This is a genomic window from Rhizobium sp. BK251 (genome assembly GCF_004345245.1).
Classification (GTDB): Bacteria; Pseudomonadota; Alphaproteobacteria; order Rhizobiales; family Rhizobiaceae; genus Rhizobium.
Genome location: NZ_SLUQ01000011.1, coordinates 114,301 through 171,971, shown reverse-complemented (window position 1 = coordinate 171,971; position 57,671 = coordinate 114,301). Strand labels below are relative to the sequence as shown.

Below are 57,671 nucleotides of genomic sequence, written 5' to 3'. Positions count from 1 at the left end.
AGCGTTCTCAGGTCCCCGGCGGTCTTCTCGGGCAACCGGAGTGCGGAGATGGGAAGCTTTTCGACTGCCTTCGCTGTTTGTCCAATTGGTACGATGACAGTTTCCCGGGTGATCGCGCGAGCACAGGCATGCGCCGCTCCCCAGGTATCGGCGATGGCGATCCTCGCGGTCAGGCCTTTGGCGCGGAATCGGTTGGCAATGCCGGATAGCATTCTCGCTTCGCCGCCCTGGAGATGGTCTGCACCTTCGGTGTCCATAACGATACCATCCGGTGCATCCATGGCCACCACAGGCGAATACTGTGTCAGTGCCCAGAGCGTGATGCGTTCGAGCGCAGTGGCATCGGCGACGGGATCGGCATCGATCATCATCAGACCGCCGAACAATGCCTGGGCTTTTGCAGCTGGCATGCCAACACGCACTCCGGCTGAACGTGCGGCCGCGTCAGCGGCAGAGACCCACCTCTTTGAACCGCTTCTCGCGATCATTGCGATTGGCTGTTCAGCGGGAATTGATGGTTCGGCTCGCCTGATCCTGTCGGTCGCCAGGTCCGGCAGATAGATCGATACGACCCTGGACATCACACGCTCCTACAAAAAACTCAGCGCACTCGCCCGCTTTCACCCGCATCAATTCGAGAAACCACCGTGGCCGCCCCACGCCTGGAACCGGCAGCTCCTCAGACGGCACTACGCTTACCCTCCACCGCGTCGTCGACGCCGTCGGCTGGCCAAAATCAGAAGCCTCGGTCTGTCGTCGCCATCGCCGAACAACCAGGCCAATTGTCCCGGTCTTTTCGGCAGCAAGCTGAAGCCGCCGGGAGGCCGTCATCGGAAGGCGCACCAGTTCTCCGACGACCGCGCCGAGCCCCCCGTAGGAGAGCCCCTCTTCCATAGACGCCAGGACGTCCTCTTCCTTGTCTGCCTCCACGAAAACCACGCGGTTCGGATGCAGCCCGGAGTGTGCAAGAGCCGGAAAGAACAGGTCCGGCCTGGTCAGACACCAGACGACCTTCCCCCTGGTTCGCGCAGCTATCCCGGCGGCAAACAGTGCAGCGGCCGCGCCGTCGACCGTGCCTGACCCGCCTCCGGCGAACTCATGGATCGCGCCGAACGCCATCCCGCCACCTGGAAGAACGCCGTCAATTTCCGGCACGCCAAACGGCAGGAAATCGACCCGCTTCACAACGCCGCCTTCCAGGGCCGCGATGCGTTCGCGCAGATCGGCTATGACATGTTTGCGGGCAACCGCCATCGCTCACGGAATCCTTTCGGTTCGTGGTCAAAACGCTATGGCTTCATGCCAATTCAATGCGAATGTTCTGTATCTGTTCCCTTCCGTGAAGGGAGTCAAGCAGCCCAAGATAGGAATTTATGCCTCAATGTTAGCATCCACGCAAATCACCGTTGTGATTCAATTGGGTAGTCGACTCATCCCGCCGACGAGAACTTGAATTATTTCTGACAGACGACGCTCACACCAGCGGGTTGGCACCTTCGCGCTGCTGCGCTAGCCTGCTGCTGTGTCTGGTGGGGGCGAATTGATGTGCAATCTCTTTCGTATGGATGACCGGGACTGGGCAGCGAAGTGGGCGCAAGACGCCGAAAGCCTGATCAATCTGATGCCCGCCTACCAGGTCAATCCCGACCAGATGTCTCCTGTCATCCGCAACACGACGGATGGACGCAGGCAGCTCGCGAATTGTCGGTGGGGTCTGCCATCGCCTATCTACGTTCAGAAAAAGGCAGCGGAAGCGAGAGCCGAAAAACTGCGTGCGAAGGGGCAGTCCGTGGACATGGACGAGCTTATCCGAATGGAGCCCGACAGAGGGACAACGAACGTCCGCAATCTGACGCTGCCACATTGGAAGCGATGGTTCGGCATCGAGCACCGCTGCCTCGTTCCGGTAACCAGCTTCGCCGAGCCGGACCCAACGAGCCAGATTGAAGGCGGCAAGGTTCCAAATGCCTGGTTCGCTAAAGACGAGAACAAGCCACTCATGTTCTTCGCAGGAATCTGGGTTGCAGGGTGGAAGAGCGTGCGAAAGGTCAGGGACGGCCTCACCACAGACGATCTCTATGGTTTCCTGACAACCGATCCCAACGATATCGTTCGCCCGGTTCATCAGAAGGCGATGCCGGTCATCCTCCTGACAAAAGAGGAAATCGAAATATGGATGAATGCTCCCTGGGACGAGGCGAAGCATCTGGCTCGCCCCCTCCCAAACGACCAGATTATCGTCATCTCGCGTGAGCCTTACGGCTCGACAATCGTCACGAAAACCGGTGACCCTACTGGAGAACCGACGCTATTGTGAGGCCGAGCGCTTGGCGTTGCAGCGCAAATTTCGGCGTGCGTTTCTTCGTGTACAGAGGTATCCGTGGCGGATCACAACAAAGGACAGGTCGACATGCCACATATTGCGGTGAAAATATTCCCAGGGAGATCCGAACAACAGAAACACGAGTTTGCTGCCAAAGTGATCGAAGCTGCCAAGTCGGTATTCGGTTCGAGCGACACATCCTTGTCGCTGGCCATCCTCGACGTGGCGCCCGAAGAATGGGATGTAGAAGTCTATGGCCCAGAGATACAGGCAAATGAGGACAAGCTTTACAAGCGTCCAGGCTATGGTTCGCTGGCTATTCCGTCCGAATAGCGCCAGGGATAGCCTTCAATCCCGACCCCAGACAGAATCCTGATTGCCTATCTGCACGAACGTTGCTCCACGTCACTATCGGGGAAGCCCTTCCACACGAGCCGCTTCGTCGATCGATTGGTCGATTTTTCGCAACCGAAAGAAATACCTGCGATCATCTCCGTCAACGACCATCATTCCGGCGACTTCGCTGTGGTCGACGCGCCTGAAAAAGTCAGCGACGGGCTGGCGGTCGTAGACCATCGCGGCGGTCTCCGCGCCGTCGATTGTTCGCAGTGTAAGTCTCGCCGTGGTGGCGCGGGCGCGGAAGATCTTATGAAGGCGCAAGAACCAGTTTCGAGCGATGGAGGTCCGGCCGAACCATGCCAAGCGGATCGCTGTCCTAACTGGAAAGAAGCAGGGCTCGATCGGGACCAACCGCTCCTGCCGCCACTGGAAGAGCAGGGCGTCAGCCTTCAAGTCGGGATGGAACCGCTTGCCGAACCATTGAAGGTTCTCCAGCACGCCGTCGAGCGGGTGATCGGCCGCGATCCCTTCGCCACGCCAAAGGCCGACCATCTCTTCCGGAAGGACGGGATCGAGCGTCTGAAACCACTTGCGTCTCGCCTCTTGCAGGTCTGAAGTCATATAGTGCCTCCAGTCCGATCATGGAGAACAGGTCATTGGGGCTAGGCACGATCAGAATGAAGTAGGCGGGCGTTCTGGACGATGTCTTCGGGACGCTTAGCCGACCTTGGACTTCAGCATGCTGAGATCGCCAATGCATTCCTTGATCTGGCCACGGCTGAGCTTGGTGACGGGGCGCGGCGGTTCATGAAGCTCTCCTCGTCGGAATGGGACACTGAACCTTTTCGAGCGCTGAAAGTTCCGGCCCTGTCATCGCCATGGACCGGAACATCTTTTCGCCGGCAGGATTAATTTGTCAAAAGGAGCAATCACCATGGGAATGAACAAGCCAAAGGATGGTGCGCCAGGCACAACGGACCAGTCGCCGCGATGGGAAGGCCCACAGGAAAACACTCCACGAGGCTATATGCCCGCTAGGGACAATCCCGACCGTGCGGAAGACGCCAATGGCGAGACCAATGCCGATCCCAAGGTCAAGAAGATCTCGGACGGGCTGAAACAAAAGGGCGAGTGAGATAACCGACATCGAAAAGGATGCAAAAGGCAGCTTGCCAAATCAGTTTTTGATCGCAAGGCACTCGGGATTGCACAGCGGCCGACGGTGATCACAGGCTCGGAAAATGCGACGGTACACGGGACGCTGCCAGGAAAGAAGCCCGCGAGAGAGTGGTATGTGAATTATGACCCCCGCGCTTCGTCTGAGTCGGCGAAGGGCGATCTTCGTCGGCGGCGTCAGCATTCTGGCAAGCCTTCGCAGGTCGCGAAGCCGAAGTGGTGCGGGAAAATCCTCGAACGCACTCCCCGTCACCTGTGAAGTGAGGGTCTAGGACTTCAGGCCCATCATCCGGCTGCGCCTGCCATCAAATAATAAGCAGCCGGCATCCGTGAAGTCGCAGTTCGAGAATAAGCGCGGCAACGATGTTGGTTAAATAAATCATTGGAACCTCTAACTTTTCTGCGTGTTTCCCTTCCACCCAACAGGAGGAAACACAATGAACAAAATCGCTATCCTCTCCGCCGGCCTGCTCTTGGCTGCATCTGGCGTCTTCGCGCAGAGTGAGACCCCAAGCACATCGCAGACTACGCCGGCGATCAATACCGAACAAAACCCCGGCGCACCTATCGCGGGCGAGAACAGCTTTACGGAGGCGCAGGCGAAATCCCGCATCGAAGATGCCGGCTACAAGGACGTAGCCGGGCTGAAGCTCGACGAGCAGGGCGTCTGGCGCGCAACCGCGACCAAGGACGGCAAGCAGGCGGGTGTTTCCCTGGACTTCCAAGGCAACGTGACGATGGCCAAGTAATCCGAACACAGAGGATATTTCAATGAGAACGATCACAGGACTCTATGACAGCTACGATGACGCAAAGGCAGCCGTGAGGGCACTGGAGGCGGCCGGCGTGCCTTCGGACCACATCAGCATCGTCACCAACAAGGCAAGCGGCATCGACGTTGAAGGACAGGGAAGCCGAGCGGCGGAAGGTGCTGGAACAGGTGCCGGTATCGGCGCTGTGGCGGGCGGTGCAGGCGGTCTGCTCACGGGGCTTGGCATGCTTGCGATTCCGGGCGTTGGACCTGTCGTTGCAGCCGGCTGGCTTGCTGCAACGGCGGCAGGCGCCGTAGCAGGTGCTGTTGCGGGTGGCGCCGTCGGCGGGATCGTCGGGGCCATGGTGGAATCCGGAGTTCCCGAGGAAGACGCCCACTTCTACGCGGAAAGCATACGTCGTGGCGGTTCAGTCGTGACCGCGCGCGTGGATGAGAGCCGTGTAGCGCCGGTCGAAGCGATGCTGAACGATTCGCCTCGTGTGGATGTCGCAACCCGTCGGGCCAGCTACACCGAGCAGGGATGGGCACGCTTCGATGAAACGGCCGCTCCATACACGCCTGAGCAAATCGCCGCTGAGCGCGAGCGTTACCGGACAGATCGTCTGTAAGTTATCGTCAATGAACAGGAAGCCCCGCTATCAACGCGGGGTTTTTTTCCACTACCCGCCGAGATCTTTTTACGTGATCGGCGCCCGCCCGGAACGCCAGCTTCGGCCGATGAAGCGGTCTGCCCTCAAAGAAACTCGATCGACGCTATGGTATGTCAGAGTTCGCGCGTTCAGGTAGTCCGCTACATAGACTTGGCGAGCCACTTGATTGCCTGTTCGAGTGGTCGCAACCCGTCGCAGTAGTCCTGCCAGGCGCTCGTCTTCTGCAGAGGCGACGGTACGGTGTGGATCGTAAAACGCTTGGGATCGAGATCCACATTCACCTGGCTCCAGGGAGAGGCATCGACACAGGGCGCCGGGCGCGCAGCGACAATGGCACCACGGCGGTCGCCATGCGGTCGTTGCGCTGCTTCTTTGCCATGTTAATCAGGTAGCGCTGAGCGTTGGCGAGCTGAGGCGCGGTCCGGACAGGTAAGACGCTCGACTGCCATTTCGTTGGCCGCAAGGAGAAACCGGAAAAATCCCTGCGTTCGTCATCCCTGTCGCGTCCGGTTGACACGACACGCGACCTCGGAAGTGACAAGTGCCAAACACCTATTTTGTTCCCGTGCACACGCTGCCGAAAATGGCTGGCCTCACTCTTGGATTGGACGACGGCTAGGAACACCGTTAACTGCGCCCTGTGTTCGACGCCTTGATCGCCGAACTGAAGCGCTCGACCAAGCTGTTCATGGATGAGACCCGTGCGCCGGTCCTCGATCCTGGCTCCGCAAGACCAAGACCGGATACTTCTGGGCGCTGGCCCGCGATGACCGACCGTGGAGCGGAGGTGGGCCGCCCGGTGTGGCTTTCACCTACGCACCCGGTCGCGGCGGGCATCATGCCGAAAGGATATTGCAGGGGTTTACGGGCATCCTTCAGGTGGATGGCTATGCCGGATATAATCGGCTGATTGCTCCAGACCGCGTTTGTCCGGACATCCGACTTGCCTATTGTTGGGCGCATGCTCGTCGCAAACTGGTCGAGATCACCGGCACCGAATCAGCGCCGATTGCCCAAGAAGGCGTGAAGCGGATTGGTGAACTCTACCGGATCGAGGCGGAACTGCGTGGCCTTTCAGCAGAAGCTCGCTTCACCGCGCTGCAGGAGCGATCAGCGCCATTGATTGCGGCCATGCGAACTTGGCTGATGCATCATCGTGCCCGTGTCGCGGGCAAGTCGCCGCTCGGCGAAGCACTCGCCTACATGGCCAAATACTGTGAGGGACTCTGCGTCTTCCTGAGTGATGGCCGCATCGAGAACGACAACAACACAGTCGAGCGAACCATCCGGCCGACAGCCCCGAATCGGAAGAACGCCCTCTTCGCTGGGCACGAGGCCGGAGCCGAGAACTGGGCGGCCATCGCCTCGCTCATCGAAACCTGCAAGCTCAACGCTGTCGATCCGTTCGCCTACCTGTCCACCACACTCACCGCCATCGTCAAAGGCCACAGGCAGAGCCAGATCGACGTGCTGATGCCGTAGAGTTATTCGCGGCGGACAAACGGTTGAAGTCTGCAGTCGGCCCAGAGCCGCCGAATTTTGTTCCAGTGTCATACCACTCTTGCTGCAATCGAAAACGGCAAATAGGGAGAACATTATGGATACTGCTGATACAACCACATTTGAAGCTTTCGTGCTGGAGAACCCCGCCATCCGCACTGTCTGGAATGCATGGGAGCGCCTAAACCTACCTGACTGTTGGCTGGTTGCGGGCTGTCTTGCGCAGACGATCTGGAATGCGCGTTTTGGGTTCAGTCCGGAACATGGCGTATCGGACATGGATCTAGTCTACTTCGATCCAGATGATCTGACGGAGGAAAGTGAGCAGAAGCAGGGGAAGCGTATTCGAGAACTATTTCCGGATCTTCCGATCTGGATTGACGTGAAAAATGAAGCGCGGGTCCACCTATGGTATGAGACAAAGTTCGGCCATCCAATACCGCCTTACTCCTCTTTAAGAGAGGCCATAGACACTTTTCCAACGACCTCAACGGCAATAGGTATGCGCCGGGCAGGACGTGGGACAGAGATATACGCAGCGTTTGGTTTCGTTGATCTATTTGCTGGTGTCGTCAGAGCAAATAAGAGGCAAATCACACGCGATATCTACGCTGCAAAGGTCTCGAAGTGGCTTACCCGCTGGCCTGATCTAAGCGTTGTTTCGTGGGATCAATCGTGAGGTCGACCACTACGCCCACTTGTGGCCCATCATTGCCGTCAATGTTGCAGCGGTGGTTTTCGGAAAGGCCTACCGCGCTTGGTCGATGTGCGAAGAAACCACCGCTTACGGAACACTGACCAGAACGTTCGAAGACTATCGCAACCGCGGTAACAAAGCCAACTGACGCTGTCGAAGGCCTCGGCGACGATCCTGCGATGGAAATCCCCAGATCTCTTTTCCTTGGTTTCAGATCGTGGTCGCCATCTTCGGGCCAAAGGATGTCGATAGGCTTCGGCAGTTGTTGATGGTCCCGTAGGGCGAAGGCCTTGCAAACGTGATCGTGCCCAACATCGAACTCCTTCAGTCGCATCGCATTGTCAACCGACAAGTATCCGTGCCGCGCGCGGCGGCTATATAGGAGGCACGCGCCACGTCTTGGCCCGGGCGCCCCTTGATCACATCTCTACAGATCTCAAGGGCGTGCAATCGCGCGTTTCTCCCAGAAGGCGGTCAATGATATAGGAGCTGACCAGCGGCCTCCTTCGTATTCGAGATCGATCGCATGGGACCACCATCTATCTCGATTGCGATCCGTGCAAGCCACGGCTTGCCCGCAACAAACCTTCCCTGACTTATACCTCGGGCCTGTACGAGTGGTGATCCGCGGGATTGACCTTCTTGCCAGGAAGGCGGATGGCGCCATCTTCCTCGCTGGGGAACCCGGCGTCGCTGGCGGCAGCTAATAGGGCCGTTCGTGCTCGTTCGCTAGCCTCAGGACGTCCGAGGGCCTCCGAACACGCCTGCATAGCCGCAAAGAAGCTTTCATCGTGGGGGGCCGGCCACTTGCAGGCCAGCAACACAAGAGCCTCGCGGGGACCTGTTATCGTGATAATTTCGGCGGCTTCCGTGCATTTAAGCACGACCGGCGAGCGCCATCGTGTGTCCATGGTGGATTTCCTCCCGGCGAACCACGCCATCTTTTGTTGGTGGTAACACCATAGAACGAACGATGCGGGTTGATTGTTCCCTGCGAAGTAGGACCGGAGTACACGTGGCGCTCACAAAAGCTGCGCCATCGCCCGCAGCCGCGGAGCCTACAGGAATGTCCCACGTCGATGCCGCTTTCAACTGCGCGGTTCTGGACGTTGCGGTTATTTAGCGGCGGATACCCATCCACACAGCAGGTGCGCACCAGCGAGAAAACTAGCAGAGAACCACCAGATTTTGCTGTGGAGATAGTTGTCATGGCGAAACACATTCAGAACTCCGCAAAAAGCAAGAAGTGTTCATCAGCGGTTCAGGCTCAGAGGTTCAATGTGATGGTTAGCGAGGAGGAGTCCCGATGAAAAAGCTCTTATCCGCCCTCACACCCGTAGTTTTGGCAGCGTTTTTCGCCCTACCGCTAAATGCCGCGCCAATGTTCGTGCCTAGACCTGAGCAAGCACAAATCGGCTCCGTCGAACAGGTCAAAAATCGGCACAATGGTCGTTGGAACGGGAATCGCCACTGGGATCGGCGGTATGCTTGGCGTTCCTGCCGCTATTACCGCGGCTGCTACCCTCGGCAATACGGGTACCGCGGTTATCCGAGGTACTATGGGTATCCTCGATACTATGGCGGTTATCCTGGCTACTACCCGTACCGGCGGTCGGGAGTTGCCATCTATTTTAACTTCTAGCAGGTAGCACTCGCAGGCAGGCAAAACGCATTGCAATAATTGCGAGTTGAGGAGCGCTCCGAACCCGCTGTCGTTTCGCTGGCCGCCTCTTTGTTGCACGCTCCGCCATGTGCACGGGCGTGCGCCATTGGGGGCGCGGAGGCAGAATGGTGAAATGCCTGCGTCGCACTGAAGTAGTGCGGCCCGCGAGCACCCAAATATGAAAGCAAAACGGGCTAAGCCACGAAAATCAGCTTCGCTTCGCTGCAGGCCTCTACAAACGCAACCCTGGCTCGATCCTGGGTAGTAGAGCCCTTCGAGTGATCGAAGCAGGCTTGCAGGGCCACTTCCCGCAGCGGGCCGTCCTCGGCTGGCCACCGATCCCAAAGGAAATTGAATGCTGCTCTACTGGTATCAATCTTGATATTGGTGCCATCGGCAAGAAAGATAATGACGGGGTATCGCCACCACTTCTCCGACATTTGATCTGTGATCTGATGCATTGGAAGGTCGTCGCCTAACAAATTCCGCTTATTCGATAATCTCGATGGTCGCTTCGTCGGCCGCTGTGATGAGGGCGGCGCGGGCAGCTTCTGCGGTATACTGGCCGTTCAGGGCTCCAAGAATGATCTCGCATGCAGCGTCGTAGACACGCCCCTTATGTGTCGGCCAATGATTAAGCAGGCACTCGGCGGCATCCTCGACCGTCTGGACGGTCCGGTACCCGCCGAGGCCATGCAGCGCGAGCCGCACGGCGCGAAATGTAAGCGCGCCTGTCATGGTCCTCCTCCTGCGCTCGCGTTGCGAATTAACGCCCACGCAGCTTCTTCAGTTCCCGCCGATTATCGATAACAGGCGAAAACCGCACGCAAGGCCAACCCGCGACAGCCAAATCTCTGGGGCACGCCGCATCCTGGCTGCCGCTGTGTCGAGAAAGGCGGCCGTGCTGCCGATCCCGACCACAACGACAAGCCGCACGCCGTTCTTGTCGATATCCGCTGGCCGCGTACAAAAGGCATGAGGTGCACGAATCGAAGGAAAGCGGCGACGCTCCGCAATGAACCAGGCAAGGCGGAGCGTCGCCGTCCGCCCGATCACCTTTGCGTCTAGGTATGTTATCGAAAATGGGAGCGTGGCTGCCTTGGGGTTCCGTTTCGCCCGCGTCGCTGTTATGTGGGGCAGGCCCGCCGCCCCTTCACTGAGGCTCGCAGCCGCATTACGACGAATTCGCGCGGCATCACGGTGCTCGCACTCGATCGCGGCATGGTCGGCGCGACCCGGACGACGCCAGCGTCTCCATCGCGGGAAGATGGGGAACCGGTCGGCGAGTTCGACGCGCTTTTCTGTACGCTCAGGATGGTTTGCTCCGTTGACGTCGGTGTGGTCAGTTCGTGGCTGAATATCCGCTTCGTCAATGATTTTGCCCGCAGCTACCTTGCCCTAAATGGCCGATAGCAACCACTTGGCCATCGCCGCCATTTGTAAAGCACCGGGGCCTGCGAATGTGCTACATTGAACGCCACACGTGCACCTCTGCAGGAGGTCGAGATGCAGCGCAAGCTGGCTGTAATCATGGTTGGGGATTTCGTCGGCTCTACCCCTGCGATGGAGACGGACGAGGAAGGAGCGATTACTCGCATTGACACCATCCTCGACACGGTCCGTATGATCGTCCAGCGCCATGACGGGCGTGTCTTCGGTACCGCAGGTGACGGCCTGCTCGCCGAGTTCAGTAGCCCGGTCAATGCACTTAGGTCGGCCATCGAGGCGCGTGCCGAAATCGCTGCCCTTCCTGGATCGAGCGGCGACGACATGCGGTTCGGCCTTCACGTCGCCGATGTCGTCGTAGTGGGCTCGGACCTGCGAGGCGATGGGGTAAACATCGCCGCGCGCATCGAGGCGTCGGCGCCAGCGGGCGCCATCGACGTTTCGGGGCTGCTTTACGATCAGGTCCGACGGATCTCACCGTGTGGTTTCGAAGACGTCGGAGAACGGCGGCTTAAGGGTATTTTCGAGCCGATCCGGATTTACCGCGTCACTGAACTCGTCGACCGTCACGTCTTTCAGTTCGCTCCGACGCGTTCCGTGCCTAATGTTGCCCAGTCTCCTCGAAGCAATTCGATCGCGGTGGCGCAATTCGATGTAGCGCCGGGCGCCATCACGGATCAGTGTTTTCTCGCTCAAGGCATTACGGACGATCTGACGCTCGAACTCAGCCGCCTCAAGCGACTGTTCGTAAGTTCCCGTTCTGCGGCGACAGCGCTGACGACCAAGGATCCCGTAGAGGTCGGCCGCCTTCTTGGCGTAGGTTACGTTGTTAGCGGCTCAATCCGACAATCCGGAGACGACCTTCGGCTGAACATCTCGCTGATGGAAACCGGGGAGGGCCTCGTCATTTGGTCCGATCGTATCAAGCGTCCGTTTCGCGAATTGCTTGACGTCATGGACGAAATCATCGCGCGCGTTGCTGCGACCGTGTCCGGCCAGGTGGAACAGTCCGAACTTGCGGCGGCACGGTTGAAGCGACCGGAGAATATGACAGCCTATGAGTATTATCTGCGCGGACTTGATCATCACCGCCTAACTGGCGTGTCAGATACTCACATACACGAGGCAATGTCCTGGTTCGAGCGGTCAATGACCGCCGACCCCGGTTTCGGTCGTCCATTTGCAATGCATGTCTGCTCGTGGAGCAATTTGCCAAGCTTTGATCTCCAGAAGGCCGAACAGCAGGTTGCGCACGCGCTGGCCCTCGACCCGACCGACCCGGCCGCCCATCGCATCATGGGCGCTATAAAGATGAAATCAGGTGACTTCGTTTCGGCGCGTTACCATCATATCCGTGCTCAGGAACTGGCTCCGAATGACGCCTATATACTCGGGCGAAGCGCTGCGTTCTATGTCTACGACGGCGAGCCTGAACATGCCCTGGAGATGCTTGATCGTGCCGAGACGCTCGATCCATTCCTGCCTGTCTGGATCACCGAAGAGCGGGTGGCGGCTCTCTATGCGCTGGAACGTTTCGAAGATTTGATGCGCGTGGCTCAGACACTGCCCTTCCAGACTAGGCGCACTCTTCTATACCAGATCGCAGCAAGCGTCGCCCGCGGCGATGTCGGAAAGGCCGAGCTCTTGGTACGGCAAGCGCTTTGCCTCGACCCTGGTCTGTCGTCAGTTTATATACGGATGCAAGAAACCTATGCGGACGCGTCTGTCACCGAAAGTCTTGTCGCGCGGGTCTACGATGCCGGATTGCCATTGACGCAGCGCAATCCATCAGCCCGAACGAAATCAATGTTGACGCGATAGTTGCCGAGCAAACTGGCGGACCGTGTGGCCAAATTCACGGACGTGGCAAAGCGAGCCAGTTCAGCTCTGAGGCAAGACCGATCCTGAAGGCGGCTTGTTGTGTCACAACGATCGCTTCCCGGTTGGTCTGGCTGCCGTCAATGACGAGGCGTTTGGGCTGGCCATGCCGGCGAACGCTTTCCTCAGAAAGCATTGGCAGCCCCCAAATTCCCGTGCGCTAAACCAGAAATCGACTTTGTCACTACTGCTGTCGACGGCGCGAAAGATAATCCGTTGGCGCCGAACCTTGGTGTACGCCTTCGCGGCGAACCATTTTCCGGTGACCGCATACTTGCGGCGATTGCAGCGTTCCGACAGCCATGATGATAAATACGCGTCCCAGCCGTCGATTGTCGAAACGGAGGTCCCTGATGATCCCCTTCAGCGATAATTTCCTTCAGGTCGCGCCAGATCGGACAGTCGGCCAGATATCAGCGGCAGCAAGAGGGGCTGACTGATCGGAGTGGTGGCCTTTAACGTTTGAAAATCCCGGAAGACATCGCAGAACTACGCGAGGACCAATTTCACCGAGGTTTGCACGGCAACTGAATCGGCCGAGTGCGAGCAAATTCTATGTCTCTCCGGCCTGTTATAGCGCCGAGCTATACCATGACTTGGAAAACGCTAGTTGAATGGATGCTCTGGCACATGCGAGCCTACACCACATGCTGTGACCTGAGGCATAATGAGGAGGAGATTCCCTTGAGTATCAGTAAGGAAACACTCGAAATACTGCGAAAAGTCCGGACTTCCGACGTGACCGATGCACTCGATTCGCTCGGTCTCATGAATACATACGAAATGGATCCACGCATCCGGCCACTATTTCCGGGTGTCTTCTTTGCCGGTATCGCTTCCACGGCCGAGTACCGGGTCATCAACAATCCTCTTCCAAGCCTCGCTTACGAAGAGTTCGACGAGCGCCAATACAAGAAGGGGCCAGATGGCAAGGCTGCGCCTGACGCGCTATGGAGCGGCGGGCATCCGATGGGAGCGGTCGACGAGGTGCAGGTCATCGACACGAAGCAGTCTCGCTGTGGGCTATTGGGTTCCAACAATGTGCTCGACGCGAAGGTCAAAGGCACCGTGGGTTTCGTCATCGATGGCGCTTGCCGCGATAGTGGCGAGTGCATCGGGCAGGGCTCGCCGGTTTTCTCTGCGGTGCGCTCCATGCGGCACATGGCCGGCCGGCTCATCCTGGCGTCGGTCAACCAGCCCATCAATTGCGGCGGTGTACTTGTCAACAACGGGGACGGAATTATCGCCGACGACGATGGGGTCGTCGTCGTTCCACAGGCGCACGCGGAGGAAATAGCGAAGCGCGCCTGGCTGGTGCAGGACAAGGACCGTCGACAGCGGCGTGCCTTTTACGACAAACTCGGCATGGCCTTTGACAAGACCGTGGAATTGGAAGAGCGCCCCTGGTAGTGCGGGGAGTCGGTCAACCGGACCCGTTTGATCGTCGGACGGGTGCGGCTTTTAGGCTAACGGACATCCTTGTCCGCAACGAGATCGTCGAGATAACTCTGGTAGATCGAGGCGGTCTCACGCTCGCCATTGCCTTTCTCGACATAGGTGCTGAACCGTTGCCGGGCTGCTTCTACCAGCAGCAGATCGAGACCCAGTCGCCTGGCTTCGCTCGTCACATTTTGAAGATCCTTAAGCATCTGGCTCGCCCTGCTGGCGGGTGGGAGGAAGGCGCGCTCAAGCATTTTGGGATAAGCGTAGTGTAGCATGGTGCTATCGGCATGACCGCCGGCGAGACATTCCGGAATACGTTCCGCGTCGATGCCGCCTTCCTCTGCCAGACGCAGGACCTCGGCCATCAGCACGTAGCTGACGCCACTGATGGCCTGATTGATAACTTTTGTCATCTGGCCGGCGCCGGTTAGGCCCATGCGGGTGACATTGGCTGCATAGGAGGTAAAGAGCGGCCTTGCGACGTTGAACGCGGCATCCTCGCCACCTGCCATAATGGTTAGGCGTCGTTCTCGCGCAAAGGCAGGTCCGCCGGAAACCGGCGCATCGACCCATGCCATTCCGCAGCGCTTCTTCAACTCCTTCGCCATGCTCTCTGTAGGTATCGGCATCGTCGTCGAGTGATCGATCAAAAGCTTTTCAGGTGAACCGGCCTCGACAACGCCACGGGCTCCAAACGTCACCGCTTCAACGGCGTGTGTATCCAATACGCAGAGCATCACGATATCGCTGTGCACGGTTACCTCGGCGGGCGTGGCCGCGATGCGGGCGCCGCGTTCGGCAAAACCCGCCAGCACTTCGGTCTCGCGATTCCAGACGGTCAGGTCGTGACCATCAGCCATCAGCATTTCGGCCATGGCACTGCCCATAAGCCCGAGCCCGATGAAACCTATTGATCTACCCTCTTTTCCTTCAGCCATTGCCAACCTCCCAATTGCACATTGTAAAATTAATAATTACAAAAACCCTCATTGTCACGCTGCCGGGTCCTGGCATGAGGGAGGCTACGCAGATCATGAACAAGGTACTGGCTCTGACCATGGGCGACCGCTACGGCATCGGTCCGGAGCTTGTGGCGCGGATGATCGACGAACCTCCGGGAGAGGCGGGCGTTGCCTTGGTCGTCATCGGAGACCCGCTGGTCCTTGAACATGGATGCGCCATCGCGGGTGTCACGCCCGAATTGCGGCGGCTCGACACCCTCGCCCAGGCACGCCGCAGGGATCCCACGCCGGCATTTGTGCCGCTGCCATTTTCGGCTCCCGTCGGCTTGCCGGGTCATGTATCGGCGGCAGCCGGCCGCGAGGTCCTGGATACGTTTGCTCATATCGCGGCCGCCGCTCGATCGGGCCAGATTGATGGCCTTGTCTATGCCCCCCTCAACAAGCAGGCGATGCGCGATGGCGGCCACGACGGCGGCGACGAGGCGGCACTGTTTTCACGCCTCCTTGGTGGCAGCGCTGGCGAAATCAACATGCTCGGGGATGTGTGGACCTCTCGCGTCACCTCGCATGTGCCGCTCTCGCAAGTGGCAGGCCTTGTTACGCCATCGGCAGTGAGTCGCGGTATCCATCGCATGCACGACTTTCTGCTCGGCATCGGGATCGAGCATCCCCGGCTTGCGGTGTCAGCGCTCAATCCGCATGCCGGCGAGGGAGGAGCATTCGGGCGGGAGGAGATCGATGTGATTGCTCCCGCAATCCTCGCCGCCAGACAATCTGGCATCGATGCCGAGGGACCTTTCCCCGCCGACAGCGTGTTTCCTCATGTCCTCGAGGGCGGTTATCATGCGGTGGTCACGATGTACCATGATCAGGGTCAGATCGCACTCAAGCTCCTGGGACTGGGCCGCAGTGTTACCGTGATTGCCGGCCTGCCTATCCCCATTGCCACTGCTGGTCATGGCACGGCGTTTGATATCGCCGGCAAGGGCGTCGCCAGACAGGATGGCCTGGCCGCTGCGATTGCCGTATGCACCCGTATGACCATCGCGAGTGGACCTCTGCTCGGCTAGCGGCTATCAACGATCCATATAGCTCCCTTTGGTATTGACTATTTGTCTGATAGCTCCGGCAGGTGATACTTGCTTGCGTGATCAGGGCAACCTGTCCGGATCTGCAAAGACAGGGTGGAGCGGCATGGGTTCGAACGAAATGCTGATAGGCGGCAAATGGCAGTCCGCCGTCTCGCGTGACACCATTCCGATGTATTCTCCGAGCGACGGCAAGGAGATCGGCCACATCGCGCGCGGCACCGCCGTCGACGTGGACAAGGCCGTTGCGGCGGCACGTCGCGCCTTCGATGGCGCCTGGGGAAACATGGCGGCACTCGAGCGGGGCCGGCTTATGAGCAGACTGGCTGCCTTGATCCTCGATCACCACGAGGAACTGGCGCAGATTGAGGCGGCTGATACTGGCAAGCCCCTGACGCAGGCTCGCACCGACGTTACGGTCTGTGCCCGCTACTTCGAATTCTACGGCGGCGCCGCCGACAAGTTGCATGGCGAGACGATCCCCTATCTCAACGGCTACCAGGTGATCATCCTGCGCGAGCCACGCGGGGTGACGGGTCACATCATCCCCTGGAATTATCCGATCTCGATGTTCGGGCGCACCCTGGGGCCTGCACTCGCCGCAGGCAATACGTCGGTATTGAAGCCTGCGGAGGAAGCATGCCTGGGTATAATGCGGCTTGCCGAGATTGCAACCGAGGCAGGCTTTCCCGACGGGGTGATCAACGTTGTGACGGGCTATGGCGAAGAGGCCGGGGCAGCTCTCTCCGTTCATCGAGGCATTGATTTCATCTCCTTTACCGGCTCACCTGAAATTGGAACGCTGGTCCAGACGGCGGCGGCCAGAAACCATATCCCCTGCATGCTCGAGCTGGGTGGCAAGTCGCCCCAGATCATCTTCGAGGACGTCAACTATGAAGCCGCGATCGAGGCGGTGATAAAGGCTATCGTGCAGAATGCCGGCCAGACCTGCTCGGCAGGGAGTCGCGTCCTGCTGCAGAGATCGATCTATGAAAGCTTCATGCGGTCGCTTTCGCAGCGCTTTTCCCGCGTCCGTGTTGGTTCCCATACGGCCGACCTCGATTGCGGTGCAGTGATCAGCCGTCAGCAGAAGCAGCGGGTGGAGAGTTTCCTTCATGGCGCACGTGACAGCGGCCTGGAGGTCGTTGCGACAGGCATGCTGGACAAGAGTGCTGATCCGAACGGCTACTTTGTCACCCCGACATTGTTCGGGCTCGTTCCAGAGGGCAATGACCTGGCGCGAGAGGAGGTGTTCGGTCCGGTGCTGGCGGTGGTCCCTTTCGATGATGAGACTGATGCGCTGAGGATCGCCAACGGGACCGATTTCGGTCTCGTCTGCGGCATATGGACTGAAAACGGCGCACGGCAGATGCGGATGGCAAAGCGCGTTAAAGCCGGGCAGGTCTTCATCAACAGCTATGGTGCCGGCGGAGGCGTGGAGTTGCCATTCGGCGGCGTGAAGAAGTCCGGTCACGGCCGCGAAAAGGGCCTTGAAGCACTGCGCGAATTCACCGTTGCCAAGACCGTGGTGTTTAACCACGGCTGACGCGGATTTCTCGTTCTCAACCCGAAAGTCTGTATGCCATGTGTGCTATTCCTTCGTTCTCCCGCGCAGCCGTGCTGCGTCGTTTCCGCGATCCACTGAAGATCGAGGAAGTGCCTGTGCCGAAGGACGTGGAGCCCGGAGCCATCCTGGTCAAGACGGAAGCATGCACACTCTGCGGCACGGATGTACATCTGTGGCAGGGCTCGCTGGCGCTCAAGGTCGATCTGCCGGTCATCATCGGCCACGAGATGGTCGGCCGGGTGGTCAAGCTGGGGCCGGGCGCCGAAAAGGACAGTGCTGGCACTGTCCTAAGAGAAGGCGACCGTATTGTCTGGACCCATACCGCTTGTGGCTCGTGCTACTACTGCACCGTGGCCCGGCAGCCGACCCTGTGCGAGAACCGCCGGGCCTACATGTACGAGAATATCGAGAAGCCTCCCTACCTGCTCGGAGGCTTTACCGAATACGGCTACGTATTGCCGCAATCTGGACGGTTCCGGGTGCCAGACGGCATGTCCAGCCCTGTGGCGAGCCTGTGCAGCTGTGCCTTCCGCTCGGTGATGAACGCCTATTCCAATCTCGGTGACATTCAGCCCCATGAAACGGTGATGATTCAAGGCTCGGGACCGCTGGGACTGCTGGCCGCGGCCGTTGCCTCTGTGGCGGGCGCCTCTCAGGTGATAATGGCCGGCGCTCCCGACGCGCGCCTGAAGCTTGCCGAGGATTTTGGAGCAACCGAGGTTCTATCGGTCGAGCGTACGACACCAGAGGAGCGGCTCGACGCAGTAAGGAAGCTGACAGAGGGGCGCGGGGCCGACATCGTCATGGAATTCACCGGGCAGCCAGGCGCTTTCAACGAGGGTCTCGATCTCGTTCGGCGCGGAGGGCGCTATCTGACCGTCGGGCAATTGAGCGAAGGTGAAACCACGATAAAGCCTTCGACCATCGTGAAGAAGAACCTGCGTCTCATCGGCTCGTTTTCCGGTGATGCCCGCTCCTACTGGCGAGCCCTGCAATTTGCCGATCGCTGGCGGGGACGCATTCCCTTCGAGAAGATGATCTCCAACAGTTTCACGCTCGAACAGGCCAACGAAGCCCTGGCAAGCATGAAGGCACTGAAGGAGATCAAGCCGGTAATCGAATTCCAATGAACAAGACACCGAGGCACCCACCCCATATGGACCACTTCGATCCTTCACGGAAGGGCCCGCTCGAGGGGATCCGCGTACTAGACATGTCGCGGCTGGTCGCCGGAAACATGGCGACGCTGGTCCTAGCCGACTATGGTGCTGACGTCATCAAGATTGAGCACCCCGACAAGGGCGACGACCTCCGTCGCTGGCTTGTGGACGACGTCGACGTCTACTGGAAGATCTATTCCCGAAACAAGCGCAGTATGACGCTCGATGTGCGGCGCGATCCTGATAGGCACGTATTCGAAAGACTTCTTGAGACCAGTCAGGTGCTCGTGGAAAATTTCGTGCCCGGGACGCTGGAGAAATGGGGCCTTTCTCCTGAAACGCTGCATGCAATGAACCCGAACCTGGTGATCCTGCGGATTTCAGGTTGGGGTCAGACGGGGTCATATCGCGAAAAACCGGGCTTCGGTACGCTGGTGGAGGCCATGTCGGGCTATGCCTCACTCAACGGTTGGCCCGACCGGCCGCCATTGCTACCTCCTTTGGCGATGGCTGATATGGTTGCCGGACTCTACGGTGCCTCGGCGACAATGGCTGCCGTTCGTGTCGTGGAAACCGGTAAGGGGCAGGGGCAGGTGATCGATCTGTCCCTTTTCGAACCAATCTTTTCGCTGATAGCGAGCGAGGCCCTGCGGTATCACCTGAGCGGTAGCGTAACGGCGCGTGCGGGAAATCAGGCCAGCCATACCGCGCCGCGCAACATCTATGAATGTGCAGATGGCAAATTCCTTGCGCTTTCCGGCTCGATGCAATCAATGGCGGAGCGCATCTTCGACACCATAGGACGACCGGAACTCAAGACCCATCCATCCTTTGCCACCAATGATGCGCGGGTCTGCAATCGGGACGAGCTTGATCGTATACTCGCTGACTTCATCGGCTCGCGTGATCTCGCCGGCAATCTCACGCTCTTTGAGGGTGCAGGCGTCACTGTTGCCCCGGTTTTGGACATGGGCGGCCTTCTGGTCAATCCATATGTCAATGAACGCGGTGTGGTGGTCTCGATGCCAGATGAGGAACTCGGGCCGATTCCAATGCACAACATTGTCCCGCGCCTGTCTCATACTCCAGGTGTATTCCGCCGGCCGGCACCACGGCTCGGCGAACACAGCCGGGAGATCCTTGACGAGATAGGTTGGTCCGAAACCGGAGAGCCGATGAAATGAGCCGGCATCTGCCAATCTGGCGTTCGATGCTGTTCGTGCCGGCCACCAGCGCCAGGCATGTTGAGAGTGCCCGGCGGCGTAATCCGGATGCCTTCCAGATCGACCTGGAAGATTCGGTGCCGCTGGAACGCAAAGCAGAAGCGCGAGCGGCCGTGCCGACCGTGGCCAGGCAGCTCGCCGGAAGGGGTGCTGACGTCGTCGTACGCATCAACCGGCCATTTCGCCTGGCGCTGCCGGACGTCGAAGCAGCGATCGGATCGGATGTCGATGCGCTCAACCTGCCCAAGGTTCCGGACGCCGCCTATGTCAGGGCAATCGCGGAAATTGCAGGCGAACTGGAGCGCGAACGGGGCCTTGCTCAGGGCCACACCCGTCTTCTCGCCATGATCGAAACCGCTGAGGGCCTGGCCAACATGGCCGAAATCGCCCGGGCCTCCGAACGGCTCGTCGCGATCACGATCGGCGCCGAGGACCTGTCGCTCGATCTCGGCATGGAGCCGGAGGCCGATGGCCTTTATATGCCGAATATGGACCTTGTGGCAAAGGCCCGGGCCGCTGGCATCCTGCCGATCGGATATCTCGGCTCGGTGGCGCAGTTCGCCGACCGCGCGGCTTTCCGTGCCGTGGTGCGGCGCTCGCGGGCACTAGGCTTTGAGGGCGGTTTCTGTATCCATCCCAATCAGATCGATATCCTGAATGAGGAGTTCAGTCCCACAGCGGATCAACTTGCCTTGGCGCTAAAACTCGTCGATGCTTACGATGAGGCACTAAGACAGGGCAGGGGCGCGGTGACGTTCAACAACAAGATGATAGACCAGCCCGTGGCAGATCGGGCACGGGCGCTCATTGCCAAGGGCGAGATGATAAGCCTCAAGGAACGACTGAAGGTAATCGCCGGGGCCTCGGGCTGACGCGATGGATTTGCGTGACCTTCGCTATTTCGTTGTCATTGCCGACTGCGGTTCGATCCTCGCTGCCTCGGAGCAATTGCATATCGCCCAACCTTCCCTGAGCATCCGCGTGAAGGCGTTGGAGCAGGAGCTTGGCGTCAGCCTGTTCGAGCGCCGGCCGCGCGGCGTGGCACTGACCAGCGAGGGGATGGAGTTGCTGAGCCATGCCCGGCAGATCCTGCATGCTGCCGAGACCGCGCGTGAGAGTGTGCGTCTCCACGCCAAGACGGCAGTAGGCACGGTCAATTTCGGTGTGCCGACCTCGCTCACCGCCGTACTCTGTGTACCCCTCGTGGAAACGATCCTTGCCGAATTGCCCGATGTACGACTGCGCGTAGTGGAATCGATGTCGGGCTATATTGTCGATTGGCTAAGGGAAGGCCGGCTTGATCTCGGGCTGGTTTTCGGCGTCAAGTCGATCAGTGGCGTGCAAGTGGAGCCCCTGATCGAAGAAGAGCTCTATCTCGCTGCCGACCGCATGGAAACGATCGCTCCCCTGCTCGATGAAAACGGCGAGGTGCCGCTCGATCGCCTGGCTGGCGTGCCGATGGTTTTGCCCACCCAGCATCATGGACTGCGACAGCTCTTCGACGAGACAGCCCAACGCAACGGTGTTGCAAGGGTGCCCCGCATCGAGATCGATTCCCTTTCCCAGATCCACCGGCTCGTGCAGCGCAATATGGGTATGACTGTTCTGTCGCGCGCAGCCTTGTACGATTCCCTGCTCGACCCACCACTGGCAAGTGTTCGTATTTGTTCGCCGGCCATCACGCGCACGGTATCGATGGCCTACAGCGAAAGCCGCCAACTGACCAAAGCAACGCGCGAGGTGGCCAAACGAATTCACGCCATCCTGCGCGAAAAGGCTTCCTCATCGATCTGGAAGGCAAAGGTGCTGTAAGGTCGGAGCATTTCCAGAAGCTATAATGTTCTTCTATAGATCACGTTGAAAAACGCTAGTTGCGCATATCGAGGCTCGCATGTGAGGGTTGGAGACCAGGCGGTCGGTTGATCCCATAGAGTCGCTGGCTGACGGAACGGTAGTTGCAGATGCGGGTCGGGAGGAGCCGTGCCGCAATCTGTCGATGAACGAGAAGCGCCGAGGTCCGCTGCGATCGCGACCGTGCGAGTCTCGCAATATGCCCGCGCAGAATCGCATGCCGCGCCACTGCGGCGCTTTCATTTGGGAGGATGAACGCATGTCATTAAAGCTCGCCGGCCATAGTGGTTTCCGCATCGGCCTTGCCGCAATAATAAGCGCCTTGACGCTCAGTATCTTTGTCCCGCCCGCCCTGGCGCAGGATCTTTCCGGCAATTTCCGCTTTACCTGGTGGGGCGCAACGACGCGCAACCAGAAGACCGAAGAGATAGCCAAGCTTTTCGAGGCAGCCAATCCCGGGGTCAAGATCAGCCGGGAGCCCGGCGAATTCAATTCCTATTGGGACAAGCTGACCGTGCAGTCGGCCAGCGGCAATCAGCCCTGCGCCATCACGATGCAGTCGCGATGGCTGGCTCAGTACGCGGATCCTGCGATCCTGCGACCCCTCGATGATCTGGTCGCCGACGGTACTCTAGACGTAAGCGGTGTGGAAAAGACCGTGCTCGATACTGGCCGCGGCCCGGACGGCAAACTCTATTTCATCCCGAGCGGCGTCTTCTACTTTACGCTGCTGATGAACAAGACCCAGATCGAGGCGGCCGGGCTGAAGGTGCCACCTGCAGACTGGACCTGGGATGACTATGCGAAATTCGTGGCCGATCTTTCCGCAAAGCTGCCCCAAGGCACATACGCCACCGGCAATCTCGGGCAGGCCATGGACGGCTTTACCAACTTTGTCCAGGGAAGCGGGGAAGTCCTCTTCAAACCCGACGGTACCATCGGGGTCAGCAAGGATACTATTGCGCGCTATTTCACCTATTGGGAAAGTCTCCGCAAGGCGGGCGATACCGAGCCTGCTGACATGATGTCGGAAATTCCGGACAACATCATCGACGACACGTTGCTCGCCAACGGCCGTATCGCTGTCGATGCCCGCCCCGCCAATCAGCTTGACGCACATCAAAAGCAGCTCGCCGCCGCAAAGCCCGGCGAGGAGCTCGTACTCCACCCCTATCCGAGAGGCTCTGCCGGGCCCGGCGACGATATCGGCGCTAACGGCTTTGCCATCGGAGCCAACTGCAATGACGATTCTGCCAAGCTCGTCGCTGCATGGTCGAATTTCTTCCTTCAGAACGAACAGGCCGCAGACATTTACCTGTCGGACAACGGAGTGGTCACCGTCGACCGTTTTCGAGAAAAGCAGCTCAAGAATCCGAATGCCACGGCCGGCCAGCGCCAGCTGATCGAGGTCTACAATCAGGTCGCGCCACAGGCCAGGGCCGCCTTCTTTCCTGCCGGCGGCTATGCCGCGGTGGTCGAGGCGCTGACGACTGCCTATGAATCCGTGGCCTTCGGCCGAGCAACGCCCGACGATGCCGCAACCGCGATGCTCGACCAGATCGGGCGCCTGATCCGCGGCTAATCGATGTAAGCCGGTCGCGTCTCGCAAGGGCCGCGACCGGCCACCTTGTCTCGTTCACAGAGGTAGGCGCCTTGCGATGAGCCATACATCATTCCAGTCGCGGCTGGCCGGGTCTCCGGCCGCAGCCGCTGGGCCTATGCGAGTCATGCGGCGGTCGCGCCTGACGCCGCGGCAGCTTGAAAACCGGGCGGCCTACATGTTCCTTGCGCCATGGTTCGTCGGGTTGATCTTCATAACACTCGGCCCGACGCTGATCTCGCTCTACCTGTCGTTTACTCGCTACAACATTCTGAGGCCGCCACGTTGGGTCGGCTTGGAAAACTACATCGAGATGTTCACCCAGGACCCGCAATTTTGGGCTGCTGTGCGCGTTACGTTTTTTTTCGTGGGCTGGACGGTTCCGACCGTGCTTTTGATGTCGCTTGCGGTGGCTGTCGTTCTCAATCGCGGGCTTTCCGGCTTGGCGTTTTACCGCTCGATCTTCTATGTTCCCTCGCTGATAGGCGGAAGCGTGGCCATCGGCTTGCTTTGGCGCGAGGTGTTCGGTTCGCGCGGCATCTTCAATGACTTCCTCGGTCTTTTCGGCGCTGCAGGGCAGAGCTGGGTTGCCAATCCCGATACCGCTCCCTGGACGCTGGTCATCCTCAATGTCTGGACATTCGGTTCGGCAATGGTGATTTTCCTGGCCGGCCTGCGCCAGATTCCGGCCTCCCTTTATGAGGCCGCCTCGATTGACGGTGCCTCCGCCTGGATCAAGTTCCGGCGGATAACGCTGCCTCTGCTGACGCCGGTCATCTTCTTCAACCTCATCCTGCAGATGATCCACGCCTTCCAGGCGTTCACGCAGTCCTACATCGTCTCCAATGGCACCGGGGGCCCGGCCGAGAGCACGTTGCTCTACACATTATATCTTTACAAGCGCGCCTTCGTTCAGCTCGACATGGGGTACGCCTCCGCCATGGCCTGGCTCCTCCTTGTCGTCATCGCGACTTTCACCGGCTTGCTCTTCTGGTCCTCCAAGTTCTGGGTTTACTATGGCGACGATTGACCAAGATCATTCAGCTCCTTCCCGCCGCGCGATGAGAATCCGGAGCCGCTTTGGCAGGATCTCGCCGATGCGGGCCTTCTTTGCACACCTCGCGCTGATCTCTCTGGCCTTGGTGATGATCTATCCGGTCATCTGGATGATCGTCTCGTCCTTCAAGCCACAGAACGAGATATTCGCCGAGCTGAGCTCGCTGCCCACGCGCTGGACGCTGGAGAATTATGCAAACGGATGGAACTTCTTCGGCAATGTCACCTTTGGCGCGTTTTTCATCAATTCCTTCATCATCTGTGCCCTCTCAGTTCTGGGCAACGTCATGGCGGCATGCCTTGCCGGCTATGCTTTCGCCAGGCTCCATTTCCGCTGGAAGGGGTTCTGGTTTGCCATCATGATCGGATCGATCATGTTGCCGATTCATGTCCAGTTGATTCCTCAATACATCGCCTTCGTGAAGATCGGCTGGGTCAACACCGTCCTGCCGCTGGTCGTGCCCAAGTTTTTGGCCACGGACGCCTTCTTCATCTTTCTTATGGTGCAGTTCATGCGCACCCTGCCTCGGGAACTCGAGCAGGCGGCGATGGTCGATGGCGCCTCCTACTGGCAGCGCTTCACCCGTATTATCCTGCCTTTGTGCACACCGGCCATCGTGACTACCTCGATCTTCACCTTCCTCAATACATACAACGACTTCCTGGGACAGCTCATCTACCTGTCCGGTCTTGAACGCATGACGGTTCCGCTGGGACTGCGCATGTTCGTGGATTCGGGTGGTGGCCAGTCGTCGTTCGGGGGCATGTTCGCGATGGCTGTGCTCGCCATCGGCCCCGTCCTCGGATTTTTCATCGCTTCGCAACGCTACCTCGTCCAGGGCGTTGCCACGCAAGGTTTCAAATAGGATCCGCCATGGCAAAGGTCGTTCTCGACAATCTTACCAAGCAATATGCCCACGGCTACATCACGGCGGTGAACAAGCTCAGCGTCGATATCGCCGACGGGGAATTCCTGGTCCTCGTAGGTCCGTCCGGATGCGGCAAATCCACGGCTCTGCGCATGATTGCGGGGCTTGAGGAAATCAGCGGTGGCACCGTTGCCATCGACGGCGAGGTGGTCAACGAAGTCCATGCAAAGGATCGCGACATTGCGATGGTGTTTCAGAACTACGCGCTCTACCCGCATATGAGCGTCTATGACAACATTGCCTTTGCCCTCCAGATAGCAAAGGTGCCGCGCCAGGAGATTGATCGCAAGGTCACGGAAGTAGCCGGGATCTTGCAGCTTGAACCCTATCTCGGCCGACGGCCCGGTCAGCTTTCAGGCGGCCAGCGACAGCGCGTCGCCATGGGCCGGGCTATCGTGCGTCAGCCGTCAGTGTTCCTGATGGACGAGCCCCTCTCCAATCTCGACGCCAAGCTCAGGGTGCAGATGCGCTCCGAGATAGCCCGCATCCAGGATCGTCTCGGCACTACGACCATCTACGTCACCCACGACCAGGTGGAGGCCATGACGATGGGTGACCGCGTTGCACTGATGAAAGATGGCGTGCTCCAGCAGGTGGACACACCTTCAAACATCTATGGCCGGCCGGCCAACATTTTCGTTGCCTCCTTCATCGGTTCGCCCGCCATGAACCTTTACCATGCCCAGTTGGGGGAAAGGGGCGCGGGAGGGGCTAGCCTCAAACTAGGCTCGCGAAGCCTGCAGGTGACAGAAAGCGTATTCCAGCAGCGACCCGACCTTGCTCGTCATGCAGGCGGCGAGGTGATTGTCGGAATGAGACCCGAGGACATGGAGGACCTGGCACTTGTGCCCGGCCATCCGCCCGACCAGACGATAACGGCCGATGTCTACCTCTCCGAGGCACTGGGATCGGACAATATCGTGCACTTCAATCTCGATGCGCGTGTGGCGGAGGTCATCGATCCGGACACGCTTTCGGATATTTCGAAGTCGCTCGACGGCGGCAGCAGTGCGTGCGTGGCCCGGTTCGATGCCAAGTCGACTGTCAGGACGGGTGAGCGTGTGAGGATAGCGGTGGATTGCGCCAGGCTGCATTTCTTCGACGCTCAGAGCGGTCTTGCCATTTGGGGCGATTGAAGGAACTATCTAGGCGGTCGGCGCTGCCTGCGGCGGCCCGATGCCGTTGTGGAAAGATGAATTCATGGAGCCTATCCGACGCCTCTCGATGCACGAGGAGGTCCTCCTGCGCATCCGCGAGATGATTGTCCAGGGAAGCTGGACACCGGGCGAGGTCATTCCGGAACTCGAAATCAGCAACGCACTGCAAGTGTCCCGGACACCTGTTCGCGAAGCGTTGAAGGTGCTGATCGCCGAGGGCCTTCTCATCTCCCTGCCGCGTCAGGGTGCGATGATCAAGCTGATTACTCCGCAAGAAGCGCACGATGTCCTGGAGGCCACCGGCGAAATCGAGGCTGCAGCTGGCAGGCGGGCCGTCAAGCGGGCCACGGATGCCAAGCTTCGGAAGATCGACAAGCTCCATGAGCGCATGGTTCAGGCCTTCGACGCCGGCGAGCGTGCTGCTTACTTCACATCCAACCTCGCCATCCATCGGGCCATTGTCGAGGCGGGCGGAAATGAAGTCATGGCAACGTTGCATGGAACACTTGTCGCGCGCATGCAACGCATCCGCTACGCCTGCACCAACCTGCCCGCTAACTGGAAAGGCGCTGTCGACGAGCATGTGGAGATCATCGACGCTTTGCATGCGCGCGACGCTGATCGTCTGGCGCGAGTGCTGATCGCGCACATGGAAGGCGGTTGGCAGCGGGTGAGAGCCTTCGTCGTGGATGAAAATCGGGCGCCCGCATCGGCGCCACCGGCTCGCAGCGGCAGCATGCGCCGCCACGCCAATGCCGCCCGCTAAGCGGCGGACCGACGATTGCTTCTTCTTCTTAGAACGAGACGCGCTCGAGCATCAGACCCCAATCCTGCCTGTCCGGCAGCGCCGGCAAATGCAGGCTGGTATCGGCGCTGACGGTGACGATTCCGCCGGGCTCGCTCCATTGCCCCGAGCGCGGGTCGAACCATGTAAGCCGATAGCTTTCAGGTCCGGAAAAGCCGCGAAGGCGGATCGCATCGGCGCAATCGGGCTCGAAATAGAGCAGATACCAACTCCGGTCGGACGCACCGGCGGCATAGGCCCAGCCTTCATAGCCAAGATCTGGCCCATTGCGGGCGTTGGCCAGTGAATCAGAACACGGCACCAGAGCGCGATAGTCCGTGCCGCGTACGAAGGCGAAGGTCTTCAGATGCTGGACCGTCGCGCCGGAGCTCCATTTGAAGGCATCCCACATGAAAACGCGCGAACCCTCTTCGACCGCTGATTGCCAGATGCCTTCCGCGCCGTAAATATAGCCGGCGTAGCCGCCATTGAGCAGGCTGCCATACATCCCCGAGCGGACATAGGCGTCGTCTTCCGGGGTGTCGCCCTCCTTGCCCAGTGTGTAAGGCGTTCCGAGGTTATAAAGTCCCGAGTAGTATGGTTCACCGGCAAGCGCCGGTCTGGTGGGCTTCGAATGGTACATTTCAGCCATCCACCAGTAGGAATAGTGCTCGCGCGTGTTGCCCGTCTGATGCAGGTCGAGCCACCGACCGTCTTCACCAAAATTGGCCAGTGTCGAGGGATTGGAGTTGGCGCTGAGCAAGGTGCCGAACGGCGGGCGACCGAATTGCTCGATTACCGCATTGCATGGCTCATTGTATTCGTGCGCCGGAATAGTCTTGAGATAGTAATCGTAGTGGATGGGACTGAAGATGGCGTTTTGGGCCTGATAACGCGCAAACACGTACTGGACATAACGCACATAGGAATTTGGCCAGTCGTGGTATTTCTTCCATGCCGGTCCGGTATCGCGCCGGGCCACCTCGATGAAGGGAACAAAGCCAGCGTCATCGATACTCTCCATTTTCCGATCGAGGATTTTAAAGAATTCCGGATTGACGCGGTCATAGTCCGGAACGACCTCCTCAAAGCCGGGAACCTTGCCGGGAAACAGAAAGGGGCGGCCACCCTCGTTGTGCATGCTCATCGGGGAGCGGGAATTCGGTTTGCGCCAGGCATTGCGCAACAGGGTTCCTTCGTCATCATAAAGATCGGAATCAAAGCCATCGGTCGCCCAGGCGGGCATGGCAGCCAGCAATGCCACGCAATTGTATCCCTGACCCCGACGGAATTCGAGATAGTCGCGAACGTCGGCATCCGGGCCGATGGCATGGTGCCGCTCCCCCTGAGGCAGGGGGAACTTGAAGGTCGGCACCGACCACCAGGTATCTCCGATCAGGAAGAACGGTGTCCCGTCGGCATATTGCAGCCCGCGCCCGTCGGCCGATATTCCGATCATTCCGCGCCGGTTGGGATTGGCAGACACGTCGTCGGCAGTTTGAGGTTCGGCGAGGATACGACCGGATCGGCCATTGAGACCGATATCGGCGGTGTTGCTGTTCGAGAACCAGGTCCATTCGCCAACGCGCGGCGCCGTCAGACGTATGCAAAAAGCCCGACCGCCGTTCCAAAACCCGTAAACGCGCTTGCGAAAAGCCGGACCGGTGAGGTCGATCCAGACGGACACCTCCGTATAGGGCGACACGAAGTCGCCCGACGCCTCGAGCGATATCTCAAGCGGCTCCCATATTTTGGTATTGATGTTCCCGCCGATCGGCACATTTGTAAAAGCCATTGCGTCCTCCCGAGTCTGTAATTATTAATTGCAAAATACGTCTTATAAAGCAAGTAACTTCAGAGGCTTGTTTCTCATGAAACACGGGACGCACCAGAAAATTTTGCCTCTCGATCCATTGCACTTTTCGTTCCCGCCCAGTGTGGCATCATCGCCAGGCTCGGTTCGGCGTCAAAAACTAAGGTCCATCCATGCAGATCATCGATGCACACCATCATTTCTGGGATATCGAAAGAAATTATCTGCCATGGCTGTGCGACGAGCGCCCCGTCCTGTTCCGCTATGGCGACTACAGTGCGTTGAGGCGAAACTACATGCCTGCCGATTACCGGCGTGATGTGGGGCGCTTCGAAGTGGTTGGCTCGGTTTTTATCGAGACCGAGTGGGATCCAGCTGATCCAATCGGGGAGACGGAGTGGGTTGGACGGGTCGCTGCTAAGCACGGCTTGCCGAGCGCGATGGTGGCGCAGGCATGGCTCGATCGCGCTGATGCCGAAGAGGTGCTTGCGGCTCATGGCGCAAACCCGCTGGTTCGGGGCATTCGTCATAAGCCGAGGGCCGCGGCGGGTCCCGATCTTGCTGCCGCCGGCATCGTCAGTTCGATGACGGATCCGAGCTGGCGTCGAGGCTTTGCGATGTTGGCTCGCAACGACCTTTCCTTCGATCTGCAGGTTCCCTGGTGGCATCTCGGCGAAGCTCGGATGCTCGCTGATGATTTTGACGAGACTACCCTCATCCTCAACCATACCGGCTTGCCCTCCGACCGCAGCGCTGAAGCGCTCGCCCGATGGAGGGCGGCGCTTACGATGTTGGCGGGCGCTCCCAATGCCAACATCAAGATCTCCGGGATCGGCATCCCGGGACGCCCATGGACCGTCGCCGACAATCGATCAATCGTGCTTGATGCTATCGATGTCTTTGGGCCGGCAAGGGTGATGTTCGCGTCAAACTTCCCGGTTGATAGTCTTGTTGGCAGCTTCGAGACAATATTTGCGGGCTTCGACGAAATCACGGCCAACTTCTCGCAGGCGGAGCGCAAAGCAATGTTTTGTGAGAACGCAAGACGTATCTATCGTTTGTGAGGAGGGGTATGCCGGCGAGTTCCGCGGCCACACACCCCGGCCGACGCGAGCGACAATTGTTGAGCGCCGTGAAGCGCGATAGCTCCATGAAACGCTCGCCGCGTCCGCGTGGGAGTTCCGAACGCTCACACTAGGCCAGGAGTTCTTCAAGTAGTTTAATCAGGCTGTCATATTGATAAGGTTTCGGAAGGAATGCCACCCCGCTCGCAAGGTCGAAACGACCAAGGTGGACGTGGCCCGATGTAACCACCATCCGCGTTTTGGGTGAGCGCTCCCTTACGCGTGACACGAGTTGAAGACCGTCCATGGAACCCGGCATGTTGATGTCGGTAAACAGGGCGTCGACGGCCATCCGCCCCAGGAGAGCTAACGCCTCGTCAGCGTTGCCTGCCTCAATCACCTCGTATCCGGCTTGCTCCAGCGCATCTACCGTCGCGAATCTGATTAACGGTTCGTCATCGACGATGAGAATAGTTCTGGGACGCGGCGAGGTATCGTTGCTGCGCCTCTCTACGACAAGATCCATGGACATGTGTTCAAATTCTTCCCGCTCTGCGACAGCCAGTGACCAATGGTCTCGGTCGCGTCCATTTGGACCACCCTCTTGCTCCCAAATCTCGTGCGCGCGCCGACTGATCCAGTTGTAGCGATCCTCAAGCATCCGACACTATCTCCCGCATCCTCACAACGCTGCCGCGTGAGTTCTGTTCCGGACGACTGTTGAATTCACAGCCCGTAGAAGAACCCGCAAGAATGGACCTTCGACCTCGGGCCAATGGCTCGAGCCATCGCGAGCAAGGCGGCTTTTCGAAACGCGACAGGTCACCGCTAATACGGGAGACCCGCAAGCGTCTTCGCGTGTCGATTTTGTTGAAGGAGACAACCTGCTGGACGAGGCAAGGCGATGACAGCACTGCCTGGGAAGCCGATCGATTTCCGCACGCGACCGAAAGGGCTGCCGGAACGCTAGCGCCCGCGGGAAGTTAACCTATTCTAGCAACCGAACAAGGAGTGCTGACCGTGACAATATTGGTAGGCACGAGTCTAGTTATTTTCGGCATGCTTCTCCTCGTCTGGGAGGCACTCGCCGGACGGCCGCTCAGTGACCGCCATCGTGAATCGGCAAACGACACTATACCGACCCTCGAACCTCACGCTCAGGGTCTCGGGTTTCTGGGGATGACCAGGAATTGGGTAGGGCTGATATTGACGGCAGCGGGCGCAATGTTGTTGATCGCCAGTGCTTAGTGCCGGCATGACAGTCGTTGGGACCGTAATGGCCGTTAGAACTTCCATCGATCGATGGAGAAATGCGAAACACCACACTTAGCTCTTGCAGCGGACAGGTTGGTGGAAAGTAAGTCGCCGCTCACACTCGGTCGTTTGAACTTTAGCACGCGCGCGACTGCCACCAACGTTGCCGAAACTCCCATCAGCCGGGCCCCGGTTCGATGTCCCTTAGATTGACCCTTCTTGAATGAGGCAACGGCAAAGAGACAAGTTATTGAAATTAGTGACATTATCGCCAGGAAGTTATCCTTTGATGTCCTGCAGGAAAGTCGCGTCGCCTTCCTTACAAGAGCGATGTTTGTAACATCGGCTCATACAACGTGAAGCGATAGGAGGAACGAAGGGCGGTCCCAGAGGTTTTGTTGATACATGGCTCGAAAATGAAAGGAGTTGTCATGAAAACGAAACTGCTGATTGTTTCCGCCATTGCCTTGGGTTCCTTCGCAACGGCGGCGTCTGCTCAGAACGGCACTGTGACCGGCGCCGCAGGTGGTGCCGTGACCGGCGCAATCGTCGGAGGTCCGGTTGGGGCCGCCGTTGGCGGCGTTGCTGGCGCAATCGCGGGAACGGTGATCGACCCGCCGCCGCAGAAGGTCGTAACTTATGTCGAACAGCAACCGGTGTCCGCTGACGCAGTTGTCGTGCAAGAGCCGGTGGTGGTCGGCAAGCCGCTACCTCGCAACGTGGTTGTAACTCCTGTCCCGGATGATGATCGCTATGGATATGCTGTCGTCAACCAGCAGCGAGTGATCGTTGACCCGCACAGCTACAAGGTTGTGCAGATCATCAGGTAGACCGTCACAGAAGAAGGGAGTGGCGGCTGTCCGCCACCCCTTAGATTTCAATGAGGTGGCGTTCGGGTGCGCCATTACGACAGCCACTGACTAACCGGTGGCGATCAACATTGTGGCTCCTGCGGCCATTAATATGAGACCCGCCGTATTCCTCGTTAATCCCAAAAATCCGGTGCCCTGAGTATCGTTTGCCGCATTGCGGTAACGACTCCTGATGGGCTTTCGAAAGAGAACCTCCGAGATCAGGAGAAGCATGCCGAAAACGACGAGACTTAGGCCTACCAGGATCCTGTTCACGATAAGCCCTCCTTGTTCGATGACTAAATGGCACTTCCCACAATAACGAGCGCCCTTCCGCGCCTGCTTTCACATAAAATAATGATAATCCCGGCAGGCCCGCCTAGCAAACGGGGCTTTTCTCGTTAGGGATTCGGCTGGACCAGATTAGAGTTCTCCTTGTCGCCGTTTCACCTGTGCAGCCGACGAACTCGAGAACTTGGAGCCTTTGCGCAACGAAGGTGGGGCGCCCCAAACTAACTGGCTTTAGTGACGCGAGTGGAACACGGCCAAAAAGCCGCTGAGACGCTGTTGCTGGCACGAGCAACTCAACGCTTCGTTGTTGTCGAGCGAGCCGAAGAGGTTTACTTTGAGTTTGCCGTCGGGGAGCGACCTGGTTTACTTCGCGCCTGGGCAGAGGTGCGGCACTTTGGGAGGTCCCGCGCTCTTCCGCTCTCATATTGCGCCTTCAAATCGATCGACACCCCGCCAAGATCTTCGAGTATTGCAGTGGGAGGCAAACTCATGGTCAAGACGATGAAGGCCGCTGTCGTTCGACAGTTCCGTACACCTTTGGTAATCGAAGAAATGGCAATGCCCTCGCCGCGGCCGGGGCAGATACTCGTCAAATATGAAGCGACGGGAGTGTGTCATACCGATCTGCACGCGGCCAATGGCGATTGGCCCGTGAAACCGGTTCCACCGTTCATTCCTGGACACGAGGGCGTCGGATATGTTTCTGCCGTAGGAGCCGGAGTGAAGCGAGTGAAGGAGGGCGACCGTGTTGGCGTGCCCTGGCTTCACAGTTCCTGCGGCTACTGTCCGCACTGCCGGACCGGTTGGGAAACGCTCTGTGCATCGCAATCAAACACAGGATACTCGGTCAATGGCACGTTCGCCGAGTATGGACTTGCGGACCCTGATTTCGTTGGCAGATTGCCGGATGGTTTGGAATTCGGCCCCGCTGCGCCAGTCCTCTGCGCTGGGGTGACTGTCTACAAGGGATTGAAGGAGACGGAAGTACGTCCTGGCGAATGGGTCGCCATCTCGGGCGTCGGTGGCTTAGGCCACATGGCCGTTCAGTATGCCAAGGCGATGGGCATGCACGTCGTCGCCACCGACATCTTCGAAGAAAAGCTGGCGTTGGCGAAGAAGCTGGGGGCTGACGTGACAATAAATTGCAAGGCCGGAGAGGCCGTCGAGCAGGTACGGAAGGCAACCAGCGGTGGCGTTCATGGCGCCCTCGTAACCGCCGTCTCCCCTGCGGCCATGGAGCAGGCCTTCGGCTTCCTCAGGTCGCGCGGTACGATGGCGCTCGTCGGCCTGCCTCCAGGGATGATCTCTCTGCCTGTGTTCGACACAGTCCTGAAGCGCATAACCGTGCGGGGATCGATCGTCGGCACTCGACAGGATCTGGAGGAGTCGTTGCAGTTTGCGGCGGAAGGCAAGGTAGCGCCCCATTTCTCATGGGAGAGCCTCGAGAACATCAACGACATTTTCCAGCGTATGGAAGCGGGAAAGATCGACGGCCGAATTGTGTTGCGGATGCAGCCGCGAGCGGACGCACCTCAACCGCATCTGCCCGAACGGGACGACCTGTTGGTGTCGCCATGAGCAAGGGCCCGATCTCTGATCGGCGAATTGTTCTCTCCAGACGAGATCTGCTAGTCGCGGGAACTGCGGCCGCTGCGCTTGCAGGCTACAGTCATATCTCGAGGGCGGCGACCTCCGAAAACGCCCTCGCGATCGACGAGGTGAAAGACGGCGAGGACGTCTTTGCATATGTCGACAGGATCAAAGGCGGCTTCGACCTAACGGCCTACCAGCAGGTCATCGGCGCTTCGAATGACTTCAAGGAAGGAGATCAAACAATCGGAGTGGGTGCCGACAATGAAACAACGCGAAAGAATGCACGCACTCTCCTGGCAAATACGAGGCTCGAGGACCTCTACAGCAGGCCGCTGTTTCAAGACGATCTGCAGCAACTGATCTGGCAGACCACGGATCAGGTCCAGTTCCAAAAGGTCAAGGGCTGGACGATGGGCCAATTGAAGGAATTTCTTCTCGCCGAACCGGAGGACGAGATCAAGGGCGTCATGTACGGCCTGACCAGCGACACAATCGGTTGCGTTCCGAAACTGATGAGCAACGACGAGCTCGTCTCGCTAAGTCGCAAGATCTTCAACGTGCTGCCCGGCACCAAGCTTGGGGCGAAGGGGTACATGGGCGCACGTATCCAGCCCAATTCTCCAACAGACCATCCCGAGGACATCATTTGGCAGGTGTTCGATGCGTTCTCCTATGCCACCGGTGACATCGTCATCGGCACCAATCCGGTAGACAGCACGGTGGCGAGCGTCGCCGCGGTCGAGCAGGCGCTCAAGGACGTCGTCGATACGTTCGAGCTGCAGGAAGTGATCCCATGGTGCGTGCTGGCGCACGTCGACGTTCAGGCGGAGGTCGGCGACAGGTTCCCTAAAACGGTTTCCACGATGTTTCAGAGCCTTGCTGGAACCGACGATTGCAACAAGATCTTCGACATAACGAATGACAAAATCCTCAAGTATGCGCATGCCAAGAAGGGGGAAAGACACGGCCTCTACTTCGAAACCGGGCAAGGCTCTGAATTCACCAACGGAGCGGCGAACGGCGTCGACATGATGGTCCTCGAGTCGCGAAAGTACGGCTTCAGCAGGGCGGTAGGATTCGTATTGGCGAAGGTGCAGCCACAGGGCGCCTGGCTGCACGTCAACGATGTTGCGGGTTTCATCGGGCCGGAGGTCTTCAAGACGCGTGACCAATTGGTGAGATGCTGCTTGGAAGACCTGGTGATGGGGAAGCTTCATGGGCTTACCATCGGCCTCGATATCTGCACGACCCTCCACATGACGGTCAGCCTTGATGACCTGGACTGGTGTCAGGATCAGATCATGCCGGCCAACCCGGCTTATCTGATCGCGCTGCCCACCAAGAACGACCCGATGCTGAGCTATCTCACCACCTCGTTTCAGGATCACGTCCGGCTGCGCAACAAGTTCGGCTACCGGGTCAACGACGCGATGTGGGACTTCTACAAACGACTTGGCATCGTGGATGAAAGCGACGGCTACACCTCAAACTATGGCGATCCTCTTTGGGTGTATTTCCAGTATCGTTTGGCCAAGGGGGACAAAAGGACCCGCGACGAGGTCTACGCGGAAGGCCGGCAGAAGATGCGGGAAATCGAAGAGCGAGGCGTCGACATTGCCACAGGGCACGGACCGAACAAATGGGATATCAATCAGACGCTTGCAGCCAAGGTCAACGGCTTGTATGAGGACGCAAAGGAGTCTCTGTGGGCCGTACTCACGCCGGAGTTCATTGCGGCGGTGCCCAATGTCGTGCCGGTGCGTACCCTGTCCAAGGACCGCAACGACTACATCGCACACCCCGTCACCGGTGAGATGCTGAGCGTGGACTCAATAAGGGACGTCGAAAGAATAAGGGACTCGTGGGGGGAGGATATCCCTCAGGGCCAGATCGTCATCTCCGACGGGCTGAACGCGAAGGCCATCATGGACGATGGGCATCTCGCTCCGTATCTCGAGGAGATGCGCAGGCTGCTCGCCGAGGCGGGCGTCTCAATGAGCAACAAGAACATCCTCATTACCAGTGGAAGGGTGCGAGCAGGCTACAGGATCGGCGAAGTCCTTTTTGCGAAGGCGAATCCCAATAGCTTCAGGGGCATTCTCCATGTCATTGGCGAACGGCCCGGAACCATGCACCACGCCTACTCCGTGTACATCACTGTCGCCAAAGGAAAACGATGGTCCGAGAGGGACATAGACCATGACATCACAAGGCTCGTAAGCAATGTCGCGGACACTGCCCTGCCCCCGAAGGAAGCCGCCAGAGAGACCCTGACCATCATCAGGGAAGTCGTCGGTCGGGATGTGAGTGGCAGTCGTCGTTATGGGTAGCATCGCGCAAAATGAAATGCTGCCCAGTCTGCTGACTAGACAGACAACGCGCTTCAGCACTTCATTCTCGGGCATTCCTTTGAAATTGCTCTGACAGAGCGGAACATTGAAGTCTGCGGCGCCCACTCACCCTTCCGGGCGGCCAAACAAGCCGCACGTTAAGGCGGGGTAGCGCCTTCTTTGGAACACGCCACCTCGGTCGAGGTCTGTATCCGCAACGGCATGTGGGAACGAATCTCTGGACCGGACGCAGCGTTGGTATGCATGAAGAATCGTTGGCCACCGCTCCGCGCAGAACGATACATCGAGGCAAGAGCAGCTTGCCTCGGCGCGCTCTGCGGCATCACGGATCCACTTGCCGCTCGGGACATGTTTATTGCGGCCGGCATAGAGGCAGGCATATTGGGCTACCCCCATCTAGGAGGATCTCATGAACAGCACCGGCCCATTGGCTAAGACAGGCTAGCCGCGATCGTACTCGCATGGTCGCATATACGAGGAAGCCTTTATTCTGGGCGGCATCCTGCCAACCGCGCGGCGACGCGTCTTCGATGCGTCTTAGGATGCCAGACACGGATTGGGGCGGAGCCGTTGTGGTCTGCGACAAAAATGGAGGGCGCATCCCCGTGACCTCTGTAGGCGAAGCTCTAATAATACTTCTCAACACGTGGCCGGCTACTAACGGAGGTCACTTCTTTGCAGGTCTTCCAATATGCTCCGGCGTTGAAGAGGGGCTGTTTACTCCGGCCCTGGCGCGCAGAGCATTCATTGCGGCGGCTCGCGAGGCGCAGGTTGAGCTCGCGCACTAGGCGGGATTGTCGTCTTCGCCCCATCGCTCAGGAGCCAACCGATACGGGGATCCGCTCAAACGAATTGCGACGCCAGACCACCAAGAGGGCTGAAGCGACCGCCATTCGTCAATATGGCCGCACGCGCAAACGACACGCAAAAATCCTAGTGAATACTGGGATCGGACGAGCAGCAACATCCGGGCTTTCGGTCAAGAGTTGCAGTCGAGCCGCTCGACACCCTGGAAGCCAGCAGACAAAGCCATGATCGACATAACGCGCAGACCGTTCGCTGATGGTCCAAGATGGCCGCGCGCTGCGACGCCAGCGCGCGGCCTACCCGTAGCACAGCTCTGTGGCGCGCGGGCTTGGGTTTCAGCACCAGGCGGCAGGCTCGTTCCTGGCCGCTTAAGGCAGTGATCGAGTCTCGGGCTACCTCGAAGCCGGGGTGCCAGCGTCATGGTTCACCACAGCGTCATCCTTGTTCAGGAAACGGTCGACCGATGCACGAAACGGATTGTCTCGAAGCGATCCTGCAGGTTACGGACAACTGCCTCTGCAGATTGAGCATTCGCCGCGTACCAATGCAACTCGTAAACTATCTCGTCGAACTGCCCGTCGTGGTGCTGAATACTTGTCAAGCACGGTTCCAGCCTGTAGGGCAGCTCGGATTTGATCGTCGGAATTGGTGAACCTTTGGGTACCTTTATGCCGACGCAGCCCTTCTGCTCGCAGGAAACCTTCTCTCCAAGGGTCTTGAACGGCGAGAGGATCAGGAATGCCGCGATGGTGGCGATCGCGCCGAGGACAACCTGTCCTCCCCCAAAGCAAAGGCCGATGACTGTGATGAGCCAGAGGGTTGCCGCAGTCGTAACGCCAGTAGCGATATCGCCACGGCGGAGGATAGCGCCGCCGCCGATAAAACCGACGCCGGTCAGAACACCGAGCGGATAGCGCAGGATGTCCATCGACCCGCTGACATTAGTGCTTGTGGCTAGCAATAGATTCGCCTGGATCATCGCAATGCATGCCGCGAGTCCGACCAACAAGTGGTTCGCAGTCCCGCAGCATGACCGCCTTTCTCTCGATTCAACCCGATTACGCCACCGGCGATCAAGGTTGCCGCGATACGCACGAACATGTCATCCCAACCGGGTGTTATCGGCATCAGTTCATCGAACAACACTGATGACCTCCCTTTGTGGACATCGGTGCCGTGTAAACCATTCATGGAATTTCATTGTTCCGAAAGTCAGGAACAATGGACGGCGTCGCGTGTTCTGGTGAAGCCCTCGACGACCTCGTCTCGGAGCCCGCCTCATGAGCTATGCGCCTGCCGTTACCCGAACGTTTCGTGCCACGCGGCGAGCACTCCCCTTGTATTTCGCGGCCGTCTGGTTCGCCGCATCCGCGATCGCGGACCTCGTCTTTCCAGATGCGGTGGAACAATCTTTCCGTGTTGGGACGTTTCACCGGCGCGGCTATTTACATATCGCCACGGCCGTCAGCAACACAGCCGGGCGAGTGATCGCCCCATGACGGCAAAAAGCAGAAATGAAAGGCGCGGCCCTCTGTGGCACAAGGACGCCGTCATCTATCATCTCCACGTAAGGTCTTTCAGCGATGCGAACGGGGACGGTATCGGGGATTTCGCCGGTCTCACCCAAAAGCTCGATTATATTGAATCGCTTGGTGTCAACACCATCTGGCTGCTTCCCTTTTATCCATCGCCCGGCCGCGACGGCGGATACGATGTCACTGACTATACAAATGTCAGTCCCGAATACGGATCCGTCCGGGACTTCGAGGTTTTCGTCACGGCGGCGCATCAGCGAAACATCAGGATCATCGTTGAGCTGGTAATCAATCACACTTCCGACGAGCACCCGTGGTTCCAAAGCGCGCGGCGCGCCCGTGCTGATTCCAAAGAGCGTGACTACTATGTCTGGTCCGACACAGACGAAAAGTTCGCAGGGACACGTATCATCTTCATCGACTCCGAAACCTCGAACTGGAGCTGGGATCCGGTCGCTGGGGCCTACTACTGGCATCGCTTCTACGCGCACCAGCCTGACCTCAATTTCCGTAATCCGATAGTGGTCGAGGAATTGCTGAAGATCATGCGTTTCTGGCTGGACAAGGGGGTCGATGGGTTCCGTCTCGACGCCGTTCCGCATCTGATTGAGCGTGAGAAGACCAAGAGCGAGAACCTCCCGGAAACGCATGCCTTGCTGAAGCACCTTCGCAGGACACTGGAAGAAACGCATCCCGAGGTGATCCTGCTGGCCGAGGCCAATCTTTGGCCGAAGGAGGCGCGGGAATATTTTGGTGAGGGCGACGAGTGCCACATGGCGTTCCATTTTCCCCTCATGCCCCGAATATTCAGTGCGGTTGCCAAGGCAAGCAGCAAGCCGATCAAGACCATCATGCGCCAGACCCTGCCTATACCGGACGACTGCCAATGGGCGATCTTCCTGCGCAACCATGATGAGCTGACATTGGAGATGGTCAGCGAGGCCGAGCGGAATTTTCTTTGGGAAAAATATGCAGCCGACAAGCGCGCCAGGCTCAATCTCGGCATCCGTCGCCGCCTGTCACCCCTTATGGACCAGGACAGGCGCCGGATAGAGCTTCTGCACATGCTGCTGCTATCGCTTCCTGGCAGTCCCGTGCTCTACTACGGCGACGAAATCGGTATGGGCGATAATATCGAGCTCGGCGACCGCGATGGGGTCCGCACTCCCATGCAGTGGGCAGACGAGAAAAATGCCGGTTTCTCGAATGCGCCGCCTTCAGCTCTTGCACTTCCCGTTATCGCCAATGCCCAGTTCGGCTATGCCGCGATCAATGTCAAAGATCAGGAGGACGATGCTCATTCGCTGCTGAACTGGGTCCGGCAGGTGCTCGCTTTGCGGGCCTCACACACCGCTTTCGCCCGTGGGCAGATGCGCTTTGTGAAGACGGACAACGACAGCGTCATTGCCTTTGTCCGAGCCGATGGGGACGACCGGATCCTCTGTGTTGCCAATCTCTCGAACACGGCGCAGGCCACCCAAATTGGGCTGTCGAAGTTCAACGGGTTTACGCCGGTCGAACTGACGGGGGGCGCCGCTTTTCCGATTATCGAGCACAAGGCCTATGCCATGACATTCCAGCCTTACGCCTATTTTTGGCTTAAGCTTGATAAGAATCGGAGTGCGGGCGATCTCGACGCGGAGTGAAAGCAAGCGCCCCCATCCGCGATAGTCATCTCTCTTGTACCACACTTGACCTGAAGATTGTGGACGAACGGCGGCCCGATGCCCTGCATGGTGGATGTATTTTCCAGGTCGCTCTTGCATCGAGCCCCCCTGCGATTTCAGAGAGAAAGGCGAGAGACGGAAGGGGTTATTTTCCCTTGCGGAGGCCTCGAGACGCGTGCGCGAACCCGAACTCAAGGCGCTCCTTCTCCAGTTTCATGCCAAAGAAAGCTAGCTGCCGACTAGCTCTGCGCTTCAGAAATGCGCTGGCCGGTTCCGTCGAAGAAATGCAGGTCCTCCCGAACCGCTCCAATCGACATGCGTTCGTCGATCGCGATCTGCGAGCGCCCTGGAATGCGAAAGACGATGTCCTGTTCGTTTGGCAGGCTGCCATGCACGTAACTTTCGGCACCGACGAGTTCCACGGCCCTGACGGTTACTTCTGCCGTCAGGGCGGTGGGTTTTCCGGTGCCCGCGGGTTCGAGGTTCTCGGGGCGGATACCGAGCGTCCTTGCGTTCTGCGGAAAGGAACGCTCGACGAGATCGAAACCACCCTTGGCCATTTCGAGAAGGTTCATTGATGGCGAGCCGATGAAGGTCGCGACGAATGCCGTCGCGGGCCTTTCGTAAAGTTCAATCGGCGTGCCAACTTGTTCGATTTGCCCTTCATTCAGGACGACAAGCCGATCGGCAAGCGTCATTGCTTCCATCTGGTCATGGGTCACATAGACGCTTGTCGTTGTAAGCGACCGCTGGAGTCGCTTGATCTCGACCCGCATTTGTACGCGCAATTTTGCATCGAGGTTGGACAACGGCTCGTCGAAGAGGAAAGCCGCCGGTTCGCGCACGATGGCCCGTCCCATGGCGACGCGCTGTCGCTGGCCACCGGAGAGTTGGCGCGGCTTGCGCTCGAGGAATGGCTCGATCTCGAGTGACCTCGCGGCCTTCAGGATGCGGCGCTCGATTTCGTCCTTGGGGACGTTGCGGTTTCTCAGGCCATAGGAGAGGTTTTGGCGCACTGTCATGTGCGGATAGAGCGCGTAGTTCTGGAAGACCATGGCAATGTCGCGTTCGGACGGCTCCAACTGGTTGACCTTCCGTTCGCCGATCAATATGTCGCCCGCGCTGATGCTCTCCAGTCCCGCGATCATCCGAAGCAATGTGGACTTGCCACAGCCCGACGGGCCGACGAGAACGACGAGTTCGCCATCGCCGATGTCGAGCGATAGACCCTTGATGATTTCTGTTCCGCCGCCATAGGTCTTGCGGACGCCTTTAAGCTTGATACCGGCCATTATTTCTCCGTCTCCACCAGACCTTTGACAAACCAGCGCTGCATCAACACGACGATGACGATCGGCGGGATGATGGCGAGGATCGCTGTCACCATCACGAAGTTCCAAGGCGTCGCGGCATCGGCAAAATCCACCATCTTGCGCAGTCCGATGATGATTGTCGTCATCCGCGCATCATTCGTGACGAGCAGTGGCCAGAGGTACTGCGTCCAGCCAAAGATGAAGAGGATGACGAAGAGTGCTGCGATGTTCGTGCGCGACAGCGGCAGTAGGATATCCCGCATGAAGCGGAACGGGCCGGCATTGTCGATACGGGCCGCCTCCACCAGCTCGCCGGGAATTGTCAGAAAGAACTGACGGAAGAGGAAGGTCGCCGTCGCCGAGGCCATGAGCGGCAATGTCAGCCCGGCGTAGGTGTCGATAAGGCCGAGGTCGACGATCACCTTGTAGGTCGGGAGGATTCGCACCTCGACCGGCAGCATCAGGGTGATGAATATCATCCAGAAGAAACCCATCCGGAAGGGAAAGCGGAAGAATACGATCGCAAAGGCAGAGAGGAACGAGATCGCGATTTTGCCGACGGCGATTGCCAGGGAAACGACGAACGTGTTCCACAGCATCCTTTCAAGGCTGACGCCGACGACGCGCTCCACGCCGCCGGAGAGCGCCTCTGTGTAGTTCTCGGCAAAGTGCGCGCCTGGCAGAAGGGTGATCGGCGGACGCAGGATTTCCGCCGAGGTCATCGTAGAGGCAACGAACGTATAATAGATCGGGAACGCTACGATGATGATCCCGATGATCAGCATCAGGTGGCCGAGAAGGGTGGCGACAGGGCGTTTTTCAATCATCGGCCGACCTCACCCATAATGAACCCGGCGTTCCACGAAGCGGAACTGGAAGGCGGTGAGTGCGATGACGATCACCATCAGAATAACCGACTGGGCCGCCGAGGAGCCGAGATTGAGATTCACAAAGCCGTCATTATAGACCTTGTAGACGAGTGTTTCAGTTGCCTTGGCGGGACCGCCGCCGGTCACCGCGTGGATAATGCCGAAGGTGTCGAAGAAGGCATAGACAGTGTTGACGACCAACAGGAAGAAGGTCGTCGGCGCCAGCAGCGGGAAGACGATGGTCCAGAAGCGTCTGGAGCCTCGTGCGCCGTCGATCGCCGCTGCTTCAATCAGCGATTTCGGGATTGCCTGCAGGCCGGCGACGAAGAAAAGGAAGTTGTAGCTTATCTGCTTCCAGGCAGCGGCAATGATCACCAGAGCCATGGCCTGGTTGCCGTTGAGCAGCGGATCCCATGGAAAACCGTTGCGCCTAAGGAGATAGGCGAAGGTTCCCATGGCGGGATTGAACATGAAGAGCCAGAGCATGCCGGCGACTGCGGGAGCCACGGCATAGGGCCAGATCAGCAGAGTGCGATAGAAGCCTTGTGCGCGCACGACCTTGTCGGCCGCGGTCGCTAGCACCAGAGCCACGACCATCGCAAGGAGCGCAGTCGCCACGCTGAAGACGATCGTCACCTGCAATGAATGCAGATAATTCTCGTCCGAGAGCACCGCGCGAAAATTAGTAAGCCCCACGAAGCCGCTCTTCAGACCGAACGGGTCCTCGCGCTGCATCGACTGATAGAGCGCCTGGCTCGCCGGCCAGAAGAAGAAGACCACGGTCAGCGCGATCTGTGGCGCGACCAGGAAATAGGGAAGGATCTTGTTGGGAAAGACAACGCGCTGCAATGCGGCCTCCTGCAAAGCGGAAGAGAGGCCCGCGGCGAGGAAGCCGCGGGCAACAGGAGACTTCAGTTGCCGAGCGCCTGCTGGATCGCAGCGTTGCCGCGCTCGACGGCCCGGTCGAGCGTCGTCTTCGCATCCTGTTTGCCGGCAAGCATGGCTTCGAACTCTTCGTTCATGATGTCGCGCACCTGAGGCAGGTTGATCAGGCGAACGCCCTTCGAGTTCTCTGTTGGTGCCTTGCCCATCATCTGCAGGATCGGCGTCTCGCGTCCAGGGTTCTTGTCGTAGAAACCCGACTTCTTCGTCTCCTCGTAGGCGGCCATCGTGACCGGCATGTAGCCGGAAACCTGATGCAGGCGCGCCTGGATTTTGGTCTGAGAGAGAAAGTGGAAGAACTCGGCGATACCCTTGTATTCGGCATCGGACTTTCCGGCGAAGACCCAGAGGCTCGCTCCGCCTGGGATGGTGTTTTGCGGCCGGCCATCGTCCCCGTAGTAGGGGAGCTGGCCGATACCGTAGTTCATCTTGGATTTGATGATGTCGCCAAGCCCGCCGGAGGATTCCGTCATGATCCCGCACTCGCCGGAAGTGAAGAGCTGTTTCGCCTCCGAGGTCCTGCCGCCGTAACGGAAGGTGCCGTCCTTTGCGAGGTCGGCGATCGCCTGAAAATGCTGCACGAAGAGCGGTGAGTTGAACTCAAGCGTAACATCGGTGCCGCCAAGACCATTCTCATTCGTCCCATAGGCGACATTGTTCCACGCGGCGAAATTCTCCGTTTGGATCCAGGTGAGCCACGTCGAGGTGAATCCGCAGGGCGCCGCACCGCTCGACTTGATCTTCTTGGCCGCCTCGAAGACTTCAGGCCAGGTTTTCGGCGGCGCCTCGGCATCGAGCCCGGCCTTGGTGAAGATATCCTTGTTGTAGTAGAGGATCGGCGACGAGGAGTTGTAGGGGAAGGACAGCATCGTTCCGTCCGGCTTCGAATAATAGGCAACGATGCCCGGCAGATATTCCGATTTGTCGAAGGTGTAGCCACCTTTCTCCAGCACTTGGGCAGCCGGCACGACGGCCCCTTCTGCGGCCATCATCAAGCCGCTACCGGCGTCGAACACCTGCAGGATCGCCGGCGGCTGCTTGGCGCGGAATGCGGCGATGCCGGCATTGAGCGCCTCTGGATAGGTGCCCTTGAAGACCGGCACGATCTTGTATTCGCTCTGGCTCTCGTTGAATTCCTTGGATAGCTGGTCGACGACCTCGTTGTTGGCACCGGCCATGGCATGCCACCACTGCAGTTCCGTGACGGCAAAGGCGCACTGTGTGCTGCCCGCAGAAAGTGCGATCGCTGCAGCGGTAACGTGAAGTAGACGTCTGGACATGGTTCCTCCCTCCATTTTGTCGGTCGCCGGAAATCGGCAACTCCCCCGGAAAGACCCTCCTCGGTCCTCCCGAATGCTCTTCTGCTGGGCTGCTCGAGCGCGAAGTGCGTCTCGGTGCACAGCTGTGCACGCGAATAACTAGGACGTCTTCGCGATCTGTCGAGCGGCCCTCAAACTCCGGCGATCTTTCTAAGGTCGTCGATGGCACCGGGAGCGGCAGCCAGCACGGGCGCACCCTTCGTCAGTTTCTCGCCCTCGGTCGGAAAAGGATGATACCAGCCGCCGGCTTCCTTAACGAGGCAATAGCCCGCCATGCAATCCCAGGCATGCATATAAGGTTCGTAGTAGCCGACCAATCGGCCCGCCGCGACATAGGCGAGCATCAGCGCTCCAGAGCCGTTGCGGATGAAATTGCCACCAGCCTCCAGCAGTGCCTCGACCATTTTGCCGACGACGGCGGGCGTGACGTAGTTGTTGGCGCCGATCCCCGTGACGGCATTGCGGATTGTCCGAGACGGATCGAGCGCGAGCCGTTGACCGTTGAGCGTCGCGCCCATGCCAAGGGCGGCGGCGTAGATCTCCTCGTGGCAGGGCGCCGAGATGACACCGACCACCGGAACGCCATCGTGGAGCAGGCCGATCGATACGCACCAGTTTGGCATGCCGTTGACGAATGGGCTCGTGCCGTCGATCGGATCGACAACCCAGGTGAATCCGGACGAACCCGTCTCCAGGCCATGCTCCTCTCCGAGGATGCCGTCAGTCGGATAGGCCTCGCGGAACCGCGCGCGAACAAGGTCTTCCACTTCGCGATCGGCGATCGACACGACGTCCTGCGGATCGCGCTTGGTTTCAACGATAAGCGTTTCGCGTTTGTTAAAATAGTCGAGCGCTACTTTTCCCGCCTCGCGGGCAACCGCTTCGGCGAGTGCCAGGCGTGCTTCGAGGCCGGGTACGACATGCGACGTCATGGGATGGTCCTTCTCCTGAAAATGCGTTCTGCGGACTTCAGCCGCCGATAAGGGCAATGCCGCGATTCTTGAAACCGATCGTCACTTCGGTCTGCGGCGCAAGTGCACGCTCGACGCCGGGATCGACGACGAACAGCATGCCGTTGCTTGTCCTCACTTCATATTCGACGTGGTCGCCGAGATAGGCGGCGTGGGTGATCTGGCCGTTGAACGGCCCGTCCGTCGTCCTCGGTGTCAGGGTGATGGCGTTGGGACGGATGGCGAGCTGAGCCGGACCCGGCCGTACGTTTCGTCCAGCGACCCGATGCTGCAGCCCCTCGATGCTGATCGTGGCACAGTCTCCGTCGGCGCCGACGACATTGCATGCGATCACATTTGCCTCGCCCATGAAATCGGCGATGAAGGCGGAAGCGGGCGTGTCATAGAGGTCGCGTGGCGCTCCAGCCTGGGCAATCTCGCCGTCCTTCATGACGATGATCCGGTCGGAGACCGCAAGCGCCTCGTCCTGATCATGGGTGACATAGACCGCTGTGAAACCGAGGCGTTGCTGGAGATCGCGGATCTCGGTGCGAACGCGTCGTCGCAGACGTGCGTCCAGATTGGAAAGTGGCTCGTCGAGCAGAAGGACCTGCGGCTCGAGTACAAGGGCACGGGAAACTGCGACACGCTGCTGCTGGCCACCGGAGAGTTCCGCTGGCAGGCGCTGGCCCATGCCTGCAAGGCCAACGAGCTTCAGTCCCTCTTCAGCGCGTTCGCGCGCCTCCTTGCGGCGGATACCGGAGGATTCAAGCCCATAGGCGACATTGTCGAGGGCAGTCATGTGCGGAAAGAGCGCATAGGACTGGAAGACCATGGAAACGTCGCGTTCGTTGGCCGGAAGCATGGTGACATCCTTGCCGCCGATGAGGATTCGACCTGCGGAGGGATGCTCCAGCCCCGCCAGCATGCGAAGCGTCGTCGTCTTGCCGCATCCGGATGGCCCGAGAAGCGTGACCAGCGTGCCGGGCTCGATTGTCAGTGACAGGTCCGGAATCGCCGTGAAGGCTCCGAAGGTCTTGCGTACGTTTTCGAAGACGACGGAACCGGGGGACTTCATGCTCATGCGGTTTTCTCCTGACCGAGGGACGAGGACGCGGTGGCTGTAGGGGCGGCAAGGGCGACGCGATTTTCGCGCCGCAACCGCCGCTCACCGACGAGAAGCTGGAAACCGGAAATGACGGTGATCATCACCAGGATGAGGGCCGAGGAATAGGCGATGGCGATGCCATATTCGCCGTTTTCGACGAGCCCGACGATATAGGCGGTCGACATGTTGTACTGGGCACTCACCAGGAAGATGACCGCGCTGATCGAGGTGATAGCACGCACGAAGGAATAGACGAGTGCTGCGGTGATCGCCGGCCGCAGCAGTGGCACTATCACCTTGCGGATGGTCCGGAAGCTGTTGGCTCTAAGCGTCAGTGACGCCTCGTCGAGGCTCTTGTCGAGCTGGCTCATTGCCGCCACGCCACCACGGACGCCGACCGGCATGTTGCGGAAGACGAAGCAGGCCACGAGGATCAGCGCCGTGCCGGTCATTTCAAGAGGCGGCAGGTTGAAGGCCATTATGTAGCTGATGCCAATGACCGTCCCGGGTATGGCGAAGCTCATCATCAACGCGAATTCGAACAGATTTCGGCCGACGAACCTCTGGCGGACAATCAGATAGGCGGTGAGGAGGCCGACGGCCGCCGTCAGCGGCGCGGAAATCAGGGCGATCTCCATCGTCGTCCAGAAGGAATTCCAGGCGACGCCGGTCCAGGCGAGACCACCGTCATCGCGCCAGCCGATGGAGAAGGCACTCACGTAGTGTTCGAAGGTCAGCGTATTGTCGAGACCCCAGGTCCGCACGAAGCCGCCGAACAGGATCATCACATAGACGACGATCGTGAAGATCATCCAGGGGATGACAACCGCGTGCACGGCGATCGACAATCCGCGTGGCAGCGCGATATGGGCGCCGGAATCGCCCTTGCCGGTTACCGTCGCGAAGCTCTTGCCCGAGAGCCAGAGCCGCTGGGCGACGAAGGCCGACATGGTGAAGATCAGCAGGACCATGGCGAGCACGGCTGCACGCGAAGGGTCATTCTGCGAACCGACGACCGCAAAGAAGATTTCGGTCGAGAGTACGCCATGGCTTCCGCCCAGTACCATGGGATTGCCGAAATCCGCCATGCTCTCGATGAAGCCGATCAGGAATGCATTGGCCAGGCCGGGTTTCATCAGCGGCAGCGAGACGCGCCGGAAGGTCCGCCAGCGATCGGCCCGCAAGGTCTGGGAGGCTTCTTCCATCGAGGGGCTTACGCCTTCGACGACCCCGATCAGGACGAGAAAAGAGATCGGGGTGAAGGAAAGCACCTGGGCGATCCAGATGCCGGTCAGACCATAGAGCCAGCGGCCTGGTTCCGTGCCGAAGATGGAGGCAGCCGCCTGGGTAATCACGCCAGCCCTGCCGAAGAGGAGGGTCAGCGCCAGCCCCACGACGAAGGGTGGCGTTATGATCGGCAGGATCGTCAGGAGGCGAAGGCCCTTCTTGAAAGGAAATCGCGTTCGAGTAGCGACGAGCGCGAAGCAAAGGCCGAGGATCGTTGCGCCGCTCGCTGTCATGATCGCCAGCCAAAGTGTTCGCCAGGCAACGCCGCAGCGATCTCCCCCGACCAGGCAGCCGAGGCTCCACACTGACGGATCCTGTATGTTGGCGATAAATCCGTCCGGATTGAAAGAACCGTCGAATGCCTGGAATGCACCGACAAACATGCTGCCGACTGGATAGAAGACAAACACCGTCACCAGCACGACCAGCATTGCTATGGCGCTCACAATGAAGGCATCACCCTTCATTGCGCCGCGTTCGGCGAGACCGAATGAAAACAACAGGATGAAGACAATGCCGAGCAGGATCGCGCCGGCGCCCATCGACGGCTGGCCGTCAGGAAGCGGCCCAAAGAGGCGTTCACTGATCGTCCAACTCCAGCCGGAGAAGGTGATCGCGAGCCCTTGCAGCGCTAGGAAGAGAAGACCGAGCCCGCCCGCCCATGCAAGCAGCGCGCCGCGTGTCCTGGAGACAGAGAGGAAGCGCGCGATGCCGCCGGCAACAAGAAACGCGACGGCGATCGCGAGCCACCATCGACCATGCTGGACAATTTCCAGGATACCGGGAGCCGTGGAGGAATCCCCCGGGAAGCTGGAGAGCCAGCGAAGGCCGAAGAAGCCGCCCTCGATGCGGTACCATGGGAGTAGAATGAGGGCGGCAAAGCCGATGAGAAGAGCGACGTCCAGCCGTCGGTTGCTATTGGTCATGGTCGGATTTGCTCCGCTCAACATCGGTGGACTTCGAGCAGACCGGAGAAGCCTCCGATCTGCTGGGACGATGGTAATGAACGTCAGTTCGCCTTCGCGCCGATCTCCTTGTCCCAGCGCGCGAGCAGGGCCTTGCGGACGTCAGGATCTCCGTATTTCTTGAAGTCGTAGTCGATGAGCTTGATGTCTTCGAAGCGAGGCGCTTCCTTGGGAACTTCCGCAGATTTGTTGGAGGGCAACTGGAAGGACTTCGCTTCCTTCATATGCGATTGCGCATCCGCGCTGAGCGCCCAGTCGTACCATTTCTTCGCGTTTTCGAGGTTCTTCGCTCCCTTGACGATCGACATCGAGCCGATCTCGTAGCCGGTGCCCTCGCAAGGGGCGACCGTCTTGATCGGAAAGCCCTCGACCGTCTGAGCCACCGCATCGTGCATGAAGACAATGCCAATGCCGGTTTCACCGCGCGCGGCTGCTTTGACCGGCGCCGACCCGGATTTCGTGTATTGGGAGACATTGGCGTTCAGCTTGCCGAGATAGTCGAAGGCTTTGTCTTCGCCCATGATCTGCACGAGCGTGGCAAGCGTGTTGTAGGATGTGCCGGACGAGTTGGGATTGGCGATCTGGATCTCGCCCTTGTAGGACGTATCAAGCAGGTCGGCCCAGCACTTCGGCTCCTTGAGGTTCTTCTTTGCCAGGATTTCCGTGTTGTAGCCCCAGCCAAGGGCTCCGGCATAGACGCCGACCGTTCGGAAGTTGGCACTTTCGGCCTGCTTCTGCGCCCAGTCCTGCAACTGGTCGAAAAGAGGCGACTTGTATTCCTGGGTCAGGCCCTCGGCGGCCGCCTGCAGGTGTGGATCGCCAGTACCCGCCCACCAGATGTCCGTCTTCGGATTGCGCGCCTCTGCGCGGATCTTTGCATAGGTTTCACCCGCTGAGAGGCGAACCATGTTGACCGTGATGTCGGTCTGTTTTTCGAACAGTCCCTTCATCAGGTCGCAGACAGCCGGATCGGCCGAGCAGATGACATTTAGATCGCCGGCCGCATGGGCGGAATAGGCGACAAGGGACGCACCCGCGGCGAGCGCTGCCGCAGCCAATTTAACGAATTGCATATCTTCCTCCAGATCGTTACGGCGCCTCCACGCCGTCCGCTTTGCAAGCGTGTGCAAAGCTTGCCCGCTGAAGAATGGGCTGTCAACGCCTTTGTTCATAAAACTGTCACAATGGACGATGCGTTTCGACTTGCACGCAAGTGCAATATAATGCAAGGCTCTGCGCAAGGGGAGGACTGTCGGTGTCGTCGAAGATTTTCATCAGCGCGCGAGAAGTCGCCGACCGGGCGGGCGTGTCACGGTCGGCCGTGTCTCGTACATTCACTCCCGGCGCGAGTGTCTCGGACGAAACGCGCAGGCGTGTCCTCGAGGCAGCTGAGGAGTTAGGCTACCACGTCAATCACCTCGCGCGCGGGCTAATGCGCAATGAGAGCGGGATCGTGTGCCTCATTGTTTCCGACGTTGCGACACCGTATCGTTCGGCGCTTCTCCGTGAGTTGACCCTGCAGCTTCAGAACAGCGGGAAGGTCGCGATGCTGATCAACACCGATCGCTCCGACGGCAGCGTCGACCGTGCCTTGCGCCAGGCCATTCGGTATCGCGCGGATGCGTCCGTCATCCTTTCCGGACTTCCGGACAAGTCGATCACGCAGCTCTGTCTGCGCAACGGCCAGAGGCTTGTGCTGATCAATCGTGACGACGATCAACCGGGGCCATTGCGGATCAATCTCGACGACTACGAGTCGGCTGGCCGGATCGCCACTGCCTTCCTTCGCGCGGGTTGCAGGCGGCTTGCTTTTGCCAACTCGGAAGCCGGAACGCCTAGCCTGATGGGCCGAGAGCGGGGCTTCGTTGCCGCCGCTGCATCCATGGGAATGGATGTCGTCGTCGAGCGCCACGGCCAGACCGGATACGAAGCGGGGAAGGTGCTGGCACAGCGTATGCTGACGCGCTCCGAGAGACCCGATGCCGTATTCTGCGCGACCGACCTCCTGGCGTGCGGCTTCATGGATGCGGCCCGTCATCAATTTGGGATTTCGATCCCAAATCAGCTCTGCGTCGCCGGTTTCGACGATATCGAGCAGGCGTCGTGGTCATCCTACGAGCTGACAACGTTCGCGCAACCAGTCGCATCCATTGCAGCAAAGGCCGTCGAATGGCTGAGCATGACGCAACTCGAAGACAGCGCGGCCGAGGTCCCGTCGATCAGGTTGCGGGCTGAGCTTGTCTGGCGCAACTCGATCCGCGGCGGCTGAGCAAGCGCGCGGCCGCAACAAAAGCGCTGCGCAGATGCGAGGGCAATATGCGGTCGCCCATTGTTTCCAATCTTGTCGTTTAGTTCCCTGGCGCGCTTCCCTTCCGTCAGACTTACTCTAGTTCTCGACAAGACGGACAATGGGTGAGGCAATCGTGACGGAAGGTGAGAAAAAGGCGGGGACCGGCATCGGCGGTCTCGATGAAATACTCGGTGGTGGCCTTTCGCGGGGCCACGTCTTTCTTCTCGAGGGAAGTCCAGGCACTGGCAAGACGACCATAGCCTTGCAGTTTCTCCTCGAAGGTGCCGCCAAGGGCGAGACAGGCCTTTATATAACGCTTTCGGAAACGGAGCAGGAACTGCGCCAGGGCGCCGCGTCGCACGGTCTCGCCATTGACGAAAACATCAATGTTTTCGAGTTGGTGCCGCCGGAGAGTCTTCTCGACGACGCCCATCAGCAGAGCCTCCTCTATTCGTCGGACCTTGAGCTTGGCGAAACGACGAAGATGATCTTTGACATGTTCGAGCGCGTTCGACCGGACCGCGTTGTGCTCGACAGTCTTTCTGAGATCAGACTGCTTGCGCAAGGCTCGCTGCGATACCGACGGCAGATTCTGGCGCTGAAGCACTACTTTGCGCGCCAGGGGTCCACCGTGCTCCTTCTGGACGACCTAACCGCCGACGTTCTTGACAAAACTGTCCACAGCGTCGTGCATGGCGTCGTCCGCCTTGAGGAGCTTGCACCGGATTATGGTGCGGAGCGAAGACGCCTGCGGGTGATCAAGTATCGTGGCCAGGCATTCCGCGGCGGCTATCACGACTTTGCCATCCGAACCGGCGGCGTGGCGGTCTATCCCCGCCTACGAGCAGTCGAACACCATAGCGAGTTTGACCGTCGTGCGGTTGGAAGCGGCAATGCAGAGCTGGACGCGTTGCTCGGGGGAGGCATCGAAAAGGGCTCCTCCACCCTCATTATTGGTCCCGCAGGGACCGGAAAGAGCCTGTTCGGATTGACGTTCGTCGGCGCTGCGGTCGCGCGTGGCGAGAAAGCGGCGGTATTCGTCTTCGACGAGGAGCTTGGACTGCTGTTCAACCGCATGAAGCCATTGGGCATTGATCTCGAAGAAATGCGCGACGACGGATCCCTGCACATCGAACAGCTGGACGCGGCGGAACTGTCGCCAGGAGAGTTCGCCCATCGTGTCCGCCAACGGGTGGATTTCGCCCAGGCCAAGACGGTCTTCATCGATAGCGTAAACGGCTATCAGGCCGCAATGCCTGAGGAAAACTCGCTTATTCTTCACATGCACGAGCTGCTGCAATACCTGAACCGACAGGGGGTTAGCACGTTCCTCACGGTGGCCCAACACGGTTTGGTTGGCGACATGAAAACGCCCGTGGACGTAACCTATCTCGCGGACTCAGTTCTCCTGCTGCGCTACTTCGAGGCGCACGGAAAGGTCCGACGAGCGGTTTCGGTGATTAAAAAGAGAACGGGAATGCATGAAGGCACGATCCGGGAGTACACCATTTCGGAAGGTGGCCTGCGCCTGGGGGCCCCGCTAAGCGAGTTCCAAGGCGTCCTCCGCGGCGTTCCAACATTCATGGGCGCGGCGCGCCCGCTGCTCGACGAGAGGAGCGAGACAAATTCCTGAGGCCCCTAGATACGCGCTAATCTATGCGCCCTCCGGGCGCGACGCCCACGTGGCGAAAGCTCTTCTCATCGAAGCAAACATCCATGCATTATCGGCCGGCAGCTTCCACGAATTCGTCGAGCTCTTGTCGGACGCGACGCTTTTTGCGGTCATAACCGAAGAGGCACTTCGTACGGAAGACATGCGGCCGCTGCATGAATGGACCAGCTCCCAGCCCCCCTGGTCAGATCTCCCATTCATCGTCCTGACACAGCGCAACGCTGGTCCGGACCGCAACCCGTCTGCCGAGAGGCTGGTCAAGGTCCTGGGCAATACGACGTTCCTCGAGCGGCCCTTCCATCCGACGACGTTCCTGAGCGTCGCCGGCACGGCACGAGCAGGCAGGTCGCGACAGTATCAAGCCCGTGCCAGCATCGAAGCGCTCAATGAGAGCGAACTTCGCCTGACGACAGCGCTTCTGGCGGGGCATCTGGGTGCGTGGGAACTCGATCTCGCTTCCCTCACCTTGGCGGCGTCGGAAGTCTGCAAGGCCGTCTTCGGACGGAAACCGGAGGATGAATTTGCCTATCAGTCGCTTCTCGAGGCAGTCCACCCTGACGACCGAGAACGCACACAGGGCAGCATTGCACGCACGATCGAAACAGGGACCGACTGCGAAATAGAGTGCAGAAACCGCTGGCCCGACGGCTCAATTCATTGGGCAGAGATCCGGGGGCGACTGGTGCGTGATCGCGACGGCCGGCCGGTGCGGATAGTGGGCGTTTCATCCGACGTGACAGCGCGAAAGGCGTCAGAAGAGCGCCTCAGGGCTGCAAATGATCTGTTGGAACAGCGCGTCGAGGAACGGACCCGCGATCTCCATGAAGCGCACAAGCGGCTCGTGACCGAGGCGGAACAGCGCGCGAAGGCGGAGGAAAGATTGCGCCAGTCGCAGAAGCTCGAGGCGCTTGGGCAGTTAACCGGGGGGGTGGCGCATGACTTCAACAACCTGCTGATGGCGATCCTTGGAAACCTGGAACTTGCGAAGAAGCGGGTTGAGCACGATTCAAAAACCGTGAAGCTTGTCCGAGGAGCGATTGAGGGCGCAAAAAGAGGAGCCGCGCTGACTCAACGGCTCCTTGCGTTCGCGCGCCAGCAGGAGCTGGAAGTCCGCCCTACCGATCTGACCGCACTCGTTTCCGGGATGCTGGAACTCCTTCAACGCTCGGTAGGATCCACCATTAGTATTGTGACGGATTTCGAAGACGATCTTGCGCCCGTGCTCGGGGACGCCAATCAGATCGAGCTCGCGCTTCTCAACCTTGCCGTCAACGCACGCGACGCAATGCCGGAAGGCGGCAGCCTGACCATATCGCTCCGCTCGCATCTGTGCTGCCAGCCAACGGACGAGCTTCCAGAGGGCTCTTATGTCTGTATGGGGGTCACGGACACAGGAACGGGAATGGACAAGGAGACGTTGCGGCGGGCGGTCGATCCTTTCTTCTCCACCAAGGAGTTGGGGAAAGGAACCGGCCTCGGTCTATCGATGATCCATGGATTGGCCCTGCAACTCGGCGGCGCGCTCAAACTTGCCAGCAAGGTTGGCGAGGGCACCACGGCCGAGCTCTGGTTCCCTTCGGCAACTGTCGCTGCCGCCGATGTCGCGAGGGAGTTCCAAGAGCCTCTCCAACGGGTGGATAGGCCACTTTCGATCCTGATCGTCGACGATGACGCGCTTATCGCGATGAGCACTGTCGGAATGCTCGAAGATCTCGGACATGTGACCATCGAGGCAAATTCACCAGCCGACGCGCTGGCGGTCGCTTCCTCTGACGCCCCGATCGATCTGATGATAACCGACTACTCAATGCCTCAGATGAACGGAGCAGAACTCGCCAGGGAGGTCCTGCAGATGCGCCCGGGACTGCCGATCGTGGTGGCAACCGGATATGCGGACCTTCCTCCCGGAGCCGGGATCGACCTGCCTCGCCTCAGCAAGCCGTATAGCCAGCAGCAACTGGCGGCGCAGATTTCGGCGCTGCTTGCGAGGTCGGAGAAAGACAAGGCTATGATCAACTGATGGCGGCGGCGATGCCCGGGACGTATCGGGGCCGCCAGCCATCAGGCGGCCTTCACGTCATTGAGGAAGCCTGTTTTCACGTCGTAGCTATAAGCGTGAACTGCGCAAGCCACCAGAAGAGACAGAAGCGCGCCTCTGATCTATCCACGCAGTCTCCGCACATCCGCAGCTCGCCACAAGGATCACGTCGGTGGGGTTCGAGGTCGATGATCGCGCCTTTCCTCGAGCGCAATGTAGCCTTCCGTGCGCCGCCGTGGTTATGATTGAGCAATGATATCGCACAAGCCCAATTACCCTACATGTTTCATCTGATCTTCGGACTTCCCTGGCTGATCGTTGCCACCCGGTTCATCTTACCGCTTCCATGGCACCTCTCGATCAAGATCGTTGTCGCCTTGCTTCTCCTGATCGCGTCTCAGTATCATTACTTCAGCCGTCTCTCGTCAGGTTCGGTGTTCGCACCTGAGTTCCCCCGGCCGCTTGTCATTGCGTTCAACCTGCTGATGGCGACCACGCTCATTCTCGCGGTGTTCCAGATCGTCCTGGATGTCGTTTCAGTGGCTCTGATACCCTCCAGAGGATTCACTCTCGCAGTGCCTCCGATGGTTCGGTACACGATGGGCGCGGCGGCTCTGGGCCTGAGTGCGTTCGGGGTTTTTCAGGCTATCCGCGTTCCGTCTTTGAAGGACATGGAGATCGCTATCCCCGGGCTTCCTGCCTCGTTGGACGGCTATCAGATTGTCCAACTCACCGACCTCCACATCAGCCGTCTTTTTCCACGCGCATGGGTCGATGCCGTAGTGGCACGGACGAACGCGCTGAATGCTGACGTGATTCTCATGACCGGCGACCTGATCGACGGAAGCGTCGAGGATCGCCGTGAAGACGTCGCGCCCATAGCGAAATTGCGTGCCCGTGACGGTGTGTACGCGATCCCCGGGAACCACGAGTACTTCTTCGATTACCAAGAGTGGATGCGGGAATACGAGCGCCTGAAGCTGCGTCCGCTTTTGAACGCTCATACGGTGATCGAGCGGGACGGCTCCAGCATCGTGATTGCAGGAGTGACGGACCGTTCGGCGGCCCGCTTCGGTGCCACTGCCCCCGATCTTGCGGCTGCGCTCGAAGGTACGCCTGCCAAGGCTCCCGTCATCCTTCTCGATCACCAGCCCATGTTCGCCGCGCGGTCGGCCAAGGCCGGCGTCGCGCTGCAGCTGTCCGGCCATACCCATGGAGGGATGGTTGTCGGTCTGAACCGCCTTGTCGCCCGCGCGAACAATGGCTTCGTTTCCGGACTGTACAAGGTCGCCAGGATGCAGCTCTACGTCAACAAAGGGACAGCACTTTGGCCGGGCTTTGCCGTTAGGCTCGGGATTATGTCGGAGTTGACGCGCATCACATTGAGGCGGACGGACTGAGCCGCCAGCATTCTGTTGGGTCAGACATGTAGTCGCATGACGATATCACGACCGCAATTGCCGAATCCGCGGCCGAAAATATTCACGCCGCCAGTGTGGTCGGCATTGTCTGCGATGCCGACCCGAAGTCGAATGGAAGAGTGGCGGTCTAGTGCGAGATCGCTGAGCGTAACATTCGATGCGGCGACATCGTCAATAAAGGTTCCTCGCGGGGTTATGCGCCATGTCTTCATCGTACCATATTGCGAGCCTTCAAGCTTCCACCATGGTGGAGTGAACGCGCCGCGCTTGTCACCATAGTCGCCGGGCGAGGTCCAGGTTCCGATAGCCATGCCATTGACCCAGAGCGTTATATCCGAGGGCCAGTCGGAATTAGTGCCAGGCACTTCCGACGAAAGTTCCAACGAGAATTCGATCGCATGGACATCCTTGTTGAGAACCTTCGCATTGTTAGGGAATTTATATTCCACATACCCCCTGCCAAACCAGACTAGCCCAGCCTGCATGCGCTGTGGGTCTAGAAAATAGTCAGGAACATCCAGTGGGCCTATGACGCTCTCGGTAGAACAAAGCCCACATGGCGCAAATACGTCACAACTGGTGTAGAGGCCGACCGGCATCTCGACCTCAATAGTATTATCGGCCCTTTCGGCTGCGCTTTGTTCGAAACTGATCAGAATTTCGCTGTAGATCGCGGAGCAGATCTTCTGGTTTCCCTTCCGGGCTTTCGCCAGACGGGAATCGACAAGCCGGGCGTCTTCCAAAATCTGGATGCCGGTCGCGACGGTCGATTGAGGGAGGGAAAGGGCGCGCGCGATGTCGTTGATATTCATCGGCCCTCTGGCGCAGAGCAGCTTGAGCATCTCGATCCGCGCCGGCGCCGAAAGCGCGCGTATTGCGTCATCGTTCTGGCCGGCTGCAATCGTCAAAAACGAGCGTTCCATGACCCCTCCATAATCTACAATGAACGGATGTATATCGGAAATTATGATCCATCAAGTGAGGTGGGTCCGGTAGTGGCGAAGTAA

Annotated in this window: 44 protein-coding genes and 6 pseudogenes (1 of these 50 running past the window's edge); 30 read left to right on the top strand and 20 right to left on the bottom strand. The window is 59.1% G+C overall.

Going from position 1 to position 57,671, the window contains the following annotated elements; translation table 11 throughout:
• Together EV286_RS26685 and EV286_RS26680 are read right to left on the bottom strand one after the other, a co-directional pair.
• Positions 1 to 581 carry the beginning of a DNA polymerase Y family protein gene (locus EV286_RS26685; protein ID WP_132960238.1) on the bottom strand. 931 nt of this gene lie to the left of the window's left edge, so the window shows 581 of its 1,512 coding nt (coding positions 1-581); the start codon lies at positions 579 to 581; its stop codon lies off the left edge, out of view.
• A complete protein-coding gene (locus EV286_RS26680) occupies positions 502 to 1,254 on the bottom strand; it encodes an ImuA family protein (RefSeq protein ID WP_132960236.1) in 753 nt (250 codons plus the stop codon). The genes EV286_RS26685 and EV286_RS26680 overlap by 80 nt, the downstream gene beginning before the upstream one ends.
• A 289-nt stretch (positions 1,255 to 1,543) precedes the next feature.
• Between EV286_RS26680 and EV286_RS26675 the strand changes: the two genes are divergently transcribed.
• The gene (locus EV286_RS26675; RefSeq protein ID WP_132960234.1) at positions 1,544 to 2,317 is read left to right on the top strand and encodes an SOS response-associated peptidase; all 774 of its coding nucleotides are present in this window, start codon (positions 1,544 to 1,546) and stop codon (positions 2,315 to 2,317) included.
• 63 nt (positions 2,318 to 2,380) lie between these two features.
• Positions 2,381 to 2,656 (top strand): tautomerase family protein, encoded by a 276-nt coding sequence (locus EV286_RS26670; RefSeq protein ID WP_245500840.1) that lies wholly within the window; start codon positions 2,381 to 2,383, stop codon positions 2,654 to 2,656.
• A gap of 75 nt (positions 2,657 to 2,731) precedes the next feature.
• Here the strand turns inward: EV286_RS26670 and EV286_RS26665 are convergent, their stop codons facing one another.
• Positions 2,732 to 3,283 (bottom strand): GXWXG domain-containing protein, encoded by a 552-nt coding sequence (locus EV286_RS26665; protein WP_132960232.1) that lies wholly within the window; start codon positions 3,281 to 3,283, stop codon positions 2,732 to 2,734.
• A gap of 313 nt (positions 3,284 to 3,596) precedes the next feature.
• On the opposite strand from EV286_RS26665, the gene EV286_RS26660 reads away from it, so the two are divergent.
• From EV286_RS26660 to EV286_RS26650, 3 genes are all read left to right on the top strand, one after another.
• On the top strand, positions 3,597 to 3,797 hold the full coding sequence (locus tag EV286_RS26660; RefSeq protein WP_132960230.1) for a hypothetical protein: 201 nt from the start codon (positions 3,597 to 3,599) through the stop codon (positions 3,795 to 3,797).
• A gap of 478 nt (positions 3,798 to 4,275) precedes the next feature.
• Positions 4,276 to 4,587 (top strand): PepSY domain-containing protein, encoded by a 312-nt coding sequence (locus tag EV286_RS26655; protein WP_132960228.1) that lies wholly within the window; start codon positions 4,276 to 4,278, stop codon positions 4,585 to 4,587.
• Positions 4,588 to 4,609: 22 nt separating this feature from the next.
• Positions 4,610 to 5,218 carry a general stress protein gene (locus tag EV286_RS26650; RefSeq protein ID WP_132960226.1) on the top strand — a complete coding sequence of 203 codons (609 nt, stop codon included), beginning with the start codon at positions 4,610 to 4,612 and terminating at the stop codon, positions 5,216 to 5,218.
• 182 nt (positions 5,219 to 5,400) lie between these two features.
• Here the strand turns inward: EV286_RS26650 and EV286_RS32560 are convergent.
• Positions 5,401 to 5,624 (bottom strand): annotated as a pseudogene (locus EV286_RS32560) (ATP-dependent DNA ligase); the annotation flags it as partial.
• A gap of 267 nt (positions 5,625 to 5,891) precedes the next feature.
• Here EV286_RS32560 and EV286_RS26640 point away from each other — a divergent pair.
• From EV286_RS26640 to EV286_RS32555, 3 genes and pseudogenes are all read left to right on the top strand, one after another.
• Positions 5,892 to 6,742, top strand: a pseudogene (locus tag EV286_RS26640) (IS66 family transposase); the annotation flags it as partial.
• 115 nt (positions 6,743 to 6,857) lie between these two features.
• Positions 6,858 to 7,439, top strand: a complete 582-nt coding sequence (locus tag EV286_RS26635) for a nucleotidyltransferase family protein (protein ID WP_132960224.1) — start codon at positions 6,858 to 6,860, stop codon at positions 7,437 to 7,439.
• A 1,324-nt stretch (positions 7,440 to 8,763) separates the two neighbouring features.
• Positions 8,764 to 9,099, top strand: a complete 336-nt coding sequence (locus EV286_RS32555) for a hypothetical protein (protein WP_132960218.1) — start codon at positions 8,764 to 8,766, stop codon at positions 9,097 to 9,099.
• A 215-nt stretch (positions 9,100 to 9,314) separates the two neighbouring features.
• Here the strand turns inward: EV286_RS32555 and EV286_RS26615 are convergent, their stop codons facing one another.
• Together EV286_RS26615 and EV286_RS26610 are read right to left on the bottom strand one after the other, a co-directional pair.
• A complete protein-coding gene (locus tag EV286_RS26615) occupies positions 9,315 to 9,581 on the bottom strand; it encodes a DUF982 domain-containing protein (protein WP_132960216.1) in 267 nt (88 codons plus the stop codon).
• Positions 9,582 to 9,609: 28 nt separating this feature from the next.
• Positions 9,610 to 9,858 carry a DUF982 domain-containing protein gene (locus EV286_RS26610; RefSeq protein WP_132960214.1) on the bottom strand — a complete coding sequence of 83 codons (249 nt, stop codon included), beginning with the start codon at positions 9,856 to 9,858 and terminating at the stop codon, positions 9,610 to 9,612.
• Between the two features lie 768 nt (positions 9,859 to 10,626).
• On the opposite strand from EV286_RS26610, the gene EV286_RS26605 reads away from it, so the two are divergent.
• Positions 10,627 to 12,387, top strand: coding sequence for an adenylate/guanylate cyclase domain-containing protein (locus EV286_RS26605; RefSeq protein WP_132960212.1), 1,761 nt, complete (start codon positions 10,627 to 10,629; stop codon positions 12,385 to 12,387).
• Between the two features lie 59 nt (positions 12,388 to 12,446).
• On the opposite strand, the pseudogene EV286_RS32550 reads toward EV286_RS26605, so the two are convergent.
• Positions 12,447 to 12,833: pseudogene (locus tag EV286_RS32550) on the bottom strand (DDE-type integrase/transposase/recombinase); the annotation flags it as partial.
• 295 nt (positions 12,834 to 13,128) lie between these two features.
• Here EV286_RS32550 and EV286_RS26600 point away from each other — a divergent pair.
• A complete protein-coding gene (locus tag EV286_RS26600) occupies positions 13,129 to 13,854 on the top strand; it encodes a hypothetical protein (protein ID WP_165932953.1) in 726 nt (241 codons plus the stop codon).
• 56 nt (positions 13,855 to 13,910) lie between these two features.
• Here the strand turns inward: EV286_RS26600 and EV286_RS26595 are convergent, their stop codons facing one another.
• Complete coding sequence (locus tag EV286_RS26595) at positions 13,911 to 14,825, bottom strand: NAD(P)-dependent oxidoreductase (protein ID WP_132960208.1); 915 nt, start codon at positions 14,823 to 14,825, stop codon at positions 13,911 to 13,913.
• Between the two features lie 95 nt (positions 14,826 to 14,920).
• Between EV286_RS26595 and EV286_RS26590 the strand changes: the two genes are divergently transcribed.
• The 11 genes from EV286_RS26590 (at position 14,921) to EV286_RS26540 (ending at position 27,246) form a co-directional block, all read left to right on the top strand.
• Positions 14,921 to 15,919 (top strand): 4-hydroxythreonine-4-phosphate dehydrogenase PdxA, encoded by a 999-nt coding sequence (locus EV286_RS26590; protein ID WP_165932952.1) that lies wholly within the window; start codon positions 14,921 to 14,923, stop codon positions 15,917 to 15,919.
• 124 nt (positions 15,920 to 16,043) lie between these two features.
• Positions 16,044 to 17,483, top strand: coding sequence for an aldehyde dehydrogenase family protein (locus EV286_RS26585; protein WP_132960204.1), 1,440 nt, complete (start codon positions 16,044 to 16,046; stop codon positions 17,481 to 17,483).
• A gap of 38 nt (positions 17,484 to 17,521) precedes the next feature.
• On the top strand, positions 17,522 to 18,634 hold the full coding sequence (locus EV286_RS26580; protein WP_132960202.1) for a zinc-binding dehydrogenase: 1,113 nt from the start codon (positions 17,522 to 17,524) through the stop codon (positions 18,632 to 18,634).
• Positions 18,635 to 18,660: 26 nt separating this feature from the next.
• On the top strand, positions 18,661 to 19,848 hold the full coding sequence (locus EV286_RS26575) for a CoA transferase (RefSeq protein ID WP_132960200.1): 1,188 nt from the start codon (positions 18,661 to 18,663) through the stop codon (positions 19,846 to 19,848).
• Entirely contained in the window at positions 19,845 to 20,759 is a 915-nt protein-coding gene (locus tag EV286_RS26570; protein WP_132960198.1) for a CoA ester lyase, read from the top strand. Before EV286_RS26575 ends, EV286_RS26570 begins: the two co-directional genes overlap by 4 nt.
• Before the next feature lie 4 nt (positions 20,760 to 20,763).
• Positions 20,764 to 21,699, top strand: coding sequence for a LysR family transcriptional regulator (locus EV286_RS26565; protein ID WP_132960196.1), 936 nt, complete (start codon positions 20,764 to 20,766; stop codon positions 21,697 to 21,699).
• A gap of 298 nt (positions 21,700 to 21,997) precedes the next feature.
• The gene (locus EV286_RS26560) at positions 21,998 to 23,320 is read left to right on the top strand and encodes an extracellular solute-binding protein (protein ID WP_165932951.1); all 1,323 of its coding nucleotides are present in this window, start codon (positions 21,998 to 22,000) and stop codon (positions 23,318 to 23,320) included.
• A 76-nt stretch (positions 23,321 to 23,396) separates the two neighbouring features.
• A complete protein-coding gene (locus tag EV286_RS26555) occupies positions 23,397 to 24,368 on the top strand; it encodes a sugar ABC transporter permease (protein ID WP_165932950.1) in 972 nt (323 codons plus the stop codon).
• Between the two features lie 31 nt (positions 24,369 to 24,399).
• Positions 24,400 to 25,260, top strand: a complete 861-nt coding sequence (locus EV286_RS26550; protein ID WP_348633584.1) for a carbohydrate ABC transporter permease — start codon at positions 24,400 to 24,402, stop codon at positions 25,258 to 25,260.
• Positions 25,261 to 25,268: 8 nt separating this feature from the next.
• Positions 25,269 to 26,459 (top strand): sn-glycerol-3-phosphate ABC transporter ATP-binding protein UgpC, encoded by a 1,191-nt coding sequence (ugpC, locus tag EV286_RS26545; RefSeq protein WP_132960190.1) that lies wholly within the window; start codon positions 25,269 to 25,271, stop codon positions 26,457 to 26,459.
• A gap of 64 nt (positions 26,460 to 26,523) precedes the next feature.
• A complete protein-coding gene (locus tag EV286_RS26540; RefSeq protein ID WP_165932949.1) occupies positions 26,524 to 27,246 on the top strand; it encodes a GntR family transcriptional regulator in 723 nt (240 codons plus the stop codon).
• A 28-nt stretch (positions 27,247 to 27,274) separates the two neighbouring features.
• Here EV286_RS26540 and EV286_RS26535 read toward each other — a convergent pair whose 3' ends face one another.
• Positions 27,275 to 29,059, bottom strand: a complete 1,785-nt coding sequence (locus tag EV286_RS26535) for a DUF5060 domain-containing protein (protein WP_132960186.1) — start codon at positions 29,057 to 29,059, stop codon at positions 27,275 to 27,277.
• 191 nt (positions 29,060 to 29,250) lie between these two features.
• On the opposite strand from EV286_RS26535, the gene EV286_RS26530 reads away from it, so the two are divergent.
• Positions 29,251 to 30,141, top strand: a complete 891-nt coding sequence (locus EV286_RS26530) for an amidohydrolase family protein (protein WP_132960184.1) — start codon at positions 29,251 to 29,253, stop codon at positions 30,139 to 30,141.
• A gap of 130 nt (positions 30,142 to 30,271) precedes the next feature.
• Here the strand turns inward: EV286_RS26530 and EV286_RS26525 are convergent, their stop codons facing one another.
• On the bottom strand, positions 30,272 to 30,802 hold the full coding sequence (locus EV286_RS26525) for a response regulator (RefSeq protein WP_132960182.1): 531 nt from the start codon (positions 30,800 to 30,802) through the stop codon (positions 30,272 to 30,274).
• A gap of 1,024 nt (positions 30,803 to 31,826) precedes the next feature.
• Here EV286_RS26525 and EV286_RS26515 point away from each other — a divergent pair.
• The 3 genes and pseudogenes from EV286_RS26515 (at position 31,827) to eutB (ending at position 36,460) form a co-directional block, all read left to right on the top strand.
• On the top strand, positions 31,827 to 32,225 hold the full coding sequence (locus EV286_RS26515) for a DUF1236 domain-containing protein (protein WP_132960180.1): 399 nt from the start codon (positions 31,827 to 31,829) through the stop codon (positions 32,223 to 32,225).
• An 801-nt stretch (positions 32,226 to 33,026) separates the two neighbouring features.
• A pseudogene (adhP, locus tag EV286_RS26510) lies at positions 33,027 to 34,052 on the top strand (alcohol dehydrogenase AdhP); the annotation flags it as partial.
• 59 nt (positions 34,053 to 34,111) lie between these two features.
• The gene (eutB, locus tag EV286_RS26505) at positions 34,112 to 36,460 is read left to right on the top strand and encodes an ethanolamine ammonia-lyase subunit EutB (protein WP_132960178.1); all 2,349 of its coding nucleotides are present in this window, start codon (positions 34,112 to 34,114) and stop codon (positions 36,458 to 36,460) included.
• A gap of 1,273 nt (positions 36,461 to 37,733) precedes the next feature.
• On the opposite strand, the pseudogene EV286_RS26490 reads toward eutB, so the two are convergent.
• Positions 37,734 to 38,303: pseudogene (locus tag EV286_RS26490) on the bottom strand (MgtC/SapB family protein); the annotation flags it as partial.
• A gap of 480 nt (positions 38,304 to 38,783) precedes the next feature.
• On the opposite strand from EV286_RS26490, the pseudogene treS reads away from it, so the two are divergent.
• Positions 38,784 to 40,433, top strand: a pseudogene (gene treS, locus EV286_RS26485) (maltose alpha-D-glucosyltransferase); the annotation flags it as partial.
• A 296-nt stretch (positions 40,434 to 40,729) separates the two neighbouring features.
• On the opposite strand, the gene EV286_RS26480 reads toward treS, so the two are convergent.
• From EV286_RS26480 to EV286_RS26445, 8 genes are all read right to left on the bottom strand, one after another.
• Positions 40,730 to 41,782, bottom strand: a complete 1,053-nt coding sequence (locus tag EV286_RS26480; protein WP_132960172.1) for a sn-glycerol-3-phosphate import ATP-binding protein UgpC — start codon at positions 41,780 to 41,782, stop codon at positions 40,730 to 40,732.
• Positions 41,782 to 42,630, bottom strand: coding sequence for a sn-glycerol-3-phosphate ABC transporter permease UgpE (gene ugpE, locus EV286_RS26475; protein ID WP_132960171.1), 849 nt, complete (start codon positions 42,628 to 42,630; stop codon positions 41,782 to 41,784). The genes EV286_RS26480 and ugpE overlap by 1 nt, the downstream gene beginning before the upstream one ends.
• 9 nt (positions 42,631 to 42,639) lie before the next feature.
• The gene (gene ugpA, locus EV286_RS26470; RefSeq protein WP_132960170.1) at positions 42,640 to 43,521 is read right to left on the bottom strand and encodes a sn-glycerol-3-phosphate ABC transporter permease UgpA; all 882 of its coding nucleotides are present in this window, start codon (positions 43,519 to 43,521) and stop codon (positions 42,640 to 42,642) included.
• A gap of 62 nt (positions 43,522 to 43,583) precedes the next feature.
• Positions 43,584 to 44,894 carry a sn-glycerol-3-phosphate ABC transporter substrate-binding protein UgpB gene (gene ugpB, locus EV286_RS26465; RefSeq protein WP_132960168.1) on the bottom strand — a complete coding sequence of 437 codons (1,311 nt, stop codon included), beginning with the start codon at positions 44,892 to 44,894 and terminating at the stop codon, positions 43,584 to 43,586.
• 170 nt (positions 44,895 to 45,064) lie between these two features.
• Positions 45,065 to 45,865, bottom strand: coding sequence for an inositol monophosphatase family protein (locus EV286_RS26460; protein WP_132960167.1), 801 nt, complete (start codon positions 45,863 to 45,865; stop codon positions 45,065 to 45,067).
• Between the two features lie 37 nt (positions 45,866 to 45,902).
• On the bottom strand, positions 45,903 to 46,967 hold the full coding sequence (locus tag EV286_RS26455; RefSeq protein WP_132960166.1) for an ABC transporter ATP-binding protein: 1,065 nt from the start codon (positions 46,965 to 46,967) through the stop codon (positions 45,903 to 45,905).
• Positions 46,964 to 49,204 carry an iron ABC transporter permease gene (locus tag EV286_RS26450; RefSeq protein ID WP_132960164.1) on the bottom strand — a complete coding sequence of 747 codons (2,241 nt, stop codon included), beginning with the start codon at positions 49,202 to 49,204 and terminating at the stop codon, positions 46,964 to 46,966. The genes EV286_RS26455 and EV286_RS26450 overlap by 4 nt, the downstream gene beginning before the upstream one ends.
• A gap of 83 nt (positions 49,205 to 49,287) precedes the next feature.
• Entirely contained in the window at positions 49,288 to 50,316 is a 1,029-nt protein-coding gene (locus tag EV286_RS26445; RefSeq protein WP_132960163.1) for an ABC transporter substrate-binding protein, read from the bottom strand.
• A gap of 182 nt (positions 50,317 to 50,498) precedes the next feature.
• On the opposite strand from EV286_RS26445, the gene EV286_RS26440 reads away from it, so the two are divergent.
• The 4 genes from EV286_RS26440 to EV286_RS26425 all read left to right on the top strand — a co-directional run bounded on the left by EV286_RS26440 (position 50,499) and on the right by EV286_RS26425 (position 56,643).
• Positions 50,499 to 51,512 carry a substrate-binding domain-containing protein gene (locus EV286_RS26440; RefSeq protein WP_132960161.1) on the top strand — a complete coding sequence of 338 codons (1,014 nt, stop codon included), beginning with the start codon at positions 50,499 to 50,501 and terminating at the stop codon, positions 51,510 to 51,512.
• Between the two features lie 139 nt (positions 51,513 to 51,651).
• A complete protein-coding gene (locus EV286_RS26435; RefSeq protein ID WP_132960159.1) occupies positions 51,652 to 53,166 on the top strand; it encodes an ATPase domain-containing protein in 1,515 nt (504 codons plus the stop codon).
• 49 nt (positions 53,167 to 53,215) lie between these two features.
• Positions 53,216 to 55,225, top strand: a complete 2,010-nt coding sequence (locus EV286_RS26430) for a hybrid sensor histidine kinase/response regulator (protein WP_245500839.1) — start codon at positions 53,216 to 53,218, stop codon at positions 55,223 to 55,225.
• 299 nt (positions 55,226 to 55,524) lie between these two features.
• Entirely contained in the window at positions 55,525 to 56,643 is a 1,119-nt protein-coding gene (locus EV286_RS26425) for a metallophosphoesterase (RefSeq protein ID WP_132960263.1), read from the top strand.
• Positions 56,644 to 56,663: 20 nt separating this feature from the next.
• On the opposite strand, the gene EV286_RS26420 is transcribed toward EV286_RS26425, so the two are convergent.
• A complete protein-coding gene (locus EV286_RS26420; RefSeq protein WP_132960156.1) occupies positions 56,664 to 57,587 on the bottom strand; it encodes an ArsR family transcriptional regulator in 924 nt (307 codons plus the stop codon).
• Positions 57,588 to 57,671 lie beyond the last annotated feature (84 nt).

Bases quoted from the DNA above. Each gene is read 5' to 3' on its own strand.
- EV286_RS26555 (WP_165932950.1), top strand. From the start codon at position 23,397: ATGAGCCATACATCATTCCAGTCGCGGCTGGCCGGGTCTCCGGCCGCA.
- EV286_RS26610 (WP_132960214.1), bottom strand. From the start codon at position 9,858: ATGACAGGCGCGCTTACATTTCGCGCCGTGCGGCTCGCGCTGCATGGC.
- EV286_RS26575 (WP_132960200.1), top strand. From the start codon at position 18,661: ATGGACCACTTCGATCCTTCACGGAAGGGCCCGCTCGAGGGGATCCGC.
- EV286_RS26605 (WP_132960212.1), top strand. From the start codon at position 10,627: ATGCAGCGCAAGCTGGCTGTAATCATGGTTGGGGATTTCGTCGGCTCT.
- ugpB (WP_132960168.1), bottom strand. From the start codon at position 44,894: ATGTCCAGACGTCTACTTCACGTTACCGCTGCAGCGATCGCACTTTCT.
- EV286_RS26560 (WP_165932951.1), top strand. From the start codon at position 21,998: ATGTCATTAAAGCTCGCCGGCCATAGTGGTTTCCGCATCGGCCTTGCC.
- EV286_RS26535 (WP_132960186.1), bottom strand. From the start codon at position 29,059: ATGGCTTTTACAAATGTGCCGATCGGCGGGAACATCAATACCAAAATA.
- EV286_RS26585 (WP_132960204.1), top strand. From the start codon at position 16,044: ATGGGTTCGAACGAAATGCTGATAGGCGGCAAATGGCAGTCCGCCGTC.
- EV286_RS26515 (WP_132960180.1), top strand. From the start codon at position 31,827: ATGAAAACGAAACTGCTGATTGTTTCCGCCATTGCCTTGGGTTCCTTC.
- EV286_RS26420 (WP_132960156.1), bottom strand. From the start codon at position 57,587: ATGGAACGCTCGTTTTTGACGATTGCAGCCGGCCAGAACGATGACGCA.
- EV286_RS26445 (WP_132960163.1), bottom strand. From the start codon at position 50,316: ATGCAATTCGTTAAATTGGCTGCGGCAGCGCTCGCCGCGGGTGCGTCC.
- EV286_RS26675 (WP_132960234.1), top strand. From the start codon at position 1,544: ATGTGCAATCTCTTTCGTATGGATGACCGGGACTGGGCAGCGAAGTGG.
- EV286_RS26665 (WP_132960232.1), bottom strand. From the start codon at position 3,283: ATGACTTCAGACCTGCAAGAGGCGAGACGCAAGTGGTTTCAGACGCTC.
- EV286_RS26540 (WP_165932949.1), top strand. From the start codon at position 26,524: ATGGAGCCTATCCGACGCCTCTCGATGCACGAGGAGGTCCTCCTGCGC.
- ugpC (WP_132960190.1), top strand. From the start codon at position 25,269: ATGGCAAAGGTCGTTCTCGACAATCTTACCAAGCAATATGCCCACGGC.
- EV286_RS26480 (WP_132960172.1), bottom strand. From the start codon at position 41,782: ATGGCCGGTATCAAGCTTAAAGGCGTCCGCAAGACCTATGGCGGCGGA.
- EV286_RS26450 (WP_132960164.1), bottom strand. From the start codon at position 49,204: ATGACCAATAGCAACCGACGGCTGGACGTCGCTCTTCTCATCGGCTTT.
- EV286_RS26580 (WP_132960202.1), top strand. From the start codon at position 17,522: ATGTGTGCTATTCCTTCGTTCTCCCGCGCAGCCGTGCTGCGTCGTTTC.
- EV286_RS26425 (WP_132960263.1), top strand. From the start codon at position 55,525: ATGTTTCATCTGATCTTCGGACTTCCCTGGCTGATCGTTGCCACCCGG.
- ugpE (WP_132960171.1), bottom strand. From the start codon at position 42,630: ATGATTGAAAAACGCCCTGTCGCCACCCTTCTCGGCCACCTGATGCTG.
- EV286_RS26615 (WP_132960216.1), bottom strand. From the start codon at position 9,581: ATGCATCAGATCACAGATCAAATGTCGGAGAAGTGGTGGCGATACCCC.
- EV286_RS26460 (WP_132960167.1), bottom strand. From the start codon at position 45,865: ATGACGTCGCATGTCGTACCCGGCCTCGAAGCACGCCTGGCACTCGCC.
- EV286_RS26455 (WP_132960166.1), bottom strand. From the start codon at position 46,967: ATGAGCATGAAGTCCCCCGGTTCCGTCGTCTTCGAAAACGTACGCAAG.
- EV286_RS26590 (WP_165932952.1), top strand. From the start codon at position 14,921: ATGAACAAGGTACTGGCTCTGACCATGGGCGACCGCTACGGCATCGGT.
- EV286_RS26435 (WP_132960159.1), top strand. From the start codon at position 51,652: ATGGGTGAGGCAATCGTGACGGAAGGTGAGAAAAAGGCGGGGACCGGC.
- EV286_RS26565 (WP_132960196.1), top strand. From the start codon at position 20,764: ATGGATTTGCGTGACCTTCGCTATTTCGTTGTCATTGCCGACTGCGGT.
- EV286_RS26550 (WP_348633584.1), top strand. From the start codon at position 24,400: ATGAGAATCCGGAGCCGCTTTGGCAGGATCTCGCCGATGCGGGCCTTC.
- EV286_RS26635 (WP_132960224.1), top strand. From the start codon at position 6,858: ATGGATACTGCTGATACAACCACATTTGAAGCTTTCGTGCTGGAGAAC.
- EV286_RS26660 (WP_132960230.1), top strand. From the start codon at position 3,597: ATGGGAATGAACAAGCCAAAGGATGGTGCGCCAGGCACAACGGACCAG.
- EV286_RS26525 (WP_132960182.1), bottom strand. From the start codon at position 30,802: ATGCTTGAGGATCGCTACAACTGGATCAGTCGGCGCGCGCACGAGATT.
- EV286_RS32555 (WP_132960218.1), top strand. From the start codon at position 8,764: ATGAAAAAGCTCTTATCCGCCCTCACACCCGTAGTTTTGGCAGCGTTT.
- EV286_RS26680 (WP_132960236.1), bottom strand. From the start codon at position 1,254: ATGGCGGTTGCCCGCAAACATGTCATAGCCGATCTGCGCGAACGCATC.
- EV286_RS26595 (WP_132960208.1), bottom strand. From the start codon at position 14,825: ATGGCTGAAGGAAAAGAGGGTAGATCAATAGGTTTCATCGGGCTCGGG.
- EV286_RS26655 (WP_132960228.1), top strand. From the start codon at position 4,276: ATGAACAAAATCGCTATCCTCTCCGCCGGCCTGCTCTTGGCTGCATCT.
- eutB (WP_132960178.1), top strand. From the start codon at position 34,112: ATGAGCAAGGGCCCGATCTCTGATCGGCGAATTGTTCTCTCCAGACGA.
- EV286_RS26570 (WP_132960198.1), top strand. From the start codon at position 19,845: ATGAGCCGGCATCTGCCAATCTGGCGTTCGATGCTGTTCGTGCCGGCC.
- EV286_RS26650 (WP_132960226.1), top strand. From the start codon at position 4,610: ATGAGAACGATCACAGGACTCTATGACAGCTACGATGACGCAAAGGCA.
- EV286_RS26530 (WP_132960184.1), top strand. From the start codon at position 29,251: ATGCAGATCATCGATGCACACCATCATTTCTGGGATATCGAAAGAAAT.